The sequence below is a fragment of the Bacillales bacterium genome (assembly GCA_035700025.1).
GTDB lineage: Bacteria > Bacillota > Bacilli > Bacillales > DASSOY01 > DASSOY01.
Genome location: DASSOY010000072.1, coordinates 171,364 through 227,694, shown reverse-complemented (window position 1 = coordinate 227,694; position 56,331 = coordinate 171,364). Strand labels below are relative to the sequence as shown.

At 49.6% G+C, this 56,331-nt stretch carries 67 protein-coding genes (1 of these 67 only partly in view); 6 read left to right on the top strand and 61 right to left on the bottom strand.

Going from position 1 to position 56,331, the window contains the following annotated elements; genetic code table 11:
• The 4 genes in view from bshA to VFK44_13005 are tightly spaced (at most 12 nt apart) and all read right to left on the bottom strand, a layout consistent with a single transcriptional unit that may run on beyond the window.
• A protein-coding gene (gene bshA / locus VFK44_13020) for an N-acetyl-alpha-D-glucosaminyl L-malate synthase BshA (GenBank protein ID HET7629288.1) crosses the window boundary here: on the bottom strand, positions 1-228 show its 5' end (the start). Its footprint begins 921 nt before the window's first position; 228 of the gene's 1,149 nt are visible here — the first part of the coding sequence; its start codon is at positions 226-228; its stop codon lies beyond the left edge, outside the window.
• The gene (gene mgsA, locus VFK44_13015) at positions 212-637 is read right to left on the bottom strand and encodes a methylglyoxal synthase (protein ID HET7629287.1); all 426 of its coding nucleotides are present in this window, start codon (positions 635-637) and stop codon (positions 212-214) included. The genes bshA and mgsA overlap by 17 nt, the downstream gene beginning before the upstream one ends.
• 12 nt (positions 638-649) lie before the next feature.
• A complete protein-coding gene (gene dapB, locus VFK44_13010) occupies positions 650-1,465 on the bottom strand; it encodes a 4-hydroxy-tetrahydrodipicolinate reductase (protein ID HET7629286.1) in 816 nt (271 codons plus the stop codon).
• Entirely contained in the window at positions 1,449-1,796 is a 348-nt protein-coding gene (locus tag VFK44_13005; GenBank protein HET7629285.1) for a nucleotide pyrophosphohydrolase, read from the bottom strand. The genes dapB and VFK44_13005 overlap by 17 nt, the downstream gene beginning before the upstream one ends.
• A gap of 112 nt (positions 1,797-1,908) precedes the next feature.
• On the opposite strand from VFK44_13005, the gene VFK44_13000 reads away from it, so the two are divergent.
• Entirely contained in the window at positions 1,909-2,781 is an 873-nt protein-coding gene (locus VFK44_13000; protein HET7629284.1) for a YitT family protein, read from the top strand.
• A 55-nt stretch (positions 2,782-2,836) separates the two neighbouring features.
• Here VFK44_13000 and VFK44_12995 read toward each other — a convergent pair whose 3' ends face one another.
• The 50 genes from VFK44_12995 to VFK44_12750 all read right to left on the bottom strand — a co-directional run bounded on the left by VFK44_12995 (position 2,837) and on the right by VFK44_12750 (position 46,351).
• Entirely contained in the window at positions 2,837-3,526 is a 690-nt protein-coding gene (locus VFK44_12995) for a zinc metallopeptidase (protein HET7629283.1), read from the bottom strand.
• A gap of 85 nt (positions 3,527-3,611) precedes the next feature.
• Positions 3,612-4,424, bottom strand: coding sequence for a sporulation protein YpjB (gene ypjB / locus VFK44_12990; GenBank protein HET7629282.1), 813 nt, complete (start codon positions 4,422-4,424; stop codon positions 3,612-3,614).
• A gap of 64 nt (positions 4,425-4,488) precedes the next feature.
• Entirely contained in the window at positions 4,489-5,079 is a 591-nt protein-coding gene (locus VFK44_12985) for a DUF1405 domain-containing protein (protein ID HET7629281.1), read from the bottom strand.
• Positions 5,080-5,176: 97 nt separating this feature from the next.
• A complete protein-coding gene (locus VFK44_12980; GenBank protein ID HET7629280.1) occupies positions 5,177-5,968 on the bottom strand; it encodes a c-type cytochrome in 792 nt (263 codons plus the stop codon).
• A gap of 96 nt (positions 5,969-6,064) precedes the next feature.
• Positions 6,065-6,736: a cytochrome b6 gene (locus tag VFK44_12975; protein ID HET7629279.1), complete on the bottom strand. Its 672-nt coding sequence runs from the start codon at positions 6,734-6,736 to the stop codon at positions 6,065-6,067.
• A gap of 14 nt (positions 6,737-6,750) precedes the next feature.
• The gene (locus VFK44_12970) at positions 6,751-7,284 is read right to left on the bottom strand and encodes a ubiquinol-cytochrome c reductase iron-sulfur subunit (protein ID HET7629278.1); all 534 of its coding nucleotides are present in this window, start codon (positions 7,282-7,284) and stop codon (positions 6,751-6,753) included.
• A gap of 156 nt (positions 7,285-7,440) precedes the next feature.
• On the bottom strand, positions 7,441-7,908 hold the full coding sequence (locus VFK44_12965) for a YpiF family protein (GenBank protein HET7629277.1): 468 nt from the start codon (positions 7,906-7,908) through the stop codon (positions 7,441-7,443).
• Positions 7,909-7,996: 88 nt separating this feature from the next.
• Positions 7,997-8,536 carry a ReoY family proteolytic degradation factor gene (locus tag VFK44_12960; GenBank protein HET7629276.1) on the bottom strand — a complete coding sequence of 180 codons (540 nt, stop codon included), beginning with the start codon at positions 8,534-8,536 and terminating at the stop codon, positions 7,997-7,999.
• A 78-nt stretch (positions 8,537-8,614) separates the two neighbouring features.
• Positions 8,615-9,880, bottom strand: coding sequence for a tetratricopeptide repeat protein (locus VFK44_12955; GenBank protein HET7629275.1), 1,266 nt, complete (start codon positions 9,878-9,880; stop codon positions 8,615-8,617).
• A gap of 27 nt (positions 9,881-9,907) precedes the next feature.
• Positions 9,908-10,801: a hypothetical protein gene (locus tag VFK44_12950; GenBank protein ID HET7629274.1), complete on the bottom strand. Its 894-nt coding sequence runs from the start codon at positions 10,799-10,801 to the stop codon at positions 9,908-9,910.
• A gap of 281 nt (positions 10,802-11,082) precedes the next feature.
• Complete coding sequence (locus VFK44_12945; protein HET7629273.1) at positions 11,083-12,183, bottom strand: prephenate dehydrogenase; 1,101 nt, start codon at positions 12,181-12,183, stop codon at positions 11,083-11,085.
• A 13-nt stretch (positions 12,184-12,196) separates the two neighbouring features.
• Positions 12,197-13,291 (bottom strand): histidinol-phosphate transaminase, encoded by a 1,095-nt coding sequence (hisC, locus tag VFK44_12940; protein HET7629272.1) that lies wholly within the window; start codon positions 13,289-13,291, stop codon positions 12,197-12,199.
• 24 nt (positions 13,292-13,315) lie between these two features.
• Entirely contained in the window at positions 13,316-14,137 is an 822-nt protein-coding gene (trpA, locus tag VFK44_12935) for a tryptophan synthase subunit alpha (GenBank protein ID HET7629271.1), read from the bottom strand.
• A complete protein-coding gene (trpB, locus tag VFK44_12930) occupies positions 14,109-15,329 on the bottom strand; it encodes a tryptophan synthase subunit beta (GenBank protein ID HET7629270.1) in 1,221 nt (406 codons plus the stop codon). The genes trpA and trpB overlap by 29 nt, the downstream gene beginning before the upstream one ends.
• Positions 15,319-15,972, bottom strand: a complete 654-nt coding sequence (locus VFK44_12925; GenBank protein HET7629269.1) for a phosphoribosylanthranilate isomerase — start codon at positions 15,970-15,972, stop codon at positions 15,319-15,321. Before VFK44_12925 ends, trpB begins: the two co-directional genes overlap by 11 nt.
• Positions 15,953-16,732, bottom strand: a complete 780-nt coding sequence (gene trpC, locus VFK44_12920) for an indole-3-glycerol phosphate synthase TrpC (protein HET7629268.1) — start codon at positions 16,730-16,732, stop codon at positions 15,953-15,955. Before trpC ends, VFK44_12925 begins: the two co-directional genes overlap by 20 nt.
• Positions 16,725-17,747 (bottom strand): anthranilate phosphoribosyltransferase, encoded by a 1,023-nt coding sequence (trpD, locus tag VFK44_12915; GenBank protein HET7629267.1) that lies wholly within the window; start codon positions 17,745-17,747, stop codon positions 16,725-16,727. Before trpD ends, trpC begins: the two co-directional genes overlap by 8 nt.
• Positions 17,740-19,260: an anthranilate synthase component I gene (gene trpE, locus VFK44_12910; protein ID HET7629266.1), complete on the bottom strand. Its 1,521-nt coding sequence runs from the start codon at positions 19,258-19,260 to the stop codon at positions 17,740-17,742. Before trpE ends, trpD begins: the two co-directional genes overlap by 8 nt.
• Positions 19,261-19,448: 188 nt before the next feature.
• Positions 19,449-20,528 carry a 3-dehydroquinate synthase gene (aroB, locus tag VFK44_12905; GenBank protein ID HET7629265.1) on the bottom strand — a complete coding sequence of 360 codons (1,080 nt, stop codon included), beginning with the start codon at positions 20,526-20,528 and terminating at the stop codon, positions 19,449-19,451.
• A gap of 2 nt (positions 20,529-20,530) precedes the next feature.
• On the bottom strand, positions 20,531-21,703 hold the full coding sequence (gene aroC / locus VFK44_12900; GenBank protein ID HET7629264.1) for a chorismate synthase: 1,173 nt from the start codon (positions 21,701-21,703) through the stop codon (positions 20,531-20,533).
• A gap of 30 nt (positions 21,704-21,733) precedes the next feature.
• On the bottom strand, positions 21,734-22,507 hold the full coding sequence (locus VFK44_12895; GenBank protein HET7629263.1) for a protein-glutamate O-methyltransferase CheR: 774 nt from the start codon (positions 22,505-22,507) through the stop codon (positions 21,734-21,736).
• Positions 22,508-22,571: 64 nt separating this feature from the next.
• A complete protein-coding gene (gene ndk, locus VFK44_12890) occupies positions 22,572-23,015 on the bottom strand; it encodes a nucleoside-diphosphate kinase (protein HET7629262.1) in 444 nt (147 codons plus the stop codon).
• Positions 23,016-23,070: 55 nt separating this feature from the next.
• Complete coding sequence (hepT, locus tag VFK44_12885) at positions 23,071-24,039, bottom strand: heptaprenyl diphosphate synthase component II (protein ID HET7629261.1); 969 nt, start codon at positions 24,037-24,039, stop codon at positions 23,071-23,073.
• Positions 24,040-24,041: 2 nt separating this feature from the next.
• A complete protein-coding gene (locus VFK44_12880) occupies positions 24,042-24,773 on the bottom strand; it encodes a demethylmenaquinone methyltransferase (protein ID HET7629260.1) in 732 nt (243 codons plus the stop codon).
• 3 nt (positions 24,774-24,776) lie between these two features.
• Entirely contained in the window at positions 24,777-25,562 is a 786-nt protein-coding gene (locus VFK44_12875; GenBank protein ID HET7629259.1) for a heptaprenyl diphosphate synthase component 1, read from the bottom strand.
• Between the two features lie 74 nt (positions 25,563-25,636).
• Positions 25,637-25,867, bottom strand: coding sequence for a trp RNA-binding attenuation protein MtrB (mtrB, locus tag VFK44_12870; protein HET7629258.1), 231 nt, complete (start codon positions 25,865-25,867; stop codon positions 25,637-25,639).
• A gap of 43 nt (positions 25,868-25,910) precedes the next feature.
• Complete coding sequence (gene folE, locus VFK44_12865) at positions 25,911-26,483, bottom strand: GTP cyclohydrolase I FolE (GenBank protein ID HET7629257.1); 573 nt, start codon at positions 26,481-26,483, stop codon at positions 25,911-25,913.
• A 166-nt stretch (positions 26,484-26,649) separates the two neighbouring features.
• A complete protein-coding gene (locus VFK44_12860) occupies positions 26,650-26,922 on the bottom strand; it encodes an HU family DNA-binding protein (GenBank protein HET7629256.1) in 273 nt (90 codons plus the stop codon).
• Between the two features lie 271 nt (positions 26,923-27,193).
• A complete protein-coding gene (locus VFK44_12855) occupies positions 27,194-27,748 on the bottom strand; it encodes an acetate uptake transporter (GenBank protein ID HET7629255.1) in 555 nt (184 codons plus the stop codon).
• 130 nt (positions 27,749-27,878) lie between these two features.
• Positions 27,879-29,357: a stage IV sporulation protein A gene (gene spoIVA / locus VFK44_12850; GenBank protein HET7629254.1), complete on the bottom strand. Its 1,479-nt coding sequence runs from the start codon at positions 29,355-29,357 to the stop codon at positions 27,879-27,881.
• A gap of 153 nt (positions 29,358-29,510) precedes the next feature.
• Entirely contained in the window at positions 29,511-30,224 is a 714-nt protein-coding gene (locus VFK44_12845; protein ID HET7629253.1) for a hypothetical protein, read from the bottom strand.
• 27 nt (positions 30,225-30,251) lie between these two features.
• Positions 30,252-30,452, bottom strand: coding sequence for a DUF2768 domain-containing protein (locus VFK44_12840; GenBank protein ID HET7629252.1), 201 nt, complete (start codon positions 30,450-30,452; stop codon positions 30,252-30,254).
• A 265-nt stretch (positions 30,453-30,717) separates the two neighbouring features.
• Positions 30,718-30,981, bottom strand: coding sequence for a stage VI sporulation protein F (locus tag VFK44_12835; protein HET7629251.1), 264 nt, complete (start codon positions 30,979-30,981; stop codon positions 30,718-30,720).
• Between the two features lie 78 nt (positions 30,982-31,059).
• Positions 31,060-32,097 (bottom strand): NAD(P)H-dependent glycerol-3-phosphate dehydrogenase, encoded by a 1,038-nt coding sequence (locus tag VFK44_12830; protein HET7629250.1) that lies wholly within the window; start codon positions 32,095-32,097, stop codon positions 31,060-31,062.
• Positions 32,098-32,694 carry a glycerol-3-phosphate 1-O-acyltransferase PlsY gene (gene plsY / locus VFK44_12825; protein HET7629249.1) on the bottom strand — a complete coding sequence of 199 codons (597 nt, stop codon included), beginning with the start codon at positions 32,692-32,694 and terminating at the stop codon, positions 32,098-32,100.
• Positions 32,695-32,739: 45 nt separating this feature from the next.
• The gene (der, locus tag VFK44_12820) at positions 32,740-34,053 is read right to left on the bottom strand and encodes a ribosome biogenesis GTPase Der (protein HET7629248.1); all 1,314 of its coding nucleotides are present in this window, start codon (positions 34,051-34,053) and stop codon (positions 32,740-32,742) included.
• Between the two features lie 207 nt (positions 34,054-34,260).
• Positions 34,261-34,872 carry a hypothetical protein gene (locus VFK44_12815; protein ID HET7629247.1) on the bottom strand — a complete coding sequence of 204 codons (612 nt, stop codon included), beginning with the start codon at positions 34,870-34,872 and terminating at the stop codon, positions 34,261-34,263.
• A 106-nt stretch (positions 34,873-34,978) separates the two neighbouring features.
• The gene (rpsA, locus tag VFK44_12810; GenBank protein ID HET7629246.1) at positions 34,979-36,121 is read right to left on the bottom strand and encodes a 30S ribosomal protein S1; all 1,143 of its coding nucleotides are present in this window, start codon (positions 36,119-36,121) and stop codon (positions 34,979-34,981) included.
• A 94-nt stretch (positions 36,122-36,215) separates the two neighbouring features.
• Entirely contained in the window at positions 36,216-36,806 is a 591-nt protein-coding gene (locus VFK44_12805; GenBank protein HET7629245.1) for a lysophospholipid acyltransferase family protein, read from the bottom strand.
• A complete protein-coding gene (gene cmk, locus VFK44_12800; GenBank protein ID HET7629244.1) occupies positions 36,803-37,483 on the bottom strand; it encodes a (d)CMP kinase in 681 nt (226 codons plus the stop codon). Before cmk ends, VFK44_12805 begins: the two co-directional genes overlap by 4 nt.
• A 184-nt stretch (positions 37,484-37,667) precedes the next feature.
• Positions 37,668-37,883, bottom strand: coding sequence for a DUF5359 family protein (locus VFK44_12795; protein ID HET7629243.1), 216 nt, complete (start codon positions 37,881-37,883; stop codon positions 37,668-37,670).
• 46 nt (positions 37,884-37,929) lie between these two features.
• Positions 37,930-38,583 carry a PilZ domain-containing protein gene (locus VFK44_12790; protein ID HET7629242.1) on the bottom strand — a complete coding sequence of 218 codons (654 nt, stop codon included), beginning with the start codon at positions 38,581-38,583 and terminating at the stop codon, positions 37,930-37,932.
• Between the two features lie 111 nt (positions 38,584-38,694).
• Positions 38,695-40,044, bottom strand: a complete 1,350-nt coding sequence (gene ypeB, locus VFK44_12785) for a germination protein YpeB (GenBank protein HET7629241.1) — start codon at positions 40,042-40,044, stop codon at positions 38,695-38,697.
• Between the two features lie 15 nt (positions 40,045-40,059).
• A complete protein-coding gene (gene sleB / locus VFK44_12780) occupies positions 40,060-40,887 on the bottom strand; it encodes a spore cortex-lytic enzyme (GenBank protein HET7629240.1) in 828 nt (275 codons plus the stop codon).
• A gap of 128 nt (positions 40,888-41,015) precedes the next feature.
• Positions 41,016-41,690 (bottom strand): glutamic-type intramembrane protease PrsW, encoded by a 675-nt coding sequence (gene prsW, locus VFK44_12775; GenBank protein ID HET7629239.1) that lies wholly within the window; start codon positions 41,688-41,690, stop codon positions 41,016-41,018.
• 70 nt (positions 41,691-41,760) lie between these two features.
• Positions 41,761-42,744, bottom strand: a complete 984-nt coding sequence (locus VFK44_12770) for a YpdA family putative bacillithiol disulfide reductase (protein HET7629238.1) — start codon at positions 42,742-42,744, stop codon at positions 41,761-41,763.
• A gap of 91 nt (positions 42,745-42,835) precedes the next feature.
• Entirely contained in the window at positions 42,836-44,116 is a 1,281-nt protein-coding gene (locus VFK44_12765; GenBank protein ID HET7629237.1) for a Glu/Leu/Phe/Val dehydrogenase, read from the bottom strand.
• A gap of 220 nt (positions 44,117-44,336) precedes the next feature.
• Positions 44,337-44,933, bottom strand: coding sequence for a genetic competence negative regulator (locus VFK44_12760; GenBank protein ID HET7629236.1), 597 nt, complete (start codon positions 44,931-44,933; stop codon positions 44,337-44,339).
• A gap of 208 nt (positions 44,934-45,141) precedes the next feature.
• A complete protein-coding gene (locus VFK44_12755) occupies positions 45,142-45,939 on the bottom strand; it encodes a metallophosphoesterase (protein HET7629235.1) in 798 nt (265 codons plus the stop codon).
• Between the two features lie 13 nt (positions 45,940-45,952).
• Entirely contained in the window at positions 45,953-46,351 is a 399-nt protein-coding gene (locus VFK44_12750) for a hypothetical protein (protein HET7629234.1), read from the bottom strand.
• Between the two features lie 109 nt (positions 46,352-46,460).
• Between VFK44_12750 and VFK44_12745 the strand changes: the two genes are divergently transcribed.
• The 4 genes from VFK44_12745 (at position 46,461) to VFK44_12730 (ending at position 47,935) form a co-directional block, all read left to right on the top strand.
• On the top strand, positions 46,461-46,691 hold the full coding sequence (locus tag VFK44_12745) for a spore coat associated protein CotJA (GenBank protein HET7629233.1): 231 nt from the start codon (positions 46,461-46,463) through the stop codon (positions 46,689-46,691).
• Positions 46,688-46,954, top strand: a complete 267-nt coding sequence (locus VFK44_12740) for a spore coat protein CotJB (protein ID HET7629232.1) — start codon at positions 46,688-46,690, stop codon at positions 46,952-46,954. Before VFK44_12745 ends, VFK44_12740 begins: the two co-directional genes overlap by 4 nt.
• A 23-nt stretch (positions 46,955-46,977) precedes the next feature.
• Positions 46,978-47,547 (top strand): manganese catalase family protein, encoded by a 570-nt coding sequence (locus VFK44_12735; protein HET7629231.1) that lies wholly within the window; start codon positions 46,978-46,980, stop codon positions 47,545-47,547.
• 157 nt (positions 47,548-47,704) lie between these two features.
• Positions 47,705-47,935, top strand: a complete 231-nt coding sequence (locus tag VFK44_12730) for a hypothetical protein (GenBank protein ID HET7629230.1) — start codon at positions 47,705-47,707, stop codon at positions 47,933-47,935.
• Here the strand turns inward: VFK44_12730 and VFK44_12725 are convergent.
• Positions 47,932-48,381, bottom strand: coding sequence for a DUF2663 family protein (locus VFK44_12725; GenBank protein HET7629229.1), 450 nt, complete (start codon positions 48,379-48,381; stop codon positions 47,932-47,934). The genes VFK44_12730 and VFK44_12725 overlap by 4 nt on opposite strands.
• Positions 48,382-48,648: 267 nt before the next feature.
• A complete protein-coding gene (locus tag VFK44_12720) occupies positions 48,649-49,305 on the bottom strand; it encodes a CPBP family intramembrane glutamic endopeptidase (protein ID HET7629228.1) in 657 nt (218 codons plus the stop codon).
• A 169-nt stretch (positions 49,306-49,474) separates the two neighbouring features.
• Here VFK44_12720 and VFK44_12715 point away from each other — a divergent pair, with 169 nt between their 5' ends.
• Complete coding sequence (locus tag VFK44_12715) at positions 49,475-49,969, top strand: inorganic diphosphatase (protein HET7629227.1); 495 nt, start codon at positions 49,475-49,477, stop codon at positions 49,967-49,969.
• 27 nt (positions 49,970-49,996) lie between these two features.
• On the opposite strand, the gene VFK44_12710 is transcribed toward VFK44_12715, so the two are convergent.
• The 5 genes from VFK44_12710 to VFK44_12690 all read right to left on the bottom strand — a co-directional run bounded on the left by VFK44_12710 (position 49,997) and on the right by VFK44_12690 (position 56,305).
• Positions 49,997-50,761, bottom strand: a complete 765-nt coding sequence (locus VFK44_12710) for a peptidoglycan DD-metalloendopeptidase family protein (protein ID HET7629226.1) — start codon at positions 50,759-50,761, stop codon at positions 49,997-49,999.
• Between the two features lie 153 nt (positions 50,762-50,914).
• Complete coding sequence (locus tag VFK44_12705; protein ID HET7629225.1) at positions 50,915-52,681, bottom strand: ATP-binding protein; 1,767 nt, start codon at positions 52,679-52,681, stop codon at positions 50,915-50,917.
• The gene (locus VFK44_12700) at positions 52,681-53,397 is read right to left on the bottom strand and encodes a response regulator transcription factor (GenBank protein HET7629224.1); all 717 of its coding nucleotides are present in this window, start codon (positions 53,395-53,397) and stop codon (positions 52,681-52,683) included. The genes VFK44_12705 and VFK44_12700 overlap by 1 nt, the downstream gene beginning before the upstream one ends.
• Positions 53,398-53,466: 69 nt before the next feature.
• On the bottom strand, positions 53,467-54,666 hold the full coding sequence (ccsB, locus tag VFK44_12695) for a c-type cytochrome biogenesis protein CcsB (GenBank protein ID HET7629223.1): 1,200 nt from the start codon (positions 54,664-54,666) through the stop codon (positions 53,467-53,469).
• Positions 54,667-54,691: 25 nt separating this feature from the next.
• On the bottom strand, positions 54,692-56,305 hold the full coding sequence (locus VFK44_12690) for a cytochrome c biogenesis protein ResB (GenBank protein ID HET7629222.1): 1,614 nt from the start codon (positions 56,303-56,305) through the stop codon (positions 54,692-54,694).
• Between the last annotated feature and the right edge of the window lie 26 nt (positions 56,306-56,331).

Here is a 56,331-nt window from a genome sequence, read left to right as displayed (position 1 = left end):
CAAATCGTACGGGGGATAACGAAACACCGCATATTGATTCACTTCGACTTCGTGATAGAAAATGTTTTCATCCAGCTTTTCGAGGCGAATCGGCACGTCAGATGTAATAAAATGAACTTCGTGGCCGTTTTGCGCCAGCATTTTACCGAGTTCGGTCGCCACCACACCTGAACCGCCAACCGTTGGATAACACGTGATCCCGATTTTCAACTTACGCGCGTCTGCCATGTCGAGTCTCTCTTTCATGAATGATCGATCGCCACGCGAACTTTCCGTCCTTTAATGCATGAATCATGATTTCCGCGCTCGCCATATTTGTTGCCAATGGAATTTCGTAAACGTCACAAAGACGTATAAGCGCCGTAATGTCAGGTTCGTGAGGCTGCGCGGTTAACGGATCCCGGAAAAACAGCACGAGATCCATTTCGTTTTGCGCGATCATGGCTCCGATTTGTTGGTCGCCTCCGAGCGGCCCGGACTGAAAACGATGGATATCGAGCCCTGTGGCTTCGCTGATTTTTTTACCGGTTGTCCCGGTCGCGTACAAGTCATGTTTGCTTAAGATGGGTTCATAAGCAACAGCAAAATCGATGATGGCTTGTTTCTTTTGATCATGGGCAATGAGGGCGATTTTCACAGGCGCCACCTCTTATTCCAAAATTTCATCGAGACCGTAGACGAGCACATTTAAGCCAACGACGGTTTCGACCGCCAATTTCACGCCGGACATGAACGACTTGCGATGAATCGAATCGTGGCGGATTTTCAAGGTTTCGCTGTCTCCGCCGAAAATCACTTCTTGATGCGCAACGAGTCCGGGAAGGCGCACGCTGTGAATGCGCATACCGGCCATTTCCGCCCCTCTTGCCCCCTCAAGCGATTCGCTTTCGTCCGGATGTCCTTGTTTTTTCGCTTCGCGTACTTCCGCCATCATTTCCGCTGTTTTCACGGCCGTTCCCGAAGGCGCGTCCAATTTACCGTCATGATGTTGTTCAATAATCTCAACGGCGGGAAAATATTTCGCCGCCAACTTCGAAAACTTCATCATTAAAACAGCACCGATTGCAAAGTTCGGAGCAATGATGATTCCTGTATCGTTTTGTTCGGCGAGCTTGGACAATTCGCGAACGTCGTTCTCCGTAAACCCGGAAGTCCCGATGACCGCTCGCAATCGATGTTTCACTGCGATTTTCGCATGATCTTTTCCGACTTCCGGGGTCGTAAAGTCGATCAACACGTCGGCATTGCTCTCATCGATGCATTGCTGTAAATCTTCGTAAACCGCAGCGTCCAGCTTCGGCAATCCTTGCAAATCCGCCACCCGTTTGCCGCCGTTTTTCGAATCGACAACAGCAGCAAGCTGAAAGTGGTCCGTTTCGGAAATCATGCGAATCGTTTCGCTTCCCATTTTCCCCCGCGGACCGGCTACGATAATTTGAATCGGTTGTTCACTCACCTTGTTCATCTCCCTCCTGTATCCTTGTCCAACGATTTTTGTCCCGCGTACGGAATTTCTCCATCACTGTATCAAAGGCTTCTTCCAGATCGATGTCCAGTGAATTCGCCAATGAGATCAACACAAAAAACAAATCGCCGGTTTCCTCGGTCAACGTGCGCGGAAGCTCCGTCGGTTTCTTTTGTTTTTCGCCGTAATGGTGATTGATTTCCCTGGCCAATTCCCCGAGTTCTTCCGTCAGCCGGGCAAGCTGTGCCAACGGGGAAAAATAACCTTCTTTAAATTGACCGATGTATTCGTCGACTTCTTGCTGGAGCGTCTTCATCGATTTGGCATTCATCGGCTTCCCTCGCTTTCTTCCTACCATGTTAGCGAATCGCTCCATCTTTGACAAATCATTTCGCTTCGGTGAAAATCGATAGTGGCGCAATGCAGGAGAGGGGGGGCTGAACATGTTTTCCATTAAACTGAAAAATGTATTGTTCATTTTAATCGGATCGGCCGTCTACGCGTTCGGCATCGTTCACTTCAACATTGAAAACCATTTGGCCGAAGGCGGATTGACAGGGGTTACGCTCATTTTATATGCATTGTTCGGCATCGATCCGGGCTTAAGCAATCTTCTGTTGAACATCCCGTTATTTTTGATCGGCTGGCGGCTCCTCGGCCGTAACGTTTTCATTTATACGATCGTCGGAACGGTCGCTTATTCGATGTTCGTCTGGCTATTTCTGCACACCTTACGCTTCAATCTTCCGCTGCATGAAGACATGACGCTTGCCGCATTGTTTGCCGGCGTTTTCGGCGGGGTCGGCCTCGGCATCATTTTCCGATACGGCGGAACGACGGGAGGTTCGGATATTCTTGCCCGTCTGGCGAACAAGTACATCGGATGGAGCGTCGGGAAAACGTTTTTCGTCACTGATGTTCTCGTGCTCGGATCATCGCTCGTCTATTTGAGTTATCATCAAGTCATGTATACGCTCGTCGCCGTGTTCGTCGGTTCCCGGGTGATTGATTTCATCCAGAAAGGCGCCTATGCCGCAAAAGCCGCGACGATCATTTCCGCGAAAAACAAAGAAATCGCCAAAAAGATTATAAGCGAGATGGATCGCGGAGCGACCGTATTGCGAGGTACCGGTGGCTTTACCGGCGAGGAAAAAGACGTCCTTTATTGTGTCGTCGGCCGAAACGAAATTTTTCGATTGAAAACGGTCATTAGGAAAGTCGATCCGCATGCGTTCGTCGCCGTCAATGACATTCATGAAGCACTTGGAGAAGGATTTACGCTCGACGAAAACAAAAATCCGATCGTCGACGACTAAAAAACCTCCCTTGGCCGCACATTCGGCAAAGGGAGGTTTCGTTTACACGGACGGGTTAATCTTCGTTCATCCCGACAAAACTGAGCAAAAACCAGAGCAGTTGAAGTACGGCGACAAGCGTAGCCGCCACGTAAGTCATCGCTGCCGCGTCAAGCATAGTTTTGGCGTTTTTGCGTTCACCGCCGTCGATGATGCCGAGGGAGACAACTTGGTTCATCGCGCGGCTGGACGCATTAAATTCAACGGGCAACGTGACGATTTGGAACAAAACGGCGGCTGCGAAAAAGACAACGCCGAGCAATGCGAGTCCGGTCATGCTGAAAAGGACACCGAACAAAATCAACGGAAACGCCATTTGCGAACCGAGATTGGCGACCGGTACAAGCGAGTGCCGAAAGCGCAGCGGTGCGTAGTTCTTCGCATCCTGAATCGCGTGTCCAACCTCGTGCGCGGCAACGGCCGTGCCGGCAATGGAAGTTCCGTGATAAATGGCGCTGGACAAGTTCACCGTTTTCGACCTCGGATCGTAATGGTCGCTCAATTGATCGTTCAACCGGCCTTGCACTTCACGGACGGAAACGTTAAACAATCCGTTGTCGTCCAAGATTTTGCGCGCAACTTCGGCGCCGGTAAGCCCGGTCGTATTACTTACTTTCGAGTATTTATGGTAAGCCCGTTTCACTCTAGCTTGAGCCCACAGCGGGATAATAATTAAGATCGCCATAAATCCGATCCCTAACAACATGATGACATTCCTCCATGGAATATAGTCTTCTCCTTATCTTTTATTTTATCCGCCGAAGCAAGCTGTGTCAACGAACACGACCCCCTCAAAAGCGTGACCGGTGGTCGGCTTTTTCCTTCCTTTTTTTACGTGCTTTTTTCTCTGCTCGGTACTTTTTCCAACCCGAATAAAACAACGTGACGACGATCATGCCGCCGATCGTCAACATCACCCACGGCAGCGTCGGCTCCATTTGATCTTTTAAAGTGCCGTTGAACAAAGCCACGAAATCGGATTCAATGCGCTGCAAATGTTCCATGGCATTCGGTTGGTTGAAGAAATGCGTCCGGTAATGGATCAAATATTGAATCTCCGAATCAATCCTGCCCATTTCCGCCATCGACAAATCGACAACTAAGGCTGGGTGGATTAACTCGTATGCCTTTAAAAACTCATTCAACCGACGCTGGAATTGTCGTTCGTCCTTAGCTTGCGCCGTCTTTTTCAAGGCATGGAGCGGCTCCATTACTTGTTGTTCCGTGCTTTTCCAAAGCGGCTGCTTATTCGCATTTAAGGCGTCAACGACCAAGTGAAACCGCATGACGTTTTGTTTTCGCGCCTCAGCCTCTTCCGATACGCTTGTGACGGAACGTTTTGCCAGTTCATACGTCGTCGTTAATACTCTCAAGTTCGCCATTGGCAAACCCGACGATTGATGATTTTTGTCGGTAAATACTTTCTCGAAATAGTCGAGCATTTGTTTCGCTTCTTCATACTTTTCCTGTTGTGTCAAGTGCAACGCCTGTGCCGATATGTCGGCCAACTTGTCCCATTTATGATTCATGCCTGGTTCAGCAGCAAAAACCGTTGCCGGCATGAAAAGCATCAGCGCACAAAAAAAGCTGGAAACGAATCTCATAGGCGTACTTGTCCCCCCTCGTTATTCTAATTCCATGCTTATGTAGAGAGGGACAAGAGTAGACCTACAATTCGATTTTCAAGCGATTTTTTCGCAAGGCCACCTGATAGACGAGAAAGAGAGACAGCAGGCTGAGCCAAAACGTCAAGTAGCCGATGAACGGTTTGTATTCATTGAGGATCGGATACCAAGGCATCATGTCGAAAACATAATCGATGACAACATCGTGCAGCGTCCAAACGCCTGCGGCGAGCAAATGAATCGGCTTGAATCGGTAAAACGGCGCGAACAACAATCCTTCAACAGCCATCGACGCATGGGAAACGATAAGCATGTAATTTTGAAATTGCAACGTGTCCCCGAGCCAGCCGCCTGCCAAATTCATGCCGACCGCCCAAACACCATATTTAAACAACGTAACGGCGGCAAACGCCTCAAGCCATGGCACGTGGATCTTTAGGAGAAAAGCAGCAAGAACAAATACGAAAAATAAACTGGCCGTCGGACTGTCCGGGATGAAAGGAATGAAGCCGGCTGGTGAAGCGGCAAGTTGATGCCTGTACCAGTAATATCCGTAAACCGTGCCAAGCAAATTAATAATAAACAAGGCGATCAAGACGTTTCGTTTCCGTAAAAGGTAATAAATTGCTGTCACTAACATCTACTCCTTTCATGCTTGGCTGACGCCAAACTTGCCGAAACAAACAAACAAGGAGCCGACCTGAGTCAGCTCCTTTGAAAAACGATTGGAATCATTCGCCTGCGCTGCCTCCGCCGCCTCCGCTCGCGCCGAGACCTGCGATGAATTTCGCAAGCGTTTCGAGTTGTTCTTCCGTACCTTGAAACTGGCCGGCCGGCATTTTGCCGATGCCGTTTTTGGCGATGTGCTTAATCTCTTTCACCGACTTGTCAATCCCGATCAAAGCTGGACCGATTTTTCCTTGCAAATTCTCGCCGTGACAATTGATACACGTCTGATTCGCATAAATCTTATAGCCTTTGGAACTCTTGTCGATATCGGCAGTCGGTTGAATTTGGCCTTGTTGCTCAATGTGTTCCCAGTTATGGGTCACAGACGATTGCCACGTTAAGAAGAAAATTGAAATTAAAGCGAGCAACATCATACCCGAAGCAATCGGGCGTTTCGCGATTCTTCTTTCCGGACCCCGGTCCAGCCATGGGGCAAGAAGAAGGGCAAGAGCGCCAAGTCCCGGAAATACGACGGTGCCGAGCACGACGTAGTGTCCGGATGCGTAAGTATATTTGAGAAACTGGTACAAAAACAAGAAATACCAGTCGGGAAGCGGCGTGTAACCTGCCGCCAATGGATCTGCTTCACGCTCGAGCGGCGGCGGCGAAGCGATAATGAATACAAGAAAGCCGACAAGGAAAACAGCGCCGACCATCCACTCTTTCAATAAAAAGTTAGGCAAAAACGCTTCCGTTTTTCCCGGGTATTCCGAATAGTCTTTCGGAACGTTTTTTGAACGATTCAATGGGATCCGGGAATCCCCGACAAATTTCATGCCTTTCCCGCGATGCATGCGTTCCCCTCCTTTTCATTCATCTTCGACGGATTCAAAAGTGTGTCGCATTTGGTTCATAGGCTTCCGTACAGCGGAAGATGCGAAATGCCTTCCTTACAGGGGACCGGAAATGCCTTGTTTTCGAATCATGATAAAGTGAGCCGCCAACAGTCCGAATAAAGCTGCTGGAAGGAAAAAGACATGAATCGCAAAGAAGCGGGCAAGCGTCTGCGCACCGACCAAATCGCCGCCTTGCAAGATGGTTTTGATCCACGGTCCAAACAACGGAACCGAGGCGGCAATTTGCAAACCGACTTTCGTCGCGAAATAAGCTTTCATGTCCCACGGCAACAAGTAACCGGTGAAACCGAGTCCCAACAAAATGAAAAACATTAACACACCGACGACCCAGTTCATTTCACGCGGTTTTTTGTAGGAACCGGTGAAAAACACCCTTAAGGTATGTAAAAATACCATCACCAAAACGAGGCTGGATCCCCAATGGTGCATGCCCCTGACGATAACCCCGAATGCTACGTTGTTTTGCAAATAATAAACAGAATCCCAGGCTCTTTCAATATCCGGAACATAATACATCGTCAAAAACATGCCAGACAAGATTTGAATGACAATGATAAAAAAGGTTAGACCTCCGAAGCAATAAACGAAGGCAGAAAAATGATAGGCTGGATTGACGTGCTCGGGAACTTCGTGATCGGCAAGATCTCGCCACATGGGCGTAATGTCCAGGCGTTCGTCTATCCAGTCGTAAAACTTCGATAGCATGACTACGCCCCCTTTTAATATTTTGGCGGTACTGCCGGAATATTGTTGCGCGGATGTAAATTCCCGATGAGAATTTTGCCGTCCTTTACTTTTACATCGTACCGATGAAGCGGTGCCGTTGCCGGTAATCCAGCAATGTTGATTCCGGTCTTTGTAAAGCGGCTGCCGTGACAAGGACATTGGAATTCGTTCGCATACGGCGGTTCCGGCGACCAGTGAACGAGACAGCCTAAATGCGTGCAAACGGGCGAAAGAGCGAAAATCTCCCCTTCATGTTTGAACACGTAAACTTCTTTCTTCTGATCGAACGTATACCAACCGTCTTTAATATCTTTCTGAACAAATTGAATCTTTTGGGGTTGTTCCGTTAAATCGCTTTCCTTCAACCCGATGTCGTAAAAATTCTCTTCGCCTTTTCCTTGCTTCAACAGCGGATCGATGGCGAAGCGAATCATCGGCAAAGTCATTCCCGCAGCCATAAAGCCGCCAACGCCTGTTAACGTATAATTTAAAAACTGGCGTCTTGAAACATCATGCTCGCTTGACATTGTTTCCCCCCCTTGCTGTGTTACGAAATTTGGAATGTTGCATACAGAATATTCGTCGTCTGTATGTGAGGAAAACACACATATTACTAGGACATTCTTAATGATAGCTCACGCCGTATCACACTGTCAATTATATCATGTTTCATTCCGTGCGATCTATGCGTTTTGCCATTTTGCAGTTACGATTTGCAACAATTGTTTCGTTTGATTGGCAATCATTTCATCGCCGTGTTCCGGATCCATATGTTCGAGCGGAAGCGACGGGATCCAAATCAACGATTCGTCCAGATCGGACTCAACCGTCTTCCATTCGGCGTCCGAAGTAATCAGGAAGACGTGTTTCATCCCGTCGCGGCGAAGCATCTCCATCCACGATTGAAGCCGCTTCAACCGGTTTGCAACATCCTCGCTTTTTAAGTAAGTAAACGGGGGAAACAGCATCAACCGTCCCTTCAACTGCCCTTCCAATCGATCGGCCATCAATGTGGTAAATTCACCTTGTTCAACCGTTGCTTTAATTTCGTTATGCCACGTAATTTTCACCAGCGGCACGACGGCTGTGTCGACATAATCTCTTTCTGCGAAATACGCGCCGACGTCGCGAACCGTCCACTTCATTTTCATCGCACCCCTTTCCTGTAACAGGATACCATAAAAGCAGTCCTGCAAACCATCGCCATTCTTTACCATAAAAAAACCCCCGATACGCGGATCAAGGGGAGAACGGATGCTTTAATTGTTTGGTCAGTTTCATGAAAGTTTGCTTATCATTCGCTTCTAGCGCCAGATCGATTTTTCGCATCAAATCGTTTTGTTCAAACTTCTTTTTCGCATCGAGAATGACCGACTCGGCGATATCCGCATATACATCGGAAATTTGTTCCTCATAATGCGGATTTTCTTCCAAAACGGCCGCATATTCCGGACAAAGGTGGTGATTTTTAAAATTGAGCTGAATGTACAACGGCTCGTTTCGGAACATTCGAATGTCGTGAAACGCTTTTTCAGGGTCGACCGTCATCACATGCTGCTTGAAATATTGAAACGGCACGTCTTGCGTGCATCGGGCAGACATAATAATCGCCTTCGGGCAATATTCGGCATGGCGGATAAAATGGACATGGTCCATCAGGCGGTCGTCGCCGGTCAAATAATTCAGCAACCAGACGCATTCTCTTTTCTTCAACTCGTGTTGGTTAAGAAACCAGCGAATGAACTGCTTCTTCTCTGCCAGCTTGACATCGAAAATCATCGTGATCCTTCCCTTTGTCGTGAATTCGTTCGTATACTAGTATTTCGACTTGCCGAAAAAAAATCCTTCTTTTTTCGTTCAAGAAAAAGGATCGTCGATTTGTTCGATTTTCTCAAGCAAATGAAGCAAGGTCGGATCGAGCGTGACCGCCTTTTCGTATTTTTCTTTCGCTTGGCGCCTTCGGCCTTCCTCAAGCAAGAAATCACCATATTCCTCGAGAAACTCGGGATTCGAATCCAAATCACTTTCCACGTCGGCATAATGTTTCGCAGCTTCGGTAAAGTTTTCTTCAGCATGTTCAGCCGATGCCAAATACCAAACCAATAAGGGATCATGTTCTTCCATGTCCGGACGGCCGCGCAATAATTCGATCACCGCCTCGTTGTCGTCATTCTTTCGATACAAACCCGCCAACGCTTTCAGCGCTCCATGATGTTGGCTGTTGATCGCGAGCGCACGGTGAAAATAGTTCTCCGCGGTTTCGGACTCTCCGAGGCTGCTCGCCGTCAATCCAGCCTCGTAAGCGAGATCGTCATGAATGCCTTCCAACTCCATCCCCCGTTCGGCCGTTTCAAGCGCCTTGTGCGGCGCCCCTTCCGCTCGGTACGCCTTTGTTAAATACAAATACAGCTTGCCGTAATCCGGGTCGTTTTCCCTTAATCGTTCAAACAATTCAATCGCCCGCTGCGTTTCACCAGCCTGCCACGCTGTAAATCCGTAATGAAACAGTCCATCATCGTCGATGTAACGGCTGTCCGCTTTTTCGTACATTTCAAGCGCAGCTTCGAAGTTTCCGCTTCCGCTGAGGGCGTCGGCTAATCGGAGTGCGATCGGCTCGTCAGGCAGTTCTCCGTCACGCATGAGTTGTTCGTAATGCGGCACACTCTTCGCATAAAGACCGAGTGAGAAATAAAATTGCGCCAAGGCGTAGGTGACGACCGGTTGAGCGGGATCCTTTCTTTTCGCCTCGAGCAGTTTTCGTTCAGCCACTTCGTCCAATCCTTCACTCATGTAAATGTCGGCAAGCAGCAACGAAGCACGCAAAAAATCTTCTTCAGTGCCGTCGAGATCGGAAAGAATCGCAACCGCTCGTTCTTGTTCTCCTTGATCGATCAACAGTTCAGCCAACGTAAAAGTGAGCTCTGTTTCTTCAGGAAATTGCTTCAGCAACTGCTCGACGATCCCTTTCGCCTTTTCCACATGTCCCCACTCACGGTACAATTGCGCGATTTGAAACCGTTCCTGTTCGTCAGACTCTCGTTCGGCTTCTTCCAGTAACCGCAATCCTTTGGCCACCTCGCCGGTCTCAACATACGCGACCGCTTCTTCAATCTTCTCGATCATCGGCATCACGACCCCTTTTGCTTCCATTCATGAGTAATAGGTCAAAAAACCCGGCACGCGAATCGGAATTTCTTTTCCGTACCCCGGGCGGTAATAAACGGTTTTTCCGGCTTTCATCAATCGGCCGCGAAGCACGACGACATCCGGATTCCGTTCTTGATTGTCACCCTCTTCATGATAAGGAAGTTCGTTCGGATCGGCAAGTCTGCCGCGCCGATACAGCACGTAATCAAGGTCGCCTCCCGCGCGCAATTCGCCTTTGAGCGGGGCAATGCCAATCATTCGCAATGCCTTTTTGCTGAGCATGGGACATTCGTTGTCGAAACCAGCCCACGTACGGATTTGATTGTGTTTTGCCGTCTCAAGCCAGTCAGACAACGGTGATTTCGTTGAACGATCATAGGATGAACAAGTCCCGAAATCGGGAACGATCGGAAAACGGTAAGGAAATTGAGCATCGCGAATCCATTCCCACGCCACAGCGGAAACATCCGATTCCTCATAAACGCGAGCGAGCAAAAAAGGCACCTTCTCCCGTTTGCACAAACGGATGAACGAAGGTGTGATTTTCCTCATCGGATAAGAGACGCCGATGACATAATCAATGCTGCTGTTAATGAGCCGATGCCGCGCATGTTTCAACGACTCGCGCAAATCGGCGTCTTTCTCGATATCGCACAAGACGAGTACCGTCGTCACACCTTTTCTTTGCCATTGCGTCAAACGTTCTTTGTAATCGTCAAGCTGCAAAAGTGTACCGTCGACCGCTACCTTTCCCGGACGAATGGCGAAACCGTCACAATTCATGCGCACATGTTTCAAATAACGAAGATATTCGGTAATGCACGCCACTTTCCCGCCGTCGGCGAGAAAAGCGAGCGCCGAGTCGCGCGTCGTTTCCGCTCCTTTGATAATATACATGAAATCCCCTCCCGGAAATACGAATCCTTACAGACAAGCTATGAGTCGCGGGAGCAAGATAGAACACGGTAAAAACGCAAGAAACGTTGAAGCGCGGAACCGATTTCATGATCGTTAAAAAAATACATAAAAAAAAACCTGATGACTCGCTTTGTAAGCGCTGTCAAATCAGGCCGTTAAAAAAGTGTAAATATGGATAGGAGTGGAGAGAAACCATTTACACTTTTATTATAACACGATGATAAGAAAATGCAAGTCTGTTTTGAAAAATTTTCGAACTTTTAATCGCTGACATAAGTTTTATAAGATTCCGCATTTAACGCGCGTTCCGCTTGTTCCCTGTCTTCTTCGCTGCGAAACGTTAGCCGGAGTACGCCGATGATGTCCTCTCGCGTTTCGATAATACGAATATTTGTAATGCTAATCTCTGCTTTCGCAATCACGTTCGTAACATGAGCGATCACGCCCGGATAGTCGGGGACATCGACATAGAGGTCGAACAACGGCGGCAGCGCACCCTTCTTACGTTGCGGCAGTAAGTCGCGGATGCGTTTTGCCTCTTGAAAATACGCGAAGATCCTCGCACTGTCCTTTTGTTCAATCATCGATTTCACTTCGTTCATTTCCGTTTCCCAGCGGCTCATCAATTCAAGCAGCACTTCCTGATTGTGCATAAGCACGTCGTGCCACATGCGCGGGCTGGCCGAGGCGATCCTCGTAATGTCGCGAAATCCTCCAGCCGCGAGCCTTTTTAAATCAAACCGCTCATCGTCGAGCTTTGACAGTTGGTGAACGAGGCCGGCGGCGACGATATGCGGGAAATGACTGATTGAACCAACGATCCGATCGTGTTCGTCAGCGGTCATCTCAATGAATGTCGCCTTTGTTCCTGCCAGCCACTCTTTCAATTCGCCGAGCCGGCCGGGGGTTGCATTTCCGTCAGGAATAAGCACATAAAAAGCGTTTTCGAACAAACGGCCGCTTGCCGAAGCAACGCCGGTCTTGTGCGAACCCGCAAGCGGATGACCGCCGATGAACGTCACGTCTTTCTCGCGAAACACACGCGCTTTCTTCATGATTTCTTTTTTCGTGCTGCCGACGTCAGTGATCATCGCACCCGCTTTGAACGTGCAAGCTGCCAATTGTTCGATCACCTTTTCCGCTTTCAGCACGGGGGCGGCAATGACAACGAGATCGGCGGACGGTGTTCCGGCGGAGATTTCCGTTTCCGAGCGATGGATGACACCGAGCGATTCGGCAAGCTGCACTTGCTCCGCATCCACGTCATAACCGACAATTTCATACGTTGGATGTTGTTTTTTAATTGAGAGCGCTAACGAACCTCCGATTAAACCGAGTCCGATGACAAAAACTTGCTTCACGTACGGCAACTCCTTACTGCGTTTGATGTTGGAAATAATGTTGCAAATGTTCGATGATGTCGTCGTTCTCGTCCTCGCTCCCGATCGTAATCCGAACCGCGTTCGGGTAACCGAGCGCCGTCCCGGAACGCACGATGTAGCCTTTTCTGAGCAAATAATCGTAAATTTCATCGCCGCTTCTTGCAAAATCAATCAAGATGAAATTGCCTTGCGAAGGATAATACGTCAACTCGTGACGACGACAAAAGCGATAAAACTTCTCGAGCCCTTCTCGATTTAATTTTCGGCAGTGATCGATGAACGGTTGATCTTCCAACGCGGCCGCGGCGGCCAATTGCCCGATTCGCGACGTATTGAACGGCTGTCTGACCGATTCAATGGCTGCAATGACGCTCGTGTTTGCAATTCCGTATCCAACACGTAGCGCAGCTAATCCGTAAGCTTTTGAAAAAGTGCGGGTGATGACCAAATTCCGATGCTCGTTCATGAAAGACAAGGTATCCGGATAATCGTCGGCCACGACATACTCATAATAAGCTTCGTCACAGACGACGAGAACTTTCTCGGGAACTTGACTCAAGAATGATGCGAGTTCCTTGTCCCGAATGTATTCTCCCGATGGATTGTTGACCATGCAAAGCCAAACGATCTTAGTCTTTTCGTCGATCGCCTCGATCATTCGTTCGAGATCGTGGCGCCCGTCCCGTACAGGTACTTCGCGAATTTCCGCACCTTCGACGACCGCGTTATGCTTGTATTGCGGAAATGTGGGCGCAGCCATGACCGTATTGTCGTCGGCCGTCAAATACGCCCGGCAAATCATTTGGATCACTTCATCGGATCCGTCGCCGAAAATTAAATTTTCCGTACCGACGTTCAAAAAATGTGCGGTTTTTTCTCTTAATACCGTTGCGTACCCGTCCGGATACACAGCCAATTCACTCATTTCCTTTTCAATCGCTCGTTTCACCGCCTCGGAACAACCGAACGGATTTTCATTCGACGCCAGTTTCACGATTTTTGTCAAACCGAGCTCTTCTTGGACGTCTTCCACGTTTTTGCCGGGTTTGTACGGCTTTAAATGTTGCAATTGTCGTTTCGCTTGCATCAACCAAACACCTCACCGAAAATATTAAGTTGCTATCGTCCGTCCGTTGAGTTCCAAAATAAACGTTTTCAACCGGAGGAGTGCTTGCGGCCGGGTTTCCGCAGAAGCCAACGCATGGCTGTGCCGAGAAATTTCGCGAACGATCGCACTTCCGACGATCACCCCGTCGCAATGACCTTCAAGTTGATTCACTTGCTCGCGACTCGATATGCCAAATCCAACGGCGACCGGGATGCTGCTGAATCGCCTGACCATACCCAAAAACCGATAAACGTTCTCGTGAAACTCCCCGTCCCTTACACCCGTCACCCCGAGCGAAGACACGCAATAAAGGAATCCTTCGGCATTTTCGGCGATCCTTTTCAATCGATCACTGGACGTAGTCGGCGCAACGAGCGAAATGAAAGCGAGCCCGTTCTTCGCTGCCGCTTCCCGCAAAACGCCGCTTTCTTCAAACGGCAAATCAGGTACGAGCAGCCCGTCAATGTCTTGCGTCCGCGCCAGCTCGAAAAATTGATCTTCCCCCAATTGTAGCAAAAGATTGTAATAAGTAAATACAAGAATCGGAACTTTTACCCCTTTGGCACGCATCGCCGGTACGAGTGCCATTGCCTTTTTCAGCGACATCCCTGCCTGAAGCGCCCTCTCCGAAGCTGCCTGAATGACAGGACCATCGGCAAGCGGGTCGGAATAAGGAATGCCGAGTTCAATGGCGTTTGCTCCTGCCTCCTGCAAAGTGACCGCTAAATCAATCGTCGCTTCCGCATTTGGATCCCCCGCTGTAATAAAAGGAATGAACAACGGGCGCGCGCCGTTTTCAATCGACTGTCGAAAGCGTTCGTTCATGGCTCTCCCTCCCTAATCGCTCCATTAATGTATGCACATCTTTGTCGCCGCGTCCCGATAAGCAAATGACAAGCTTTTCGTCATTTTGCATCGACGCCGCTTCCTTCAAAGCCTCGGCGATCGCATGTGCACTCTCTATCGCAGGCAAAATGCCTTCGGTGCGCGAAAGCACCGCAACAGCTTCCAACGCTTCGTGATCGGTTACCGCACGGTAAACGACACGTCCGCTTGCGTGCAAATGTGCATGTTCGGGACCGACGCCCGGATAGTCGAGGCCGGCCGAAATCGAATAAGGTTCTTGAATTTGCCCATCCTCGTCTTGCAGCAAATACGTGAGTGATCCATGCAGTACGCCTTTGCGGCCGCACGTAATCGTCGCCGCATGGTTGCCCGACTCCACGCCTTCTCCGGCCGCTTCTACGCCGATAAGCTTAACTTGATCGTCGAGAAACGGATAAAACATGCCGATCGCGTTGCTCCCGCCGCCGACACATGCGACAACAACATCCGGCAAGTGTCCGAACGCATCCATACATTGCTGTTTCGTCTCGTCGCCGATGATGCGCTGAAAATTGCGGACCATCTTCGGATAAGGATGCGGACCGACCACAGAGCCGATTAAATAGGCGGTGTCGTCCACGTGCGTCACCCAATAGCGAATCGCCTCGTTCGTCGCATCCTTCAACGTTTTGCTGCCGGATGACACGGAAACGACCTCCGCACCGAGCAGCTGCATGCGAAACACGTTCAACTTTTGCCGTTCGATGTCTTTTTCGCCCATGAAAACTTTGCACTCCAACCCGAAACGCGCAGCGACGGTCGCCGATGCAACCCCATGCTGTCCTGCTCCGGTTTCAGCGACGATTTTCTTCTTGCCCATCCGCACAGCCAACAAGGCTTGCCCGATCGCATTGTTAATTTTATGAGCGCCGGTGTGGTTAAGGTCTTCCCGCTTCAAGTAAATGGCCGCCCCGCCGATTTGTTCAGACAATCGGCTCGCGTGCGTAAAGGAAGTCGGCCGTCCCGAGTATTCACGTAATTCTTTCTGATAGCGATCGCAAAACGCTTCATCGGCCATCGCTTCATCCAACTTTGTTTCAAGTTCTTCCAGCGCGTGCATTAACGTTTCAGGGACATATTTCCCGCCAAACGCCCCGAACCTTCCCCGCGCATCCGGAAGTTCAGTTCCCATGGTACCTCATCCTCTCCTCTAATTCTCTCATTTTCCGTCCGCTCTTTTCGTTCTGTTCTTCGATTCCGCTGGCGAGATCAATGCCGTCAATGTCGTAAGCGAGTACGTCGTCAATATTCTCGGGACGAATGCCTCCGGCAATGAAACAAGGCACGCCTTGGCGTCTCGCTTCCTCCATGTAGCCGGGGATCGCCCGCCAATCGAAAGAAAACCCCGTTCCTCCCCATTGACCGGCAACTTTGCAATCAACCACGTACCCTGCCGCGATTCCCGCGTAAGCTTTCATCTTATCCAACGCGCTCCGTTCATGATGAATCGCTTTCCAAACCGGAAGCCCAGTTGCCTCGGCAATATCGGCGACCCTTTCGGGCCGCTCGCTTCCGTGGCATTGAATGATGTCCATGCGAACAACATCGGCGGCCGATATTACCGATTGTTTCGTGGCATTGACAAATAACCCGACGACCCGCTGATGGGCTTGTAAAGGAACAGCTTCAAGCCATTGTGCAACCGCTTCTGGTTCGACGAACCGCTTGCCGTGCGGCGTTAACAAAAATCCGAGATAATCCGCCCGGCTTCCTGCCGTTAGCTTGACGTCCGCCAATGAACGGTTGCCGCAATATTTAACGAGCAGCCGCGTCAACAAACTCACCCCCGTCAAACAACGACCGGACGGCGGCACCGGGATCTTTCGACTTCATAAGCGCTTCGCCGACGAGAACGGCTTGCGCACCGCAACGTTTTACGCGATCCAGATCGGAACGGTTGAAAATGCCGCTTTCGCTGATGAACAACGTGTTTTCAGGCATGAAAGACGACAGCTTTTCCGTCGTGTCAAGAGACGTTGTAAATCTCGCTAGATCGCGATTGTTGACGCCGATGATTTCCGGCGTGAAGCGTTCAAGCACACGATGCAACTCAGCTTCTGAATGCACTTCGACTAAACAATCGAGCTCCAGTTCACGAGCTTGCACGTACAAGTCATGAAGGGTTCCGGCATCCAGTACCGCTGCAATTAACAATATCGCGTCCGCACCGATAAGTTTGCTCTCCGTGACTTGTTTTTCGTCGATGATGAAATCCTTCCGCAATACCGGAAGTTTCACACGTTCTTTAATGGCCGGGATGTAGTCACGATATCCTTGAAAAAACGTTTCATCCGTCAACACCGAGATCGCGTCCGCGCCTGCATCCTCATAACGCGACGCAATATCGACCGGATCGAAATCCGCTCGGATCACTCCGCGCGAGGGAGAAGCTTTTTTGACTTCGGCAATCAATCCGAGATCGCGATTCGGATGTTTTAACGAATGCAAGAAGGAAATCGACGCGGCAGTCGCCGCTGGCGGCATGACGAGTTCACGAACTTCTTGTTGTTTCACCTTCAAAATTTCCTTAAGCATGAAACTCGACCTTTCCCGCCTGCTGCATGGAAAGAAGATGGTCCCGCACCTGTCCGCTTTCAATCGCTCCGCGTGCTTGATGGATGCCTTCGGCAATCGTATCAGCGCCACCTGCGACATAAAGAGCTGCTCCGGCATTAAGAAGGACGATATCCGTTGCCGATCGGTTGCCTTTTCCGTTCAACACTTCACGAATCATTTCGCCGCTTTCAGCAGCCGAATGAACTTGCAAATGCTCCATTCGTCCGCGATTCAAACCGAAATCTTCCGGCGCGAATCGACTTCGCGTAATTTGGCCGTTTTCGAGAAATACCGCGTCCGTATGGGACGTGATCGAGCATTCGTCCAATCCGTCGCCGCCGGTGACGATCATCGCCCGTTCAGCTCCGAGATTTCGCAGCGTTTGCGCCATTTTTTCTGCAAACGAAGTATCGAACACGCCGATCAACTGGCGCCGGCTGCCAGCCGGATTCGTTAACGGCCCGATTAAATTGAAGATCGTGCGAAAACCGATTTCCTTCCTCGTCGGTGCCGCATGCTTCATGGACACGTGGTATTGCTGCGCGAACAAAAAGCACATATGATGCTCGCGCAGCGAGCGGACCGCCTCGTCCGCACCGCTTTGCGTCGGAATGCCCAAATAATCCAAGACGTCAGCGCTTCCGCTCTTTGAAGACATCGCGCGGTTGCCGTGTTTGGCAACCTTCACTCCCATCGCCGCAACGACGAGTGATGACGCTGTCGAAATGTTAAACGTGGAGCATCCATCTCCGCCGGTTCCGCACGTATCAACGACTTCCATATCGTGATTGACCGTTACGACATGTTCCCGCATCGAACGGGCAAACCCGGTCATCTCGTCGGTCGTCTCGCCGCGAAAGCGGAGAACGGTCAACAGGCTTGCGATTTGAGCGGACGACGCCTCACCCGACATCATGATGTCCATCGCCTGTTTCGCTTCGGTTTCCGTCAACGCATCGCCTTCGACAACTTTTTTTAAATATTGTTTAAACATGAAGCCCTTCCCCTTTCCTCGCGAAAAGTTCTTCCGCCATTTCAATCGCCTTGAGCAACGCTTTCGCTTTGTTGCGCGATTCTTCCCATTCAAGCTCGGGGTCTGAATCGGCGACGACTCCGCCGCCTGCTTGCACATAGGCGGTTCCGTCCTTGATGACCATCGTGCGAATCGCAATGCACGAATCGATGTTACCGTCGAAACCGAGATACCCGACCGCGCCGGCGTACAAATTTCTCGCCGTAGGCTCGAGTTCTTGCAAGATTTGCATCGCCCGAACTTTCGGAGCTCCGGACACCGTGCCTGCTGGAAACGCCGCAAGCAACGCATCGACGGGAGCCATGTTTTCACGCAGCCGTCCGGTGACTTTCGAAATCATGTGCATGACGTGCGAGAAATAAGAAATTTCAGTAATGACCGGCGTTTGTACCGACCCGAATTGCGCCACTCGCCCGACGTCGTTTCTAGCGAGATCAACGAGCATGAAATGCTCCGCTCTCTCTTTTTCATCTTCGAGCAATTCAGCCGCCAATGCTTGATCCTCTTCCTTCGTGTCCCCGCGACGGCGCGTTCCAGCAATCGGGTGAATCTCTACATGTCCGTTTTGCACTTGCACAATACGTTCCGGGGAGCTGCCGACGACTTCAAACCCGTCAATTTTCAAATAAAACAAATACGGTGAAGGATTGATGACTCGCAATACCCGATAAACATCGAGACCGGAAACGTTGATTTTCCTTTCGAACCGCTGCGACGGGACCGCCTGAAAGACATCTCCGGCACGAATATATTCCTTCACTTTGTTGACCGCTTCGATGTATTGACGCTTTGAAAAATTCGAACGCACTTTGGAAAAATCGACGAGCTTGGCATCGTGCGCCGGCATAAAGAAATTTCCATTCACGTTTTCCCCGTTCAACAAGCCGAGCAGCCGGTCGATTTTCGTTTCCGCTTCCGTAAACAGCCGCCGTTTTTCCTCCTTCGTTTCCGTTCCGTCCATCCGAACGTGAAAGAACACGTACAACTCGTGATCGACATGATCGTACGCAACAATCGTTTCGCAAAACAAAAACGTAAACCGTTTGAAATTCAAGTCGTTGTGCGGATGCACCGGAACCGGCTCAAACTCGCAAACCGCATCGTAAGCCATGCAGCCGACGGCTCCCCCGTAAAACGGAACGGTCGTATCCAACGGTTTGACGTTTAAATATTCAATCGTTTTTTGAAAAAGTGTGCGGAAATCTTTGCTCTCCAAACGCGCCCCGGTCTTAAGGTCGTCATATCCGAAACCTTCGGCTTCTTCGCTTAAACGGCCGTAAGGATTAAGGCCGATGAACGAATAACGGGACCAAAGCGAAGCCGGATCTCGGCTTTCGAGTAAAAATACCGCTTCTTCTTTCAGTTGTTGAAACATTTGAATGGGCGTGAGGGTGTCGACGAAAAATTTTCGCATCAGCGGGATGGTATGGTAACGTTCCGCATCGCGAAGAAACGCCGATTGAAGTTGGTTCATTGCGTATCTCTCCTCTCCTCGGAGAATGAGAGAAACGTCTGAGTGGGTGGATAGAGGAAAAAAATATAAAAAAACCCGAAGCACGTCAGCCTCGGGATAGACTCAATGATTCCCCGGCTCTGCTCTGCTCAAACGTTCTCATTCTCGACTCAGCTAAACTTTGCTCTCAACTTGAAATTAGTGTCATTCTAGCGGATCGAATCGTTCATGTCAATCCTTAATTGTCGTAAGATGAACGCATCCTCGAGAAAAACGGTTTCCACTTCCCCGACCCGTTTCATGAGAACGAAGCGAATCCGCTCGTTTTCCGCTTTTTTATCACGTTTCATCCTGGCCAGCAACGCCTCCGCATCAAGGATTTCGGGAATTGCAACCGGATAACCGAGATCCTGCAGCCATTCCGTCATTCGAGCAATCGGAAGCTTGTTAAGATAATATGCTTCACTCAACCGCATGGCGAATAACATTCCAATGACGACTGCTTCCCCGTGCGTGATCGCTCCGTAACCAAGTTCAGCTTCAAGGGCATGGCCGAGCGTATGCCCGAAATTCAAGTGGGCGCGAACGCCGAGTTCTTTCTCGTCGGAGGCGACAATGTCGGCTTTGACGCGAATCGACCGCGGCAAAATGTGCTCAAACGTTTCAGCCGCCAAATGTTCGCCAGTAGGGATCGCTCGACGAAGATCCTCGAACATTGCCGCATCACGAATAAGCCCGTGCTTAATGACTTCGGCAAACCCTGAACGCACTTGTTCCATCGGAAGCGTCGAAAGCGTTTCGGTATCAAAGATGACGGCATCCGGCGGATAAAACGAGCCGATCAAATTCTTGCCGAACGGATGGTTGATCCCGGTTTTGCCGCCGACGCTCGAATCGTGGGCGAGAAGCGTCGTTGGCATTTGAATGAAACCAATGCCGCGCATGTACGTGGCTGCGATGAAACCGGCTAAATCACCGACGACGCCGCCGCCGAGAGCGACGACCGCGCTTTTGCGATCCAACCCTTTTTCAAGCGCAAAGGTCAGTCCATCATAATACGTTTCGAACGACTTCGCTTGCTCCCCGTTTTTGACGGTAAACGCATGAACCCGATTTTCTTTAAGTGCGACCGCCACATCATCCAAATAGCGAGCGGCCACAATATCGTCGCTGACGATCAAATAAGTTGAAAAATCTTTCGGCAGCCACTCGACGAACCGATGACGCAGTCCGGGGCCAATGTGAACCGGATATGTCTTCGTTGCCGAAACAACGTCGAAATGCTCCATCGTTAAAATGTCCTCGCCCATTCCGCGTGGTTTTCATACGCTGTGCGGATCTCTTCATAACGATCGCCGCCGAATTTCTCCAAAAACGCATCTGCGATCTCCCAGGCAACGACTGCCTCCGCTACGACGCTCGCTGCCGGCAACGCACAATTGTCCGTCCGCTCAATGCTCGCTGCAAACGGCTCCTTTGTTTCAATGTCCACGCTTTCCAGCGGCTTATACAGCGTCGGAATCGGCTTCATCACGCCGCGTACGACGATCGGCATTCCCGTCGTCATCCCGCCTTCGAAACCGCCGAGGTTGTTCGTTCGCCGGCGGTAGCCGTCTTTCTCGTTCCACGTAATCTCATCGTGCACTTCGCTGCCAAATCGTTTCCCGGCTTCAAACCCGAGCCCGAATTCAACGCCTTTAAAAGCGTTGATGCTCATCACCGCCTGCGCGATTTTCGCATCCAATTTCCGATCGTAATGCACATGACTGCCGAGCCCCGTCGGTACGCCTTCGACGATCACTTCAACGACACCGCCGATCGAATCACCGTTTTCCTTCGCTTTATCGATCTCCGCCATCATTCGCTTGGCCGCCTCATCGTCAAAACAACGCACCGGTGACGCTTCCGTCACTTGCTGTAACTGCTCAAGACTTTCGTAATGCGTGTTTTTCGCCTCGACTTTTCCGAGCGACACGACATGGCCGCCGATTTTGATGCCGAACGGCGCCAACAATTGCTTGGCAACCGCCCCTGCGGCCACACGCATCGTCGTTTCTCGCGCCGATGACCGCTCAAGCACGTTTCGCAAATCGCGATGGCCGTATTTGATCGCTCCGTTCAAGTCGGCATGGCCGGGACGCGGACGCGTCACCCGCTTTTTAATCTTCTCTGCCTCTTCCTCGCTGATCGGATCCGCACCCATAATCTCTGTCCAGTTTTTCCAGTCTTTGTTTTCCACGACGAGCGCGATCGGCGCACCCGTTGTCTTGCCGTGCCGGATGCCGCTTAAGATTTGCACTCGGTCTTTTTCGATTTGCATGCGCCGGCCGCGCCCGTACCCTTTTTGTCTTCGCGCCAGTTCTTCATTAATGGTTTCGGCGGTGATTTCAAATTGCGAAGGCACCCCTTCCAAAATCGCCGTGAGCTGCGGTCCGTGCGACTCCCCTGCCGTCAAGTAACGCATTTGTTCTCCCCTTCCTTTCCCTAGGATTTGTTATCTTTTTCTGTAAAAAAACGTTTGTTCCGCGCTGAATCCGTACCGTTCCGGATCGAAGATTTGTTCGGTGCTTCCTACGAACAATATCCCTCCCGACGTAAGCGAATCCTGGAACCTGTCGTACAAAAAGGCTTTCGCTTCATTCGTAAAATAAATCAAGACGTTGCGGCAGACGATCAAATCGAAATCCCGGGCGATCGGTTCGGAAAACAAATCGTGCTTGATAAAACGGACATTAGCTTTGGCTGAATCGGAAATGCGCCAACCAGCGCCGTCTTGGACGAAAAATTCCTGTTTCCACGATTCAGGCATTTCCGCCATCGATCGTTCCGAGTAGGTTCCGACTTTCGCTTTCGCCAACGCTTGTTCATCAATATCAGTCGCGATGATTTCGAACTGCGGCTGCCGCATAGTTTGGGAAAGCAAAATTGAAAGCGTGTACGGTTCTTCGCCCGTGGAGCATGCTGCGCTCCAAATTTTCAAACGGCGGCGTTCTTTCATTAGCCGGGGCAGCACTTCCGTTTCCAGAACCGTCCATCTTTTCAGATTTCGAAAAAAAGACGAAACATTGATCGTCATTTTATCGAGAAAGATTTGCTTGAGTTCAGGGCGTCTCATCATCGCCTCGTGGAACGAAACAAAATTCGAAAACCCGTGTTGTTCACACAGCGCCGCCAACCTTCTTTTCATTTGCATCTCTTTGTATTTCGACAAATCAACGGAAAACGACCGTTTCGTCAATTGCACAAATTGTTCGTAATCGTCTGTCATCGTCTTCTCCCGCATAGTTCAACGTTAACGAAAATCAGCCGAAAGCGATCGGCTGATTTTTCATTTACACCCAATGGTTAATGGTTTTGTTGTACGATAAAAGCTCGTCCTTGTTAAAAAACAAGCCAATTTCCCGTTCCGCCGATGCAGGCGAATCGGATCCGTGAATGATGTTCTGGCTCACTTGAACCGCGTAATCCCCGCGGATCGTGCCGGGAGCCGATTCTGAAGGGTTTGTCGCCCCCATCATGTTTCTTGCCGTTGCGATCACGTTTTCGCCTTCCCAAACCATGGCGAAAACCGGAGACGATGTGATGAAATCGACGAGATCTCCGAAAAACGGACGCTCTTTATGTTCCGCGTAATGTTGTTCGGCAAGTTCTTTGGAGATCGTCATTAATTTTGCGCCGACGAGTTGAAATCCTTTTTTCTCGAAACGGCCGACGATTTCACCGATCAAATTGCGTTGTACACCGTCAGGCTTAACCATTAAAAATGTTTGTTCCATGTAATCTCCTCGCTTTCCGTAAAAAGTTTATCAAAAAACATCGTTCATCACAACGTTAATATTTCCTGCGGCCGATGTATCCGGCAATCTCATGGAGCGATCGTTTTGCTTTGACGTCAGGCAACCCGTCGAGCTCGTTTAAGGCTTTTTGCAAATACCGGGCGCTTAACTGTTGCGAGAAAACGATCCCCTCCGATTCTTTAACATGACGCAACACTTGCTGCCACGTTTGTTCCCCGGCCGCTTCGTCGTTCAAAAAAGCGATGATCGCTTCTTTTCTTTGCGGATCCTTTAAGGCGCGAAGCACCGGCAATGTAATGTTTCCTTGTCTCAAGTCGCTGCCGGCAGGTTTCCCGAGTTGTTTTTCCGTTCCCATGAAATCTAAAATATCGTCGGTCATTTGGTAGGACATTCCGACATAGTATCCAAAGTTGCGCAGCCTTTTCGAAAATCGCTTGTCACATCCGCCGGCGATCGCGCCGAGCTCACAGCTTACGGCAATTAACAACGCAGTCTTTCGCCTCACTCTGCGCAAATAGTTTCGTAAAGTTTGGTTCCAATTATACAAATCGCGGATTTGCGCGATTTCCCCGAGACACATTTCTACGATCGCATCTGACAACACTTGGTGCAATGTTGGGTTCTCGATCGAAGCCACCCATTCAAGCGCGCGCGAAAACATGAAGTCGCCCGTATACATCGCCACGCGGTTGTCCCATTTGGCTTTGATTGTCTGGCGGCCGCGCCGCAATTCGGCGTCGTCGATGACGTCGTCGTGGACGAGCGAAGCCATGTGAATCAATTCGAGGGCGACGGCGACTTTTTTCATTTCCGCCGGAGGTGCTTCGCCGAATTGGCCGCACAGCAAAACAAAAACAGGCCGAATCCTTTTTCCGCCCGCTTTCAATAAATGAATCGAAGCTTTTTGCAATTCCGGATGATCCGCGTTCACGGCGGATTCCAATTCTTTTTCGATACACGAAAGATCTGAACGCAAATCACGGTAAAGTTCTGTCAGTTTCATGATTACCCCTTGATTCCGTTTTCTTTCCCGCCGGGTTTTTCTCCGATATGGAGGGCGGCAGCCCCTCCCGCATACGATTTAACTTGAACCTTATGCAATCCCGCATGCTCAAACCATTCGGCCAACTCCTGCCTCCCGGGAAATTCGCTTGCCGATTCGTGCAGCCAAGCATATTCTCGATAGCTTTTCGCAAACAATTTTCCGAGCAGCGGCATGACATAATGAAAGTATAAATAAAACAGCTGGCGGTAACCGAACAGCGTCGGTTGCGACGTCTCGAGGCAAACGACTTTCCCGCCCGGCCGGACGACGCGATGCATTTCGCGCAGCGCTTTCATTCGATCTGGAACGTTGCGCAATCCAAATCCGATCGTCACGTAATCGAACACATTGTCGTCGAACGGTAAATTCATCGCATCTCCGAGAACAAGACGCAAGTTGTCGAGTCCGGTTTCGTGAATTTTCCGTTTGCCGACCTCCAGCATATTTTCGCTGAAATCAAGCCCGACGACTCGACCGCCGGAACCGACCGTTTCGCCAAGGGCGATCGTCCAGTCCGCCGTTCCGCAGCAAACGTCGAGCGCGCTGTCCCCTTCGCGAATTTGCATGCGTTTCATTGCGTCTTTCCGCCAAACTTTATGACGTTGAAAGCTAATGATCGAATTCATGAAATCGTAGCGATCGGAAATCGTTTGAAACACTTCATGAACCCGTTCTTCATTCGGCTTGCCCATGGGTCATCCTTCTTCCGCAAGCTTTTGCTGCAATCCGGCCGATTCGATGAACGATCGTTCAAAATCGACGTCGACGTTGCGCTGAAAGGTTGAATCGATTGCAAACAACCGTTTGACTTTCTCGATGGAGTTCACTATGTAAGGATCGATCAACTTCGTGAAAGGTTGAAAACGTGCGCTGTCATACAACGATTTCGTCACTTTTGTCGGAGTTGCCGATAGATGCGACCTTCTTTCCGCCATCAAGCGGCGCATGAAGAAATAATGTTCCATAAAATCTCCCCATAACGGCAGATGAAAATAGTCGGCCGTGTCTTTGAGCAACGCCGTTTCGATAATTCGCAAATGGTCGACGGACTGCTCAAAAAGATCCGCGTCGTTGTACAAAAACATTTTATGCTCGTTCACTTGTTGGATCGAACGAGCCAATTTTCTTATGAAACGAATCTCGCCCATTTTTGTCAACAAAGCATAATAAAGCCCGCTGTAATAGTCCCCGCCCAAAATGACAAGCTGACGCCGCGTTTTCGACGTTTCGCTGTCTTTGTTCGTAACGGAAATCGTATCGTGGGCATCTAGAGCCGCTTGAACGAGCATAACCGTTGTCACATAAGTAAAAATGTGCTCTTCGGAATGCTTAGTATCAAGAAACATGCGGTATAGCATAATTGCTTTTTCTTCGTCCAAATGAGGCAATTCCGTATGTTTTGCTAAAAAAGAATGGTGCATTTGTTCGCGAATATGACGGATCAATCGATCTTCTTTCTGTCGTACGACTTGGTCATCCATGACGCTTATCCCCCAACATGTCTCACGCTTAAGTCTCGTTGTATTATATCATACCGCATGTGCGGGAATAAACATTAAGACTGGCCGTCGCTTTGCATTTCGCCGTGGCGAGTCTGGATCAAAGCCTTGCCGCGCACTTTGACGGCTGACGTATGTTCCGTAAACTGCGCGATCATCACTTCCCCTTTGTCAAGTTTTTCGGAATGATGGAACCGCGTGTTGGAACCGCGCGTTAACCCGATCACATTGACGCCGTCTTCCTCCGCCTTGATCACGAAAAAATCGTTATGAAAATTCGAATCCATCGTTTCGCTCCTCACTGTTGATCATATAATTTCGCCGCCAATGTCATGAGCGGCCTTTAATCAAACTGAATACTTCCGCGCGTGACGCAGAATCTTTTTCAAACACGCCGCGAACAGCGGAAGTTACCGTTTTCGAGCCCGGTTTTTTCACCCCGCGCATCGTCATGCACATATGCTCCGCTTCCACGACCACGATCACGCCATGGGGCGTTAAGGACTCGACCATTGAATCGGCGATCGTTGACGTGATTCTCTCCTGCAGCTGCGGTCGGCGCGTAACCGCTTCGACGGCTCTCGCCAGTTTGCTCAAACCGGTCACTTTCCCGCCTTTCGGGATGTAACCGACGTGGGCCACTCCGTAAAAAGGAATGAGATGATGCTCGCACATCGAGTAAAACGGAATATCTTTGACGAGCACGAGTTCTTCATGGTCTTCTCCGAAAATGGTGGCGAAATATTGTTTCGGGTCCTGTTTCATGCCGGCGAACACTTCCTCGTACATACGCGCTACCCGTTTCGGTGTATCGACGATTCCTTCTCGATTCGGATCGTCTCCGATCGCCTCGATGATCATTCGGACCGCTTGTTCAATTTTTTCTTGGTTCATTGTCGTCATGCCTTTCCTCCAAATTGCCGTACATACGCTCCAACAAAATTCTAGCAGATGGGACGTCCGAGTGCAAAACTGGCAGCCTCGACCGATGGGTGAATGAAGCAAAAATAAAAAGAAGAGTCCCGCGAAGAGACTCTTCCTCTTTCTCTATGCCCTATGTATAACATGATTATTTAACAGCGTCTTTTAGGGCCTTTCCTGGCTTAAAGGCCGGAACTTTGCTCGCAGCGATTTGGATTTCTTCTCCGGTTTGCGGGTTGCGCCCTTTGCGCGCCGAACGCTCGCGTACTTCGAAGTTGCCAAATCCGATCAATTGGACCTTGTCACCTTGTTGAAGCGAACTAGAAATCGTTTCGAACACGGAGTCTACAGCTTTCGTAGCGTCTTTTTTCGACAATTGTGCACTTTCAGCAACAGAATTGATCAAATCCGTCTTGTTCATCGGTTTCACCTCCTCAAATCGAGATCGTTTCTTACATTGTTGAACAAAAGTTTTGCATTTTATACACGATGACCGTGAAAACAGGTGAAAAGACGATTACCGCTGCCGTAACGGCCAACGTCTTTAACAACGCCTATAATAAAGGAAACCGTCTTGGAATTCAACACTTTTCTACAAAAACAGCAAAAAAAATGGCCAAAATCTTCATTTTTGGCCAAAATTTCTTGGGTTCAGTATGAAAAAATCTCACCACGTGCACTGGAAGAAATAATTATTTAGCAAACGGTTTTCCGAGCGGAAGGATGTCGCGTCCAGCCGTTTCGTTAAGAACTTCCGCAGCCGACGTGTAAAGGGCGGTCAAACCGCACAACAGGCCGAGCCAACCACCGATTTGGCCGACGTTCGAAGCCCCCCATTCCCCAATAGCAAGTAAAACATACGTAATCCATAAAGTCAGGAAAACGAAAAAAAGCGCCCGATTTAAATGAAACGTGCCGATCCATAAGAAAAAAGTCAATAACCCCCAAAAAATCAAGTATGCTCCGACGCCTGCCGTCGTCTCGAAGTGAAGGAGCAAATAAAACGAAAGCCAAAAAGCTCCGTAGGAAGAGAAAGCAGTAGCCGCAAACGTGTCTCCGCGCCGGAACGACCACATTCCAGCCAACAACTGAGCGATCCCTCCGTAAACGATCGCGAGCGCAAGAACCATCCCCATCGCTCCATCAGAAAGCACACCTGCATTTACAAGACTCAACAGCACCGTCGTCAGTCCGAAACCGGCCAATCCTAACGGAGCCGGATTGGCAATGCCTGATTGGTTCGCCATGCTGTCCACCTCTTTGTATGATGAGTAAGTATTCACTCTTTGAGTCATTTTATCGAAAACATCTCAATCATCTCTCTTATAAGCGGAAAACAAGATTAATGGCAAGGAGAGACTCCAAAACACGGAGTCTCTATAAAATAATCGCGATGAGTCCGCCGGAACCTTCGTTAATGATTCGCTCAAGTGTCTCTTTCAACTTGTAGCGGGCGTTTTCCGGCATGAGCGACAATTTGGCTTGAATGCCTTCACGGACAATCGAATTTAACGAACGGCCAAAGATGTCGGAGTTCCAGATCGACAGCGGGTCTTGTTCGAAATCTTGCATTAAATAGCGGACCAGCTCTTCGCTCTGCTTCTCCGTTCCGATGATCGGGGCGAATTCCGACTCTACGTCGACTTTGATCATGTGAATCGACGGAGCGACGGCTTTCAATCTCACCCCGAAACGAGAACCTTGCCGAATGATTTCCGGTTCATCGAGACTCATGTCTTGCAAAGCCGGCGCGGCAATGCCGTATCCGGTTTGCTTCACCATGACCAATGCGTCGCTTACTTGATCGTATTCCGATTTGGCATGCGCGAATTCCTGCATCAGCTGCAGCAAATGATCTTTGCCGCGGATTTCCACGCCGACGACTTCTTTTAAAATTTCGTCGTATAAATTATCCGGCGCATACAAATCGATTTCGGCAATCCCTTGCCCCATCTCGATACCGGCCAGCTGAGCCTGTTCGATGAAATCGAAATCTCCGAACTGTCCAACGACGCGGTCGACATCCCGTAATCTTTTAATGTCTTTGACAGTTTCTTTGACCGCTTCTTCATAGCTTTCGCGCAGCCAATGGTCCTCATTCAATACCATGACCCAGCTCGGGAGGTTGACGTTCACTTCCAAGACCGGGAATTCGTAAAGCGCTTCACGCAACACGTTGTAAATGTCGTGCTCTGTCATGTTTTCAACGCTTTGCGCGAGCACGGGAATGTCATATTTTTCCGCCAAATCCTCACGCAAATGTTCGGTTTCCGAATGGTGCGGATGAGCCGAATTTACGATCATGATGAACGGCTTGCCTACTTCCTGCAGCTCTTCAACGACACGCTCCTCCGACTCCACGTAATCGGAACGCGGGATTTCCCCAATCGATCCGTCGGTAGTGACGACAACACCGAGCGTCGAGTGCTCCTGAATCACCTTCCTCGTGCCGATTTCCGCCGCTTCCTGAAACGGAATCGGCTCTCCGTACCACGGTGTATTCACCATGCGCGGTCCGTTTTCATCCTCGTACCCTTTCGCGCCGGGAACCGTATAGCCGACACAATCGACGAGTCGGACGTTCACTTCCAGTCCTTCTCCGACGTGTACGGCCACCGAATTGTTCGGAATAAATTTCGGTTCCGTCGTCATAATTTGCTTGCCCGCGGCACTCTGCGGCAACTCGTCCTGCGCCCTCGCTCTGTCGGATTCATTCTCAATGTTCGGTACGACGACGAGCTCCATGAACTTTTTAATGAACGTCGACTTCCCCGTGCGAACGGGCCCTACGACTCCCAAATAGATATCTCCACCCGTTCTCTCGGCGATATCCTTAAAAAGATCGACTTTTTCCATTAAATCCCCTCCCGGTCGGTTGGTATGCAACCTAGCATTCCGTTGGATAGTATATGAGTATGACGTTGTCCATTATTTATGACATTTCGTCTTGGACGACCCATAAAAAAATCCCTCCCTTAATAAGTTATTGAATCAAGGAAGGGAAAATGCTTATTTTACTAAAAAGACCGGTTCACCGTTGGCGTCGATCGTGTACGGGACGGATTCCGCCGGCACGAACGGGGAATGGTTCACCAACATTTCGCGGATGTCTTCTCCTGTTTCGAAATCGCCGCCGTATTTGTTCAGAAACGCATACAAATCTTGACGGTAATCGATCGAAACATCGACGTCCGCATCCATGACGAAGCCAAGCAGATGCCCGGTAAACGGACTTGTGACCATCGGCGTCTCATCATACCCAAGCGCTTCGTAATCAATCGTATAACGTTTCGGGACAATCACTTTGCCGAGCGGCGCAAAATGATGTTCATACCAATACGCGTTCACTCTTCGCTGCACTTCCCGCACTTTTTCGAGCGTCGTCAAGTCCACGACTTTCACGGTCGGATTTCGTTCGACATCAACGAGAACATATTCATAAATGCCTCCGTTTTGAAAGGCGTTGTCAGGGGCATCCGGAAGATAAGCTTGCAAGCGGCGGAAGTCGATCGGATATTTGATATAGATCGGCGTCGTCATCGTGCTGTTTTTTATCGGCAATATGCCTTTATCTTTCTGAAACTCATCCACAGCTTCTTGAACCGCATGAAGTTGCGCTTGATAAACATGATGTTGGATTTCGACATTTCCTGTATAGCCGCATCCGGCAAGCATCAGGCATGCGAGAATCAAAACGAAGCTGCACGTTCTATTGAATGACATGGCTATCCTGCTCCTGTATAAAAGTTCCTACGAATCGGGGGCGCCGCTTGCAATAATCAAGAAGACAATGATCGCGGCAACGATCAAACAGCAATAAGCAATGACCGCCGTCAACCCTTTCAAAAAGCCTTTTAATTTTCTTCGGCTGAGCGTGATCAAAACAACGGCAACGAGAAACAAAACGATCCCAACAAATGAAATCCACATTTTTATGAGTCCGGGTGACACAAGGATCCTCCTTCATTCCGATGGCTGAACACCATCGTTTTCAGTCAAGAAAAATACCCCGTTCATTATAGCATACTCCTTCCAAAGGTGGTTCGCCGGCATTCGAATGCGCTCGGATTCGTGAATCCATAAAAAAAAGCTGAAAGAAAGAGGTCCCTTTCTTCAGCTTAAGACTAAATATTTCCCGTAACCCGGCGCTCTTGCTGGATTGAGTCGTTCATGGTTAGTGTATGCGATTTTTTTCAAAGGCGCATCATCAGAATGCCTATTTTGATTGATTAAACATTTTTGCGAGGGTGGAAAGGTCCGTCGGAATCTGATTGTTTATGATTGCTTTGACGAGGCGGTCTTCTTTTTCCTTGGAAACGGAAACGCCTGCCACTTGAGCAACCTGGGCAATCAATCGGCGAACCGATGCCTCATCCGTGAAATTGGAATGTTTCGCCGTATCGGCCAACTCGAACAATTGTTGCTTGGATACGTTCGTTTTTTTCTCGATATCGTTAAAAAAGTCATTGTTTTCGGGCATGGTCACATCCTCCTTCATGATCCATATGACGCTGTTTACGTTCACAACATCGTATGCTTCGTTCGGAGGAATGTGAAACTATTTTTGCAGGCGATCCGTCAACAAGGACGAAAGATCATCAACCTCGTCCGTTCTCATTCGGTTCATCAATGCCTCTACCGCCTGTTTCGGATGTTGGTTTTCAAATAATACTTCATGCAGGCAAATCGTGATCGGCATCTCGACGCTTTCCCGCTGAGCCAAACGATAAGCCGCTTTCGCCGTGCGAACGCCTTCGACAACCATTCCCATGCTGTCGAGCACGTCATCAAGCTGATTTCCTTTTCCGAGCAAGTTTCCCGCTCGCCAATTGCGGCTGTGGGCACTTGTGCAAGTGACGATTAAATCGCCCATTCCCGCCAGCCCGGCAAAGGTGAGCGGGTTCGCCCCCATTTTCGTACCGAGCCTGGCGATCTCCGCAAGCCCTCTCGTAATGAGCGCCGCTTTGGCGTTATCGCCGAACCCGATCCCGTCCGACATTCCTGCCCCGAGAGCGATGATGTTTTTCAAAGCGCCGCCCAACTCGACTCCGATAACATCCGGGTTCGTATACACGCGAAAACGATTATTGATAAATAAGTCCTGTATGTATGCCGCATGTGCTTGATCATCGGCAGCAACGGTAACGGTGGTCGGCTGCCGCATACTCACTTCTTCGGCATGGCTCGGGCCGGACAAGACCGAAATGTTTTCCAGCCAGCGATCGTCAATTTCATCTTCGATGATTTGTGAGATCCGCTTTAGCGAGTCCGTTTCGATTCCTTTTGAAGCGTGAACAACAGAAATTTTCCGGTTCAATTTAGCATTCAATTCGCGTAGAACTTCTCTCGCTGCTTTAGTAGGCACAACGAAAACGACGACATCGTTTTTGGCCGCTTCTGCTAACGAGGTCGTTGCCTTTATTGACGCGGGGATCGAAACGTTTGGCAAATACCGTTCATTGGAACGGTTTTCGTTAATTTCCCAAATTTGTTCTTCCCTGCGTCCCCAAATCGTGACTTCATGTCCATTGTCGGACAAAACGAGGGCCAAAGCGGTACCCCAGCTCCCTGCGCCAAGAACCGTGATGTTCGCCATTTAGGATCCCTTCTTTCCGATTTTGTTTTCTGTCCCGTTCAAAAGCCGTTGAATGTTCGAGCGATGCCGCCATATGGAAAGCATTGCAATGATGAGTCCGACATAAGCATAAACGGCGGGAACATCGCCGAAAAATAAAGCGCAGATCGGCGCCAATACAACGAAACATAAGGAACCGAGCGATACGAAGCGCGTAATAACGATTAAAAAAATTGCGAAAGCGCCGACCGATAATGCGGGAAACAAAAACAGCGTCGCGAAGACACCGATCGTCGTCGCCACTCCTTTGCCGCCGCGAAAACCGTAATATATCGGCCAGTTATGGCCGACGATCGCCATCAATCCGGCTGCCGCCGCGGCGAGCTCACCGCCGCCGATCCAACCGGCGATCCAGATCGCCAATACGCCTTTGAACACGTCGAGCAGCAAAACCAATACGGCAGGGAAGACGCCAAGTACGCGAAGCGTGTTCGTTGCCCCCGCGTTTCCGCTGCCGTGTTTACGAATATCGTCCCGCAACAAAAGTTTCGTAATCAAATAGCTGAAACTGATCGCACCGAGCAAATAAGCCAATACGATCGAAATGATAAGAGTCATGTTCGTCCCTCCCCTTTTCATTACAGCAAAACGGCACGCGTCTGTCTAATGTTTTTTGCGCGTGAAAATCCGGATCGGCGTCCCTTGAAAACCGAACGCTTTACGGATTTCGTTCTCCAAATACCGTTCATACGAAAAATGCATCAACTCTGGATCGTTGACGAACAACACGAACGTCGGCGGTTTCACAGAGACTTGCGTCGCATAGGAAATTTTCAGTCTGCGTCCTTTGCGTGTCGGCGTCGGATTCATTGTGACCGCATCGAGCACCACGTCGTTGAGAACGCTCGTTTTGATGCGCAAACTATGGTTCTCGTCGACTTGGTTAATGACAGGAAGCAATTTGTGGACCCGTTGTTTCGTTTTCGCGGACACAAAAACGATGGGCGCAAAATCAAGAAAAGGAAACTGTTTGCGTATGTCTTTCTCGAACTCCCGCATCGTATGATTGTCCTTGTTGTCGACGGCATCCCATTTATTAACGACGATCACGATGCCTCGACCGGCATCGAGCGCAAACCCGGCAATTTTTTTGTCTTGATCGATGATCCCTTGTTCTCCATCCAGGACGACAAGGGCGACGTCGGAACGTTCGATAGCCTTTTTTGCGCGAAGCACGCTGTATTTTTCGGTGTTTTCATACACCTTTCCCCTTCGGCGCATGCCGGCGGTATCAATAATCACATATTCGTGATCGTCTCTCTTAAACGGCGTATCGATCGCATCCCTTGTCGTTCCAGGTACATTGCTCACAATGACCCGTTCCTTGCTTAAAATCGTATTGACGAGCGATGATTTCCCGACGTTCGGGCGGCCGATTAAGCAAAAGCGGATGACCGTTTCATCGTATTCGTTTTCTCGTTGATCGGGAAAATGGCGAACGACTTCATCAAGCAAATCACCGAGCCCGAGGCCGTGCGAGCCGGAAATCGGAAAGGGTTCGCCGAGACCGAGCGAGTAGAAATCGTACAATTGTTCATTTCTTTTTGGACTGTCCATTTTGTTTACGGCTAAAACGACCGGTTTATTGGACCGGTAAAGAAGACGCGCGACCTCTTCGTCGGCTCCCGTTAATCCTTCTTTTCCGTCCGTCATGAAAATGATGACATCCGCTTCTTCGATCGCAATTTCTGCCTGTTGGCGTATTTGCACAGAAATCGGTTCATTGGAAAGCACGATGCCTCCGGTATCAATTAAATCGAACGGCCGGTCCAACCATTCGGCCGCATGATAAACTCTGTCGCGGGTAACGCCCGGAACGTCTTCGACAATCGCCAGCCTTTCCCCGGCGATGCGATTGAAAATCGTCGATTTGCCTACATTCGGCCGACCGACGATGGCGACAACCGGTTTTGTCATGAAAATCACACTTCCTTCCTAAGGTCCATCGTATAAAAACACGCGTCACACGAATCGGAACCCCGTTCCGAACGGTGACCGCGCACGAAGCAAGCTCGCAATCTCATCCGTTAATGGCGGCTTTGCGGTCGGCGAACGCGAGGAAACGTACGCCGGAACATGCCTTGAACCTTTTAATCTTACCAAAAAATCGGCGGTGTCACAATCTTACCTCGGATAATGCCGTTTGTGCGAAAGCGAACGTTTCATGAATTGTTGAATAAACACCGTGGCTTGTTCGTAGGAGTGCCAGAGAACAATCATTGCCAGACACCCGGCAATCCCGTCAAGAAACTGAAAAGACCCGGCAGAAAACGACAACGCCAACCCTTTTAAATATAGCGCATACATCAAATTGCCGTGCACGGCACCGACGATTGCCGTAACGAGACGCTGCGAAAAATCCTTCACCAACAACTGCGTCACGACAAAAAGCATGCCGGCGATCAGCCAATTTCGGTCGATCCAAAGCACAGCGGGATTATACAAGATGTATAACGAAAAGCCTACGTAGGCAAGCATGATGATATGGCAGGTGAAAATTGCGTAAAGCATGCGCGCGGGGCGAAATTGCGACAGCTTATAGTAACCGTAGGCAAGTAAAATAAACAGTACCGCCCGGCTCTCAAAGCCAGCAACTTCCACCGTTCCCGCTGACGCGATCAAGATCGCCATGATTAAGACAGCCCACTCTGTACGAAGGTTTCCTTTCGGCAAAATGAAAGTAACGGCCGTCCATGCCGCCCACGCCGTCCAATAAAAAAAGAGTCCGTTTTGCATTCGACGCCCTCCCGTCCCCTTCCATTATCGGTATCTTTGCCGAAGGTTAATCAAAAAAAAACGAGATTTCATTGCCAATGGGCAACAAAATCTCGCAAGGATTAGCTTATTTATATTTTTTCAATTGATCGCCGATCATGTCACCGAGTGAAAAGCCGCCGCCGTCGTCACCGGAATCTTGATCGCCGGTAGAATCGTACAACGGTTCGTCTTTCTCAAGGCTTCTCATACTCAACGAAACTCGTTTTTCGTCCGGATTCACGTCTAACACTTTTGCTTGCACTGTTTCGCCTTCCGTCAACACTTCATCCGGCGTTGCGATATGGCGGTTGGAGATTTCCGAAATGTGAACGAGACCTTCAACACCAGGAAACACTTCGACGAAAGCGCCGAACGAAACCAGGCGCTTTACGGTGCCTTCGATCGTATCGCCTGGGCTGATTTTGTCCCTCAAGCCTTCCCACGGCCCCGGTTGGGTTTCTTTAATGGACAAAGATATTCTCTCGTTGTCGCGATCGACGGACAACACTTTTACTTTCACTTGGTCGCCTTCGCTAACGACGTCAGATGGTTTTTCGACACGATAATGGGCCAATTGCGAAATGTGAACGAGGCCGTCAACGCCGCCGATGTCAACAAACACTCCGAAATCCGTCAAACGCTGAACGGTTCCTTCCACCACTTCACCTGGCTGTAAAGCATCAAGCGTCGCTTGCTTTGCAGCTTCGGCACGTTCGTCAAGCACCGCGCGATGCGACAAGATGAGCTTGTTTTTTTCCCGATTCAACTCAACGATCTTCACTTCAATCGTTTTGCCTTTGTAATCGGAAAAGTCCTCTACGTAATGGCGTTCCACGAGCGAAGCGGGGATGAATCCGCGCACGCCTAAATCAACGACAAGTCCGCCTTTGACGACATCGGCGACTTCCACTTCTAACGTTTCGCCGTTCTCGTACTTTTCCTCAAGAGCGTCCCAAGCCTGGTCGGCCAAAACCGCTTTCTTCGAGAGCACGAGTTCTTCTTCGGAAACACGGATCACTTTCAAATCCAATTCGTCGCCTTCCGAGAGAACGTCGCTCACTTTTTCAATATGCAAACTCGACAGCTCGCTGATCGGAACGATTCCGTCGACTTTAAATCCTACATCTACGAGAGCATGCTTTTCTTCAATTTTCGTAACCGTTCCTTTGACCACGTCACCAACAGCAAATGATTTCATTTCGATCTCGCTGTTCATTTCTTCCACCAATCAGATTACCTCCTTAATCAGATGAAGCACGCGGCTTCATCGCCAGAAACAAATGGGTACTTTCTCTTAACTTCCTACAAATGGGTCTCACTTGTCAAGCATCTGAACCGTGCTCGTCAATGAGTAGGCGAATGGCTTGCATGATCTTTTCAGTCGCAACCGCCGCAGAGGTTCTCTGCGACCGCAATTCGGCAAAATCGATCGGCTCTCCGAAAACAATGCGGATTTTCCTGAACGGGACGTAAGAACCGATGATCGCGCATGGAACTACGTGAGCCTGCGACCGCAAGGCGAAAAAACCGGCACCCGACAACCCTTTCCCCAGTTTCCCCGTCTTGCTTCTCGTGCCTTCCGGAAAAAGACCAAGTACCCGGCCCTCGTCCAAAAGGTTCAGACCGTCACGCAACGCTTGCCTGTCGCCAGCGCCTCTTTTTACGGGAAAGGCGTGAATGCGCGGAAGAATCACTTTTAAAACCGGAGCGTCGAAAAGCTCGGCTTTCGCCATGAAATGTACGCTGCGCGGCGTAACGGAACCGAGCAAAGGAGGATCAAGGTTATTGATATGATTTCCGCATAAAAGAACGCCCCCTTCTTTCGGCACACGGTCCGCGCCGATCACCTCGATCCGGTTCACGAGCTTGAAATACAAACGAACGTACGGTTTCACAATTTCATATAAGCTCAACGTTCGCCAACCCTTTCCGCGACGATCCTCAACACCGCTTCGACGACTTCGTCAATCATTAATGCCGTCGTATCCAATTCAACAGCGTCCTCCGCTTTCACAAGCGGCGCTTCCTGTCGTTCGGAATCCCTGCGGTCGCGTATTTCGATGTCTTTCTTAAGTTGTTCAAAATCTGACGCAAGCCCTTTGCTGCGATTTTCCTTATGCCTTCTCTCTGCCCGGACTTCGACGGAAGCGGAAAGAAAGATTTTCACTTCCGCGTGCGGAAGGACGTTCGTGCCGATGTCCCTGCCATCCATGACGACACCGCCGTCTAAGGCGAGGGAACGCTGCCTTCGTACCATTTCCCTGCGGATTTCCTTATGCCGGGCGACGAATGACACGTTGTTGCTCACTGCATCCGTGCGAATTTCTTCCGTCACGTCCGTCCCGTCGAGCATAATGCGCTGTTCCGCATTCCCTTGAATCAATTCGATCGCCGTATTTTCCAAGACCGAGGCAACCGCCTTTTCATCTTCGGGATCGATGCTGCCATTCAAAACTTTTAGCGTTAATGCCCGGTACATGGCACCGGTATCAATGTAAACGTACCCGAGCCGGCGGGCTACCGTTTTGGCAACGGTGCTTTTCCCGGCCGCTGCCGGACCGTCAATGGCAATGCAAATCTTCTCTTCCATCGTTCCTCCCCCTGCTGACACTTCCCCATCTCATTTATAATAAACAAAAAGCAGGCCTGCCTGCTTTTATCGGAAAAAACGATATCAAATTACGGCATAGAAACAGGTCGCTGATTCGTTTCGATTTAGTGTCATCATATCATATTCTTCCGATTCGGTCTATCGATGCGGGGCAGAGCAGGTTTTAAATGGTGCCGGAATCCGGTCCAAACAGTAAACGCATGACGGATTCAGCAGCGGGTTTCAATAAATCAATCACTCCTTCGTACACAACGGCTTCGTTTACGTAGGGAACAATTGCATGAAAATGCAACAACACTTGCGCAACGACAAGAAAAACGAGTTGAACGACAATGAGCTTTTTGACCCATTTTTCAAAAAAAAGAATCGACTTCCACATGCGGGCAACCTCCTCGGTCGTTAGTTTAACCGGAGGCAGCTGAACTTTATACTTGACGTTCCAATCCTTTCCTTTTCAAAAGAAGCTGCTGTTCAAAACAATAGCGGATGACATGGGTCCGATCCGATTCCGCCATATCGATAAATTTCAGTGATGCCTTCTCGTTTCTGCCGTCTTCTGATTGAAGGATCCGCACGACCAAACCATCGAGACGCAAATACTCAATCTCGCCGGAATCCATCGGGAGAACCATCCAGCATTTCACTTGCATGTTTTCTTTCAACCCGTGTTCTTTCGGCAAATTCACGGCCATTCCTCCCGCGCTTATGTCAAGCGAGGTCGTCGTGAACGGCGGAAAATGTTCTTTCAACGGGTGAAGCGCAACGTCGATCACACCGTCGATGCGGACGAACTGCCTTCGTTGGATGCGTTCAATCTCTTTTTCCAGCGGTTTTTTCAACAGCAGCATCGGAATTCTGCCGGCCTTTCTTTCTTCAACTACCGTTTGAAAAAGGTTCAACGCTCCGTCGTCAGCGACGTAGGATACCGTTAACGTATCGCCGACATGAAACGAGCTCGTCCTTCTCGTCTTCATATGAACCGGAAGATCAATGAAAAGACAATCCTCGCTCAACTCGACGAGACGGCACCGGTATTTCTCCTTGTCGCGCTGCAAGTGCAGCATGGCCCCGATCTTCATGCAATATCTCCTCCCACCGTCATTATCTCACGAAAAACCATAAAGTGCCATGACAACTTTTGTCGCAAAAAAGAAGAGGCTGTCGAATCCTCTTCGACAGCCTGAATCTATTTACGCAGGTTGATAAATCGCGCTCGGATTTTGCATTTTTTTCACTTGTTCTTCCTTACCGGTATCGGCGTTCAAGAACACGCGATACGTATCGTTGTTCAAAGTTCCGATGATTTCATAACAGAGTACTTTCTTCCCGAAATCATTGAAGATCACTGCAGGTCTTACGATCTTGACGTCGACGCGATCGTTTAAATTCTTCACGACTTCCGTTTTGCCCATTTTCGGTTTTCGGTCCGCTTCATTCGACTGGAACGCAATGTAATTGGAAGCATCGTAAGCAATGACCCTTCCGTGCGTTAACGAAACTTTCAATCGGATGGATTCCGGATAAATGCGCACGCCGTTTTGCTTTTTGACAAATGTAAAAATCCCGTCGTCGTCGTATTGCTCGCTTTCGGTCATTTCCATGTCCTTAATCCCGTGACGCTTCAGAAACCGTTTCGCGTTCAACATCGCTTCGTGCAAACTGACTTTACGTTTACCGGGAATCCGTTCTTGGATCATCCATAAAAGCCGACCTCCGTGTTTGCTTATATCGGCTTGCATTCGTGTTTTTGTTTTCGGATTGTACATCGAAACGGAATAGGCCGCGTAATTTCCGCCTTTCCCTGTTTCCCTCACGCGAATGCTGCCCGGATTATCAATTTCCGAGAACTCGACGGCGATCCGTTTCGCCTCTTGGCGCGAAATCTTTTCGCCAGCCAAGTGATTCAACCGTTCTCTGCGAAGTTCCGACTTCTCCGCAAGCTCCGGATCCCAATTGACATCTTCGAACTTTTCGACGTTACGGTCCATCGTCTTCAATCCGTCGATCACCGTATTGTCCGCTGGATTCTTTCCCGAAGCGAGCGCCATTTTCACGTCCATCCATCGCAAGTCATTTTTCATCATAATCGCTTGAACGCTGCGCAGTTGCTGCTCGATTTGCGACGACCGCTTGTACAACCGTTCCAGCCGCTCATATTCACTGCTCGTCAACGGCTGTTTGCTTAAGTTTCTCGCCGATACGCGGTAACTGAATTCTCCAATATTCGACAAAAACGCTTCCGTATCGTTGAAAGGAATGAGACTCAACGGCAGCCTGCCGACATCGGCATGCGCCAATGCCGTCGTCCGCCAAACTTCCGCCAGTTGCGGTGCTTGCGTCCGCGAAGTCCCCATCACAAGAGATGCGCCGATTTGGTCTTGCAATTGATCGACATGGTATACGAGATTGTGAAACGCTTGCTGGTATTGGTTTTCCGCTTGAATTAAGACGGCGTTTTTTTGTTGATGTTCTTGGTACCCCCAATATCCGGTGGCTAAAATAACGATCGCCAGCACGGCGATTGTGACGGTACGTGCCATCACGATACACCTCCGTTATTTCGTAAAAATATGTTCCCCGATTTTCTTGATTTGCGGCCGCGACCAAATCCAGTCTGAAGTCGCTTTTGCGGGGTTAAAGTAATACAAAGCTCCATTTGACGGATCCCAGCCGTTCAAAGCATCGATCACCGCTTTCTTCGATTCTTGTTTCGGCTGCCCGACCCATAATTGGCCGTCGGCGACCGAACTGAATGCGAGCGGTTCATATATGACTCCGGGGATCGTATTCGGGAATTTCGGGCTGTCAATGCGATTCAAAATGACCGCGGCAACAGCCACTTTGCCAATGTATGGTTCACCTTTGGATTCCGCATATACCATGCGCACCATTAAATTAATGTCGCTTTGAGAAAACCCTTGCGGCACGTTTTGTGCACGCGACACGACACCTCCGCCGCCGCCGCTGCCGTGTTTCTCATTACGGGCATGGGAACTTCTTTTCACACCGCCGTAATACGTAAATCGACGACCTTTTCGCAATTGACTTCGAATCCACTGTTCGTCATATTTCGTCACCGAGACGAGTTTTTGCCTCGTTTTCAAGCCTGCCAATCCGTCCACTTTTAACCCGTAATTTTGTTGAAAATTTCTCAGCGCCCAATACGTTCCCCAACCGAAGATCCCGTCGATTTGTCCTTTGTAATAACCGATGTATTGCAATCTTGCCTGCAATTCAACAACGTTCAAACCGGTTGCGCCCTTTTGGATCACTTGATCCGTAAATGCCGCTGCGCGCTGTGGTTCCGGTCCGGAAACGCCGATCAATGAGACGAGTAGCAAGCCTACGGTCAACCCTTTCACCAAGCGCGATCGCCGTCCCATTTTCGTCAGCCTCCTTCGTTTACAAAATTCATAACGTAACGCTAGTGTCCGACATCCAACCTGGTTTTATGCAAAACGACAAAATAAAAAAGCCTTCCGAAGAAGACTTAGCCCGTATGATCGACCATTCACATGATGCCGGCATCGTTTGCCGGACGCTGATCTCGGTGGGCCAATTTTACCTTTCTAAGTGAACTCCACCATAAATAAAGCATGAACGGGATCATCACGGAAACCCAATGCTCGTAAACGAAGAGAATGTAATCATAGACTCCGTGCAACAGAACGGCAGCAAGAAGTGAAATCCACACGAAACGACGCTGGCGCGAAGCCGTTGTAAAAAATTTCGCTTTCCCTAAATAATATCCCATGATGACACCGAACAACGCATGGCTGGAAACCGGTAACAGCGCACGCCAAAAGGCTTCATCGATCCCGTAGGCGTACAAATAAAAAAAGTTTTCCGCCGTTGCGAATCCGAGCGATACAGCCACCCCGTACACAATGCCGTCATAACGCTCGTTAAATTCAACATGTTGATAAGCCGTATAATACAAAATGAACCATTTCAAAAATTCTTCAAGCGTCCCCGATAAGACAAAAGCCTTCACAAAAGGTGCCTGCAATATGCCTTCGAATTGGAAAGCATATTGAATAAACATGACCGGAAACACGAGAAGTGCCCCAAACAAAAACGTCCTGAGCACCATCGAAATCGGTTCCGACTCATAGCGGTCTTTCAAATAAAAAAAACAGAGCAAGGCAAATCCGGGCGCGATCGCCGCCGCAACCATTGAAACCATGCGAGAAACTCCATTCGTCTCCATTCATAGTTTCATCTTACCATAGCGGAACGTTGAGAAAAACCGATCGTCAATGGACGATCGGTTTTCTCGACGTTCGCTTTTCAATTTCCGCCGCAATCACGTTTCCATGAAAACGGCCGTTTTCAATAAAAATTTCATTCGCGTTGTTTCCGGCCGCAATGACACCGGCGATAAAAATGCCTTCCACGTTCGTTTCCATCGTTTCCGGGTCGTGCACCGGCCGCCCGGAATCTTTTTCAACTTGAACGCCGATCGCTTTCAAGAACGAATGATCGGGATGGTAGCCGGTCATGGCGAACACGAAATCGTTGGCGATCCGCTTTTCTTCGCCCTCTGTTTCATAAATCACCGCGTCATCCGTAATTTCTTTCACTTCGGCACCGAATACCATTTTCACCTTACCGTTCTTGATCAACGATTGAAACTCGGGCAAAATCCACGGTTTCACGCTCGTCGAATAATCCTCGCCGCGATAGAGCACCGTTACGCGTGCACCCGCCTTTTCCAATTCCAACGTCGCATCGACCGCCGAATTTTTCCCGCCGATGACAACAACATCTTTATCGAAATACGGGTGAGCCTCTTTAAAATAATGAAACACCTTATCGAGATTTTCGCCGGGAACGCCCATGTAGTTCGGACTGTCGTAATAGCCGGTAGCTATGATCACAAACGCCGTCTCATACCGATTCTTATCCGTTTCGACAACAAACGTCCCGCCGTCATGTCTGGACACGTGTTTCACCGTTTCAAAAGCTTGAATCCGAACGTTTTTCCGCTCGACGACTTCCCGGTAATACGCCAGCGCCTGGTTTCGCTTCGGCTTTCGTTGTTCAATAACGAACGGTACGCCGCCGATCTCCAGCTTTTCAGCCGTGCTGAAAAATTGTTGATGGGTCGGATATCGGTAAATTGAATGAACAATGTTTTCTTTTTCAATGACGAGCGGAGAAAACCCTTTCGTTTGCAAAGCGATGGCTGCCGCCAAACCGCAAGGTCCTCCGCCGACGATGATCGCATCTTCCGTCATGTAAGTTCCACTCCCGTAACTTCGGTGTCCAAGTGAAGAAAAAAATCCCTCTATCAAAGGATAGGGGATTTTTGCGCTTGGCGCAAAGATTTTAAATCCAACCGCGAAAGCGGGAGGCTTCCGCCATTTTGCGCACGCCGACCATGTAAGCAGACAAACGCATATTGACGCGTCTCGTTTTCGAGGTATTATAGACATTATTGAATGAGTTCACCATCACTTCCTCGAGACGCCGTTCCACCTCTTCCTCGGTCCAGTAATACCCTTGGTTGTTTTGCACCCATTCGAAATAAGAGACGGTGACGCCGCCGGAACTCGCCAACACATCGGGAACGAGCAGGACGCCTTTTTCGGTTAAAATCTTCGTCGCTCCCAGTGTCGTCGGTCCGTTCGCGGCTTCGACGACGATGCTCGCACGGACGTTCGCGGCATTTTGTTCCGTAATTTGATTTTCGATCGCTGCCGGAACGAGGATATCGCAATCAAGTTCCAGCAATTCTTTGTTGGTGATCGTATTTTTAAACAATTTCGTTACCGTTCCGAAACTGTCTCTTCTATCTAGTAAGTAATCAATGTCAAGGCCATTTGGATCATACAACGCTCCATACGCGTCAGAAATCGCAACGACATTGGCTCCCGCGTCATGCATGAATTTTGCGAGGAAACTTCCCGCATTCCCAAAGCCTTGAACGACGACACGAGCGTCCTTCAAATTGAGTCCTTTTTTCTTGGCGGCTTCACGAATACATATCGTCACCCCTTTCGCGGTTGCCGATTCTCTGCCGTGCGACCCTCCGAGAACGAGCGGCTTGCCAGTAATGAATCCTGGGGAATCGAATTCACGGATGCGGCTGTATTCATCCATCATCCAAGCCATAATTTGTGAATTCGTAAACACGTCAGGCGCAGGAATGTCTTTCGTCGGCCCGACGATTTGACTGATTGCGCGTACGTAACCTCTGCTCAGTTTCTCCAATTCCCGGAACGACATTTCCCGCGGATCGCATACGATTCCGCCTTTTCCGCCGCCGTAGGGCAAATTCACGATACCCGCCTTCAAACTCATCCAAATCGAAAGCGCTTTCACTTCTTTTTCCGTCACGTTCGGATGAAAACGAACGCCGCCTTTCGTCGGCCCAACTGCGTCGTTGTGCTGAGCCCGGTAGCCGGTAAAAATTTTGATCGAACCGTCGTCCATGCGAACCGGAATTCGCACCGTCATGATTCGCAACGGTTCTTTCAGCAATTCATAGACTTCGTTCGGATAACCAAGTTTCTCCAATGCTTCCAAAATGACCGTCTGCGTGGATTTGAGCACATCCGTTTGATCGAGATCTTCCGAATTGCCTGCCGTTTCCTTGTCGGCTACCATCTTTTTACCTCCCATGAATTTCACCTCATCAATGTACTGACTAACCCCGTTTCGTATAGCTTTGCGGTTCTCATACGATAGTATACACGTTCGAAACTGGATTGAGAAGGATAAACCCGCTCCAAACGAATAGAGGTTTATCGCAAATATCATCCTCCATAAACGTTCACCTGTCAAGGGAAAAAATAGCAAAACCTCACGCAATTTGCGTGAGGTTTGGTTAACGGTTCAAAAACGTTTCGAAAAGGCGGGCGACCGCCCCGTTTTCCATCAACTTCTTGCCGTATTCACTCACCCGGTAATGAGTGATGGTCGAAGGGTTGCCAAACTCGGAAAGCAAGGCAATCAAACCCGACCAATCATACGCTTCCATTTCCTCTTCGTCGAAATGTAAATAAAAACAGCCGTTGTACGAATAAAGCGTACCGCCGCCGACGTTTAACGGGTGCAAACGACCGGACAATGCGATCACATCTTCAAACGAGGAAAACTCATAGAACACGTCGCTGCTTTCATCGACAGTGACTTGCATTTCGATGTAGTCGTCATCGTCGTCTTCGAAAAACTCCCCGTCGTTCATTCCTTTGGATACGATGACGACCATGCCTTGGGCGGGAAGTGAAAACACTTCAACCGCAATCGGTCCGTCGGCTTTGAACCCGAGTTCATCGTTGGCTTCCAGCATCATGTCGCGAAACAAATCATGGACTTTCGGCAGGTCTTGCCAAATTTCGTCTTTCGAGATGCCTCGCTCGCTTAAGTCATCAAACGTAAGAAAGATCTTGATTTTATCTGAATTCAATCGTTCCAATCGCATTTCAGGGTCCCCCTTCCACTGACTTCCGGCCTTTCGTGCGAACCGCCCGTATCCGCGCGCTCGAATTTGGCGACACAGCGATCATTTCCTATGACCGCGGCCCAAATTCTTAAAAAGGGTACAACCGCAAACGTTGCTTTGTATACTATATGAAAGCATAATAAGATGGTTCTTCAATCGAGCGTGTAATTCATGATTAGTTTACACCTTAGGCTCTGTCGAGACAAGCATTTTCATTCCTTTTTAACGAAATCAAATGGGTCTCCGCCGGAGCGTTGAAGCGCAATGGAATCGTCGTGGTTCCGTAACCGTTGCTGATCAACAGCGTGTACCCAGGGTATTGCTTCATCCCGCCTTTTTCACGCGGCCCCCAGCCGAACAGCCGGATTTGTCCGCCGTGCGTATGACCGCTCAAAATGAAGGAAATCCCCATGTTCGATTCGACCTTTTCGCGGATGTCCGGATTATGGCTGATCAGCAGACGGAAACCGTCTTTTGGAGCGTCATCCATCGCGAGATCGAGCCGGTCTCTTTCCGTCCCGTAATCGTCAACACCGACGAGCACGAGACGGGCACCCTCATTCTCCAAAAGGGCGGCGCTGTTGTCGAGAATATGAACACCGCACGCGTGCAACAAGGTCTCTAGTTTTCGAGCATCGACTTCATAATCGTTGTTCCCCCAAACAAAATAAACCGGTGCAAGGTCCCGCAATCGGCGCACATTCGTTTCCACCCGGTCAAACGGGACGCCTTTTTCCGTCAAGTCTCCTCCGATAACAATAAAGGAGGCCCGCCCGTCAACCGCAGTTATGATCTCTTCGGCAATGACCCGGCGGTGGACGTCGGAAATGAAAAAAAAGGTCGTGCCGTCCAACGCTTCAGGAAGGTTGTCCAAATGTACGTCATGATGAAGAACAACGTCCCGATGCGCTTCCATCCACATCCGAACGACCCAAATGATAACGAATGCGATTGCGGCGATACCGATCACGAGTCCGAAAACCATTTGCATGAAGCCGTTACCCCCTGAAATGTTGTTGCTTTTCATATTCGATGAGAAAATCGACCGATACCCACGCATAAACGACGCCGAGAAATGTGGCTGCGATCGGCAGCCAAAGGTGAAAGTACCCTAAAACACATACGGTCGCCGCGATGATAACACCCTCACCAATATCTTTGCCTTTCGCTTTCTTTTTTTTGCGCAGGCAGCAATAAAGCCAAATCAGCAAGTAGCGAAAGAACGGCGCGAACATTAAAAAGCCCATCAAAAATAACAGAGATACCGCCAAAAAGTCAACCGGATCCAATATGAAATACGCCAGCACGCTTTTCAACGAAACGTCGGCGGGGATCATCCATTGCGCCTGCAAAAGCGCCGCTATACCGATCCAAAAATACCCGATTCTGCGAACCATCGTCAACGCCTCCCTTTTTTAGCCTATGCCTGACGCAAACGAAAGTTTATTTTTTTTGGATATGAGCCAAGCCGAAACGCCATAGGATAGAACCAATTGGGAAGGAGCGATGACGATGACGCGAAAGTTTTATCAACCGTATCGAAGTCCGTTTGACCCATGCCGGCCGCTGCCCTGCGAAACGTATGAAACACCTCCAGAACTTTTTCTTGGCTTTCAGCCTTACCATTTGCAGCAATATAAACCATTGGAAGCATTGAAACAGGGAACGCTCTGGCCGGCATTGTTCGACCCGTACGAAAATCCGTACAAACAAATGGGAAAGGGTGGAAAGCCATGAAGAAACAACCCCTCCCGAAAGAATTTTACCAATGGATGGAAAACCTTCAGGCGGTTGACTTCGTTCTCGTCGAACTGAACCTTTATTTGGATACACATCCGCAAGATCAAAGCGCGGTCAACCAATACAACGAGTATGTCCACCAACGAAAAAAAATCGCCGATAAAATTGAAACGGTCTACGGGCCGTTAAAAGGATTCGGGCAGAGTTACGCGGGTTATCCGTGGAATTGGGACGATCCGCCGTGGCCGTGGCAGCTGTAAGAAATCGAGTCAGGAGGTAACGTATGTGGATTTATGAAAAAAAATTGCAGTACCCGGTGCGCGTGAGCACGTGCAACCCTACACTTGCGAGATTTTTGATCGAACAATACGGCGGGGCCGACGGCGAGCTGTCCGCTGCCTTGCGTTATTTGAATCAGCGTTACACGATACCCGATAAAGTCGTCGGTTTGTTGAACGATATCGGCACCGAAGAACTGGCGCATCTCGAAATGATCGCGACGATGGTGTACAAACTCACGAAAGACGCGACCGCCGAAGACATGAAACGGGCTGGTCTCGGCGACCATTACGCCGATCACGACAAAGCGTTGTTTTACCATAATGCCGCCGGGAAACCGTGGACGGCCGCTTACATTCAGGCGAAAGGCGATCCAATCGCCGACTTGTATGAAGACATCGCCGCCGAGGAAAAAGCGAGAGCCACGTACCAGTGGATCATCAATATGTCGGATGATCCGGATTTGAACGACGGTCTGCGGTTTTTGCGGGAACGAGAAGTCGTTCATTCGCAGCGTTTTCGCGAAGCCGTGGAAATCTTAAAAGAAGACCAAGGGAAGAAAAAATTCTTTTGAGCAACGGCCGCCGCGAGGCGGTCCAATTCGTTGCTTTTTGGCGAAAATTGGGGAATGAAGTCGAAAATTTCTGACTTGCGGGCATTGAATTTTCTGTAAATTTTCGTTATCATTAGAGAAGGCAAAGCCAACTTTTTAATGCTTGGAGAGAGGCCCCATGAAAATCGCAAAAATTACATCCAAATCACTCGTGCTGAATGAAGATTTATCGTACAACCAGCGGCTTGGCTTACCCGTCGAAGTCTTTTCGACGAGAGAAAACAAGACGGTCGCGTTCGGCAAAATCCGTCTCTACAGCGACCAATTCATTTGTGTCAACGACCAATTTTTCAATCGAAGCGGACATATGATCTTTGGTTGTCCGTACTTAAAGGAAAATGGAAGCTAATGCGTGTGGTATAAATTAATGTCATGACCTTGTTCGAGCCGGCGAAACACGAGGTGGCGATGTTTCCATGCGTCCGGCTCGCCGAACAATTCTTCCAACCGCTCGATAATCTCTTCCCTCAACTCCTCGTATTCGTCGTCAGCTTCTTTCGCTTTGATCGACACCGCCCTGAGATACAAATAAGCAGCAAGAACGAACAGAGTCAATCCCCAGATCAGCGGATCCCGAAACATTTGTTGCAACGATGCGAACGAAAAGTCGCTCAGCAATGACCCCTTCGTTGCCAACGCGTATAGAAACAACGACGCAACGCCTGTCAGCATGCAAACGCTCCCTCTGAGCGTATGTTTTCTGCAACGGTTCAGTTCCTGTTTGCGCTCAATCAGTTCTTTCAATACGTTTCTCGTCACTTCCGAAACGTATCGTTCCTCCGCGAAATCCTCCATACTTCAACCCCCTCGCCTTTTATTTTATGCGCATGTACATCGTCCTATGAAACGATAGGGTTGAAAACTGCGGCACGATATCGGGGACACCGGCAGCAAGGTCAAGAATGGTGCATGATGCTGTATAGGACAGCTGCTATGACGAAAGCCATGAATAATGCGAGAATGACCTTCGGAACGAATGAAGATGGAATGCGTTTCTTCTTATTGTTCTTTTTCTTTTTTCCGTGAAGTTCTCTCCTCGACGGCAAAGGATGTTCGAGCGAATCATCTGTCCGGGTCTGTGTTCCCGTCGGAAGGGATTCTTCCGTTTTCTGTTGATTCAACCTTACCGCCTCCTTTTTTTTGAGCATGAAAGTGAACGGTAACACCGAGTACGAAATCGATGACAAAATGGGCAAAGATCGTCGCCAGCAAATTGTGCGTAACCAAAAACAGCCAGCCTAACATAAAACTTAATACCACGGTAACGAAAAACAAAACGACTTTCCGCAAATATCGAATATGAAGCACGGCAAACAACGCACTGGCAAAGACGATTCCGAACTGCACTTGCAAGACGCCGCGGAACAAGCATTCCTCAACGACAGCTATGACAAGCGCGGCGACGAAAATATGCGGCACCGACAGCGCGGAAAATATTCTTTCATTGACGCCCCCGTCACTGTATAGTTCATCCGGAACTGTAACCGTTAAAAACCAATCCAGCAGCAGCACGAGAAGGGCGAAACCGCCGCCATACATGACGATCGCCAAGGGACGCCACCGAATCCATTCGCCGATGTCGCCGGGATAGTCGAAAAACAAGAAAGCGAGAATCACCGTAACGGCGGCAAGCAGCAATTGCGTCACATACAGATTGATGATCAACTCGTGATCGGACAGTTGTCGGATTTTCTCCGCCTGACTTTGTTTACGTCTCATAACAGCTCCAATTTCAACGTTTTGCGTACTTTCTCCATTATACCAATCTTTTCAGCAAAAACCGACGGAAAAACCGCCATTCACCGGCAAACGGGCTGATGCTTTTTTTCCGATATCGGAATTGCTATAATGAGTACGTGAAGGCAAGAACTGAAGAGGAGGATGTTTCATGAGTAAAGAAAACCGCGTGGTCGACGTGCTGGTAGAAATTCCGGCCGGAAGCCAGAACAAGTATGAGTTTGACAAGGAAAAAGGCGTATTTAAGCTGGACCGTGTTTTGTTTTCACCGATGCATTACCCGACAGAGTACGGTTACATAGAAAATACATTGGCCTTAGACGGCGATCCGCTCGACGTCCTCGTGTACACGACATTCCCGACGTTTCCCGGCTGCGTGATCGAGTCCCGGGTAATCGGCATGTTGAACATGAGCGATGAAAAAGGACAAGACGAAAAATTGCTTGCCGTACCGACTGAGGATCCGCGCTTCAATGACGTGACCAGCCTTGAAGACATGCCAAAGCACGTGCTGGATGAAATCGCGCATTTCTTCAAAGTGTACAAAGACTTGGAAAACAAAAAAACGACGATCGGTGATTGGGAAGGGTCGGATCGAGCGGCTCAAGTGATCGACGAATCTTTCAAAAGGTACGAACAACAGTAATTGACGGGCAGGAGCAATCCTGCCTTTTTATGTTTGCGGATGAGGAAAGGCGCCGCTTAACCGCTGGAGCTTATAGCCGCTGTACGTCTGCAGCGGAGCCTTGTGAATGACGAGCGTATCGCCGGCAATAATCAAATCGGACGACAAGCCGTTCCAACGTTTCAACTCATTGACCGAAACATCGTACATTCGGGAGAGCGCCCAAAGGGTGTCTCCTTTTTTGATCGTATAGACGATTTTCGCGCCTGCGGTCTCGTCCGGCGAAGACTTGTCGATCCCGCTTGCATGCACGGAGGAGGCTGGCGGCTGATCGTTGCCGAGCACAAGCAAAGGATCTACGGCTTTCGTTTTGTGAACGTTCCACAGCCCGTTGTGCACCTCAAAATGCAAGTGCGGCCCGGTCGAATGCCCGGTGCTTCCGACTCGTCCGATCACTTCCCCTTGCTGCACGTGTTCTCCTTTGTTCACGTACCGTTTCTCGAGATGGGCGTATACCGTTTCATACCCGTTGTTATGTAAAAGAAAGACAACATTTCCATAGCTGGCCGAACGATACGACTTTTTCACGACGCCCGCTTTCGCCGCATGCACCGGTGTTCCTTTCGGAGCTGCAAGGTCGATGCCGTAATGGGTGCCGCCTCGTTCGCCGAAGGTGCTGGTAATGACACCATCGATCGGCCATTGCCATTCATCTGTTCCGGCGGCGTCGATTTTCTTGCCTCCAAGAATCAACAAGGAAATTCCGACAAACAAGAGGAAGACAACGGCAACCCTTTTTATGAAATCGTTCATTTCATCCATCTCCTTTTCATTCATGCGCGGCTTGTACAAACCTATGCCCTATTGTATGAAGGCATGCGTTCTTTTATTACCCTCACGCACAAAAACAGCGGAAGCCGCCCGTGCGGGCTGCCTCCGCTGTTTCTTATGGAACAAGAGAAAACGTCACGATTTGCCGCGATCCTCCGAAATTCGCGGAATGAAAAACGAAAACGTCGTCCCTTCACCGATCTTGCTTTTCACGCCGATCGACCCTTCATGGGCTTCGACGAGATTTTTCGCGATCGCCAGTCCGAGTCCCGTGCCTGACTTGCGGCCTCTCGTTCTCGCTTTGTCGGCTTTGTAGAAACGTTCAAACACGAAAGGAAGATCCTCTTCGGGAATACCTGAACCGGTATCGGCGACCGACACTTTCATGCCGTCCTTCATCGCGGCGACCGCCAAAGTGACTTCCCCGCCTTCCGAGCAATGGCGAATCGCATTATCGATCAGATTCGTCAACACTTGCTCGATGCGGTCTGGATCAAAGACGGCTTCTCCTTCCCCTTTTAAGGACAAGGTCAATTCGACATGTTTTTCCTTCGCGATCCCGCTGAACTTGCGAATGATCCGTTCGAAGTATTCGGTGATCCCGACTTCCACCCGACGAATGTGAATGTGGCCCGCTTCCATACGCGCCAAGTCGAGCAGTTCATTGACGAGCCGGCCCATGCGAAGCGACTCTTCGTAGATGATTCTCGCGATTTCTTTTTTTTCCGCATCGGAAGCTGCGATGTCATCGACGATCGCTTCGCTGTAGCCGCGCAACATGGAAACTGGCGTGCGCAATTCATGCGAAACGTTGGCGATGAAATCTTTCCTCAATTTATCGAGCCGCCGCTCCTCCGTCATATCGCGAAGCACTGCCACCGCTCCTCTTATGAACGCCTGGTTATACAACGGCGTCATGACAAGCACCCAGCTGCGCCCTTGAATGGTGACTTCCGTCATTTGTTCTTTTTCGAGATTGACGACGCGAGTAAACAATTCGTTTACGGCATCGGGCAGCTCGTGCCTCGCTTCATTGCCGTTGTCATGATGCCATGCTTGCAGAAAGCGGCGGGCGGGCGGATTCGTCACGAGAATTTTTCCGTTTCGGTCAAACGTCAACACGCCGTCGGCCATGCTGCTTAACACTCCGGACAGCTGTTCTTTTTCTTGATTGAGCGCGGTGATGTTCCCCTTGAGCTCCCGCCCCATTCGGTTGAAAGCAACGGCGAGTTCCCCGATTTCATCATGGGTGACGATCGGTACTTTCACGTTGAACTTTCCTTGCGCGACCTGCAACGCCGCCTCGCGCATTTTTCTCAGCGGCGCCGCGATGCGCGTGGAAAGGAAGAATGCGAAAAACGTCGTTAAAATGATCGCGATCGCGGCACTGATGTAAATGAGTTTTTTCGCTTGGTCGGTCGTATGGCGGATGACCTCGAGCGATTGATATAAATAGACGGCCCCGTCATTGCCGTTCAAATGCATCGGAACGCCGACGATCAATATGTTTTTGCGTCCGCCGAGTTTCGTGACCGGCTTGTCGTTTTCCAAAACACGGGAAAGTTCCGGATCGTTTTGAAAAACTTCGTAAGACAAGCTCGGCAAATCCGGCTTTTGCGGAGACGCCCATTGCGTTTCATCGTTTTTCACGATCAACCCCCGTGCGGCGTGCGCTTTTAAAATTTCCCAAGATGTGTTCAATGCCGTATCGTGGTCATCATATTTTTCCATGATCCCGGAAATTTGCCAAGCCAATCCTTTCAAGTCTTGTTCCGCTTGCTGTGTATAATAATTTTCAAAAAATTGCAGCAAAAGCACCGTCAAAATAAACAAAACGACCGAAACGAGCATTAATATGGTGATCCATAACTTACCGACGACACTGCGCCATAACCACGTCATTACTCGTTCACGACCTCAAACTTGTAGCCGACTCCCCAAACGGTGACAATCATGTCGGCCGCCTCGGGGGAAATTCGGCTTAATTTTTCACGCAATCGTTTTACGTGCGTGTCGACCGTCCGCAAATCGCCGAAGAAATCGTAATTCCACACTTCCTTTAACAACTGTTCGCGGGAAAATACTTTATCCGGCGCTTGAGCGAGGAAATAGATCAGTTCGTATTCTTTCGGTGTCAAACTGACTTCCTTGTCATCCACTTTCACGCGGTGGGCATCGTGATCGATCATCAAATGCGGAAACATGAGCACGTTTTTCGTCGTCGTATCGGTTTCGAGAAATTTCGTCGTCGACGCCCTTCTGAGCAACGCTTTCACGCGCAGCACGACCTCGCGCGGACTGAACGGCTTTACAACGTAATCGTCGGTCCCCGCTTCAAAACCTTGCACTCGGTCAGCTTCCTCTTCTTTCGCCGTCAACATGATGACCGGGGTCGCTTTTTTCTCGCGCAAACGCCGGCACACTTCTTCGCCGTCCATCCCCGGCATCATCAAGTCGAGCAAAATAAGGTCGTACTCCTTAGCAAGCGCCATTTCCAACGCCGTTTCCCCGTCTTCAGCTTCTTCGACCGAATAATGCTCTCTTTCCAAATACATTCGGAGCAGGCGGCGAATCCGTTCTTCATCGTCGACGACCAATACGGTTGTTTTTTTATCGATATCCATGTCCTTGCCCTCCTAAACATTGACTAACAAATGAAGGAAAAACCTTCACAGACGTGAAGGTCTTTAAGCGTAAGAATGCAATCCGGCAATGACCAAGTTGACGAAAATGAGATTGAACATGATGATCACGAAACCGATCACGCAAAGCCATGCGGATTTCGTTCCGTGCCAACCTCGCGACAGGCGCAAATGCAAATACGCGACATAAAACAAAAACGTGATTAACGCCCACACTTCCTTTGGATCCCAACCCCAAAATCGGGTCCAAGCTTCCTGCGCCCATATCGCGGCGAAAATAAGCCCTCCGAGGGTAAAGACGGGCAATCCGATCGCTACCGCGCGGTAACTGATTTCATCCGCCAACTGCGGGCGTACGTCTTTCACGACGGGCTGAATGGCCGCGGAAATTCTTTTTCGAAGCGCCAAACGAATGAGCCCATATAAAATCAATCCGCCGAACATCGACCAAATGAACGTGTTCAGTTTTGTCGGCGCGTTGGCGCCGTGCATCCACGAAGGCGTTGAAAACAACGGTCCGAAGGTGTTCTCTGTTAGTTTTGTTCCTTCGTAGGGTCCGGCAATGGCCGGCATTTCATACACGATCTTCGCCTGTTCCCCTTTCTCGTTCACCCATTGGAAAGCGACATGATAGTCGGCGGCCCGAAACCCCCAAGAGATGACGACGAACGCGACCGTGGCCAACATCGAATACATGACGAATTCGAGCCAAAACGTATGTTTGCTCGATCTCGATTGGTCCACGACGCGAATCAAGTAAATGAGGCCGGCGCCGAAACTTACAGCTAGAATCGCCTCGCCGGTGGCCGCTGTCGTAACGTGAATATAAAGCCAGTAGCTTTGCAAAGCGGGAATGAGCGGCGCCATTTCCGAAGGAAACACGCTCGCGTAAGCGATCACGATCACAGCGACCGGAATTGTGAACAATCCAAGGACGTTTTTTTTGTAAATCGAATAAATGATAAGAAACGCAAAGACGAGCATCATGCCGAAAAAGGTTGTAAATTCGAACAGGTTGCTGACAGGCACGTGGCTCTCGGCAATCCAGCGCGTGATGAAATAACCGAGCTGGAACAGAAAACCGAAGAACGCGAGCAAATAACCGAGACGCCCCCACGTTTTCTCATGGTCTTCCGGGTCGCGGCGGTCCCAATTCTTGCCTGTCAAAGCAATCGCAAACACGATCGTGTCGGCGACATACAAAATAAATGCGATTAACAACAAGTTGCTGCTCAATTCGGCCATCGAGCATCCGCCCCCTTTCCTCGTTTTAGGTTTTCAACTTGTCTTTCGGTTCATTCAATGCGGCCGCGTCCGCGACGTGCTGCAAATCTTTTTGCAACCCGTACCAGTTTTTGTTCGTCGAAGCGGCCAGCCAAATTTCGCCGTCTTTTCTTTTCAGCCAAATCCGGCGGTACTGCCAATACAAGCCTTGCACAACGCCGATCATGAACAGGATTGCCCCGAATACGATGATCCATAACGTTTCGTCCTTGTGAACGTTCAAAGCGCTTATGTCTTTCGTCTCAAGACCCGCGAAATTCAACTTGTATTCGTTCGTTCCGTTAATATCGGCATTTTTCCGAATCGCGACAAATGCGGTTTCGCCTTCCGGCTTATCGGGCGTAAACATTTTGAAAACAAACGCCGGGTTGTTCGGGATCGGCGATTTCGTCGCCGGTTCGTTTTTGTCGTTAAAATAAAAATCGGGAAAGTACGCGAGCAATTTCACTTTGTATCCGTCTTTCAACCGATACACGTCTTTCGGATCGTACAAATCGACGGTGAACGTCCCGAACGATTTTTTCTCGTTGTTCTTTTTGCTTAACGAAAAGCTCATCTTGCTGAACGCATTAATCTGAAAGTCAACTTGGTAAACGGCATAATCACCGAACTCCAGCGGATGATTGACGCGAATCTTGTCGTCTTTCATCTTTTTCAATTGCGGATCAGATCCGAGAATCCCCTCATCGGTCCGCCGGTAAAGCGTTACGTTCGTTTGATAGTTTTTCGGAAGCATTCCGTTCGCTTCCTCGCGCACCGCTTTTCCAAACCGATCATCGTTCTTGTCGTACATTTCCAAAATGAAATCGTGATTTTCAATATAATATTCGCCGTTCGTTCCGGGAATTTTTTTCGTTTGCCCTTCGCTGACCCAGAAATTTTTATCGATGTACATGCCGGGGAAAAAACGAAGCATCGCCCCGATCATGACGATAATCAAGCCGCAATGATTGACGTAAGCACCCCACCGCGAAAACTTTCCTTTTTCCGCAAACACGTTCCCGTCAGCTTCGCGAATGTTGTATCTTTTCTCGCGCAACGCTCGCTCGGCGGCAGCCATCGTCTCGGTAACCGCTTTCGTTTCCGTTTGGCTGAACAGGCGCTGCCGGCGCATGAAAATGTCATGACGGGTGACGCTTTGATTTTTCAACGCTCGGTACAACGGAACTCCGCGGTCGATACTGGCGATGATCGTTGACAAACCGAGAAGCGCAATCAAGACGATGAACCACCACGAACTGTACAAATGATCGAACCCCATCCGGTAGTACAATTCGCCGAAAATCCAGTACTGTTCGCGATAAAAAGACGCCGGGTCGGCTTGCGGCGGAATGTACACGGCTTGAGGAAAAATCGTTCCGATCGCCGATGCCGAAAAAACGAGCACAATCAGGGTCACGCCGACTTTGACCGAGGAAAAGAAATTCCACACTTTGTCGATCGCCGTTCTTTTATACGTTTGCGAGCGGCGCGCACTTCCTTCATAGCGCATCGTCAATAGTTCTCGCGTTCGTTCTTCCTCAAGCGGTTTCCCGCATGCTTCGCATAAGATCGTGCCGTACGGGTTGTCATGTCCGCATTCGCATATCGTTTTATCCAACGTTAACACCCCAAATTCGCCTTACC

What these genes read in the sequence shown, in the direction of transcription:
- dapB (HET7629286.1), bottom strand. Translation starts at nt 1,465, where the DNA reads ATGAACAAGGTGAGTGAACAACCGATTCAAATTATCGTAGCCGGTCCG.
- VFK44_13005 (HET7629285.1), bottom strand. Translation starts at nt 1,796, where the DNA reads ATGAATGCCAAATCGATGAAGACGCTCCAGCAAGAAGTCGACGAATAC.
- VFK44_13000 (HET7629284.1), top strand. Translation starts at nt 1,909, where the DNA reads ATGTTTTCCATTAAACTGAAAAATGTATTGTTCATTTTAATCGGATCG.
- VFK44_12995 (HET7629283.1), bottom strand. Translation starts at nt 3,526, where the DNA reads ATGTTGTTAGGGATCGGATTTATGGCGATCTTAATTATTATCCCGCTG.
- ypjB (HET7629282.1), bottom strand. Translation starts at nt 4,424, where the DNA reads ATGAGATTCGTTTCCAGCTTTTTTTGTGCGCTGATGCTTTTCATGCCG.
- VFK44_12980 (HET7629280.1), bottom strand. Translation starts at nt 5,968, where the DNA reads ATGCATCGCGGGAAAGGCATGAAATTTGTCGGGGATTCCCGGATCCCA.
- VFK44_12975 (HET7629279.1), bottom strand. Translation starts at nt 6,736, where the DNA reads ATGCTATCGAAGTTTTACGACTGGATAGACGAACGCCTGGACATTACG.
- VFK44_12970 (HET7629278.1), bottom strand. Translation starts at nt 7,284, where the DNA reads ATGTCAAGCGAGCATGATGTTTCAAGACGCCAGTTTTTAAATTATACG.
- VFK44_12965 (HET7629277.1), bottom strand. Translation starts at nt 7,908, where the DNA reads ATGAAAATGAAGTGGACGGTTCGCGACGTCGGCGCGTATTTCGCAGAA.
- VFK44_12960 (HET7629276.1), bottom strand. Translation starts at nt 8,536, where the DNA reads ATGATTTTCGATGTCAAGCTGGCAGAGAAGAAGCAGTTCATTCGCTGG.
- VFK44_12955 (HET7629275.1), bottom strand. Translation starts at nt 9,880, where the DNA reads ATGATCGAGAAGATTGAAGAAGCGGTCGCGTATGTTGAGACCGGCGAG.
- VFK44_12950 (HET7629274.1), bottom strand. Translation starts at nt 10,801, where the DNA reads ATGTATATTATCAAAGGAGCGGAAACGACGCGCGACTCGGCGCTCGCT.
- hisC (HET7629272.1), bottom strand. Translation starts at nt 13,291, where the DNA reads ATGCAAGCGAAACGACAATTGCAACATTTAAAGCCGTACAAACCCGGC.
- trpA (HET7629271.1), bottom strand. Translation starts at nt 14,137, where the DNA reads ATGAACGAACGCTTTCGACAGTCGATTGAAAACGGCGCGCGCCCGTTG.
- trpB (HET7629270.1), bottom strand. Translation starts at nt 15,329, where the DNA reads ATGGGAACTGAACTTCCGGATGCGCGGGGAAGGTTCGGGGCGTTTGGC.
- trpC (HET7629268.1), bottom strand. Translation starts at nt 16,732, where the DNA reads ATGCTTAAGGAAATTTTGAAGGTGAAACAACAAGAAGTTCGTGAACTC.
- trpD (HET7629267.1), bottom strand. Translation starts at nt 17,747, where the DNA reads ATGTTTAAACAATATTTAAAAAAAGTTGTCGAAGGCGATGCGTTGACG.
- trpE (HET7629266.1), bottom strand. Translation starts at nt 19,260, where the DNA reads ATGAACCAACTTCAATCGGCGTTTCTTCGCGATGCGGAACGTTACCAT.
- aroB (HET7629265.1), bottom strand. Translation starts at nt 20,528, where the DNA reads ATGGAGCATTTCGACGTTGTTTCGGCAACGAAGACATATCCGGTTCAC.
- aroC (HET7629264.1), bottom strand. Translation starts at nt 21,703, where the DNA reads ATGCGTTACTTGACGGCAGGGGAGTCGCACGGACCGCAGCTCACGGCG.
- VFK44_12895 (HET7629263.1), bottom strand. Translation starts at nt 22,507, where the DNA reads ATGACAGACGATTACGAACAATTTGTGCAATTGACGAAACGGTCGTTT.
- ndk (HET7629262.1), bottom strand. Translation starts at nt 23,015, where the DNA reads ATGGAACAAACATTTTTAATGGTTAAGCCTGACGGTGTACAACGCAAT.
- hepT (HET7629261.1), bottom strand. Translation starts at nt 24,039, where the DNA reads ATGAAACTGACAGAACTTTACCGTGATTTGCGTTCAGATCTTTCGTGT.
- VFK44_12880 (HET7629260.1), bottom strand. Translation starts at nt 24,773, where the DNA reads ATGGGCAAGCCGAATGAAGAACGGGTTCATGAAGTGTTTCAAACGATT.
- VFK44_12875 (HET7629259.1), bottom strand. Translation starts at nt 25,562, where the DNA reads ATGGATGACCAAGTCGTACGACAGAAAGAAGATCGATTGATCCGTCAT.
- mtrB (HET7629258.1), bottom strand. Translation starts at nt 25,867, where the DNA reads ATGGATTCGAATTTTCATAACGATTTTTTCGTGATCAAGGCGGAGGAA.
- folE (HET7629257.1), bottom strand. Translation starts at nt 26,483, where the DNA reads ATGACGACAATGAACCAAGAAAAAATTGAACAAGCGGTCCGAATGATC.
- VFK44_12860 (HET7629256.1), bottom strand. Translation starts at nt 26,922, where the DNA reads ATGAACAAGACGGATTTGATCAATTCTGTTGCTGAAAGTGCACAATTG.
- VFK44_12855 (HET7629255.1), bottom strand. Translation starts at nt 27,748, where the DNA reads ATGGCGAACCAATCAGGCATTGCCAATCCGGCTCCGTTAGGATTGGCC.
- spoIVA (HET7629254.1), bottom strand. Translation starts at nt 29,357, where the DNA reads ATGGAAAAAGTCGATCTTTTTAAGGATATCGCCGAGAGAACGGGTGGA.
- VFK44_12845 (HET7629253.1), bottom strand. Translation starts at nt 30,224, where the DNA reads ATGTCATTCAATAGAACGTGCAGCTTCGTTTTGATTCTCGCATGCCTG.
- VFK44_12835 (HET7629251.1), bottom strand. Translation starts at nt 30,981, where the DNA reads ATGCCCGAAAACAATGACTTTTTTAACGATATCGAGAAAAAAACGAAC.
- VFK44_12830 (HET7629250.1), bottom strand. Translation starts at nt 32,097, where the DNA reads ATGGCGAACATCACGGTTCTTGGCGCAGGGAGCTGGGGTACCGCTTTG.
- plsY (HET7629249.1), bottom strand. Translation starts at nt 32,694, where the DNA reads ATGACTCTTATCATTTCGATCGTATTGGCTTATTTGCTCGGTGCGATC.
- der (HET7629248.1), bottom strand. Translation starts at nt 34,053, where the DNA reads ATGACAAAACCGGTTGTCGCCATCGTCGGTCGGCCGAATGTAGGCAAA.
- VFK44_12815 (HET7629247.1), bottom strand. Translation starts at nt 34,872, where the DNA reads ATGCAAAACGGACTCTTTTTTTATTGGACGGCGTGGGCGGCATGGACG.
- cmk (HET7629244.1), bottom strand. Translation starts at nt 37,483, where the DNA reads ATGGAAGAGAAGATTTGCATTGCCATTGACGGTCCGGCAGCGGCCGGG.
- VFK44_12795 (HET7629243.1), bottom strand. Translation starts at nt 37,883, where the DNA reads ATGTGGAAGTCGATTCTTTTTTTTGAAAAATGGGTCAAAAAGCTCATT.
- VFK44_12790 (HET7629242.1), bottom strand. Translation starts at nt 38,583, where the DNA reads ATGAAGATCGGGGCCATGCTGCACTTGCAGCGCGACAAGGAGAAATAC.
- ypeB (HET7629241.1), bottom strand. Translation starts at nt 40,044, where the DNA reads ATGGCACGTACCGTCACAATCGCCGTGCTGGCGATCGTTATTTTAGCC.
- sleB (HET7629240.1), bottom strand. Translation starts at nt 40,887, where the DNA reads ATGGGACGGCGATCGCGCTTGGTGAAAGGGTTGACCGTAGGCTTGCTA.
- prsW (HET7629239.1), bottom strand. Translation starts at nt 41,690, where the DNA reads ATGGTTTCAATGGTTGCGGCGGCGATCGCGCCCGGATTTGCCTTGCTC.
- VFK44_12770 (HET7629238.1), bottom strand. Translation starts at nt 42,744, where the DNA reads ATGACGGAAGATGCGATCATCGTCGGCGGAGGACCTTGCGGTTTGGCG.
- VFK44_12765 (HET7629237.1), bottom strand. Translation starts at nt 44,116, where the DNA reads ATGGTAGCCGACAAGGAAACGGCAGGCAATTCGGAAGATCTCGATCAA.
- VFK44_12760 (HET7629236.1), bottom strand. Translation starts at nt 44,933, where the DNA reads ATGCGATTGGAACGATTGAATTCAGATAAAATCAAGATCTTTCTTACG.
- VFK44_12755 (HET7629235.1), bottom strand. Translation starts at nt 45,939, where the DNA reads ATGGTTTTCGGACTCGTGATCGGTATCGCCGCAATCGCATTCGTTATC.
- VFK44_12750 (HET7629234.1), bottom strand. Translation starts at nt 46,351, where the DNA reads ATGGTTCGCAGAATCGGGTATTTTTGGATCGGTATAGCGGCGCTTTTG.
- VFK44_12745 (HET7629233.1), top strand. Translation starts at nt 46,461, where the DNA reads ATGACGATGACGCGAAAGTTTTATCAACCGTATCGAAGTCCGTTTGAC.
- VFK44_12740 (HET7629232.1), top strand. Translation starts at nt 46,688, where the DNA reads ATGAAGAAACAACCCCTCCCGAAAGAATTTTACCAATGGATGGAAAAC.
- VFK44_12735 (HET7629231.1), top strand. Translation starts at nt 46,978, where the DNA reads ATGTGGATTTATGAAAAAAAATTGCAGTACCCGGTGCGCGTGAGCACG.
- VFK44_12730 (HET7629230.1), top strand. Translation starts at nt 47,705, where the DNA reads ATGAAAATCGCAAAAATTACATCCAAATCACTCGTGCTGAATGAAGAT.
- VFK44_12725 (HET7629229.1), bottom strand. Translation starts at nt 48,381, where the DNA reads ATGGAGGATTTCGCGGAGGAACGATACGTTTCGGAAGTGACGAGAAAC.
- VFK44_12720 (HET7629228.1), bottom strand. Translation starts at nt 49,305, where the DNA reads ATGAGACGTAAACAAAGTCAGGCGGAGAAAATCCGACAACTGTCCGAT.
- VFK44_12715 (HET7629227.1), top strand. Translation starts at nt 49,475, where the DNA reads ATGAGTAAAGAAAACCGCGTGGTCGACGTGCTGGTAGAAATTCCGGCC.
- VFK44_12710 (HET7629226.1), bottom strand. Translation starts at nt 50,761, where the DNA reads ATGAACGATTTCATAAAAAGGGTTGCCGTTGTCTTCCTCTTGTTTGTC.
- VFK44_12705 (HET7629225.1), bottom strand. Translation starts at nt 52,681, where the DNA reads ATGACGTGGTTATGGCGCAGTGTCGTCGGTAAGTTATGGATCACCATA.
- ccsB (HET7629223.1), bottom strand. Translation starts at nt 54,666, where the DNA reads ATGGCCGAATTGAGCAGCAACTTGTTGTTAATCGCATTTATTTTGTAT.